55 protein-coding genes and 1 tRNA gene (2 of these 56 cut by a window edge) are annotated in these 54,750 nt (G+C 64.8%); 17 read left to right on the top strand and 39 right to left on the bottom strand.

The window, feature by feature from the left end:
• Positions 1–384, bottom strand: partial view of an isochorismatase family protein gene (locus ACJ7Z0_RS26630; RefSeq protein ID WP_434792239.1) — the 5' portion only. Its footprint begins 219 nt before the window's first position; the window shows 384 of its 603 coding nt (coding positions 1–384); it begins with the start codon at positions 382–384; its stop codon lies off the left edge, out of view.
• Positions 385–466: 82 nt separating this feature from the next.
• On the opposite strand from ACJ7Z0_RS26630, the gene ACJ7Z0_RS26625 reads away from it, so the two are divergent.
• Complete coding sequence (locus ACJ7Z0_RS26625) at positions 467–1,264, top strand: alpha/beta hydrolase (RefSeq protein ID WP_434792238.1); 798 nt, start codon at positions 467–469, stop codon at positions 1,262–1,264.
• Between the two features lie 10 nt (positions 1,265–1,274).
• On the opposite strand, the gene ACJ7Z0_RS26620 is transcribed toward ACJ7Z0_RS26625, so the two are convergent.
• On the bottom strand, positions 1,275–2,405 hold the full coding sequence (locus tag ACJ7Z0_RS26620; RefSeq protein ID WP_434792237.1) for a PQQ-dependent sugar dehydrogenase: 1,131 nt from the start codon (positions 2,403–2,405) through the stop codon (positions 1,275–1,277).
• A gap of 241 nt (positions 2,406–2,646) precedes the next feature.
• Between ACJ7Z0_RS26620 and ACJ7Z0_RS26615 the strand changes: the two genes are divergently transcribed.
• On the top strand, positions 2,647–3,231 hold the full coding sequence (locus ACJ7Z0_RS26615) for a C40 family peptidase (RefSeq protein ID WP_434792236.1): 585 nt from the start codon (positions 2,647–2,649) through the stop codon (positions 3,229–3,231).
• A gap of 87 nt (positions 3,232–3,318) precedes the next feature.
• On the opposite strand, the gene lpdA is transcribed toward ACJ7Z0_RS26615, so the two are convergent.
• Genes lpdA through aceE form a run of 4 tightly spaced genes read right to left on the bottom strand, consistent with a single transcriptional unit; the run spans position 3,319 to position 10,179 of the window.
• The gene (gene lpdA / locus ACJ7Z0_RS26610) at positions 3,319–5,142 is read right to left on the bottom strand and encodes a dihydrolipoyl dehydrogenase (protein ID WP_434792235.1); all 1,824 of its coding nucleotides are present in this window, start codon (positions 5,140–5,142) and stop codon (positions 3,319–3,321) included.
• The gene (locus tag ACJ7Z0_RS26605; protein ID WP_431132030.1) at positions 5,139–5,732 is read right to left on the bottom strand and encodes an Ntn hydrolase family protein; all 594 of its coding nucleotides are present in this window, start codon (positions 5,730–5,732) and stop codon (positions 5,139–5,141) included. Before ACJ7Z0_RS26605 ends, lpdA begins: the two co-directional genes overlap by 4 nt.
• Complete coding sequence (gene aceF / locus ACJ7Z0_RS26600; RefSeq protein ID WP_434792234.1) at positions 5,729–7,414, bottom strand: dihydrolipoyllysine-residue acetyltransferase; 1,686 nt, start codon at positions 7,412–7,414, stop codon at positions 5,729–5,731. Before aceF ends, ACJ7Z0_RS26605 begins: the two co-directional genes overlap by 4 nt.
• A 50-nt stretch (positions 7,415–7,464) precedes the next feature.
• Positions 7,465–10,179 (bottom strand): pyruvate dehydrogenase (acetyl-transferring), homodimeric type, encoded by a 2,715-nt coding sequence (gene aceE / locus ACJ7Z0_RS26595; protein ID WP_434792233.1) that lies wholly within the window; start codon positions 10,177–10,179, stop codon positions 7,465–7,467.
• Between the two features lie 215 nt (positions 10,180–10,394).
• Between aceE and ACJ7Z0_RS26590 the strand changes: the two genes are divergently transcribed.
• From ACJ7Z0_RS26590 to ACJ7Z0_RS26570, 5 genes are all read left to right on the top strand, one after another.
• The gene (locus ACJ7Z0_RS26590) at positions 10,395–12,938 is read left to right on the top strand and encodes a PAS domain-containing sensor histidine kinase (protein WP_431132036.1); all 2,544 of its coding nucleotides are present in this window, start codon (positions 10,395–10,397) and stop codon (positions 12,936–12,938) included.
• Positions 12,935–13,564 (top strand): response regulator transcription factor, encoded by a 630-nt coding sequence (locus ACJ7Z0_RS26585; RefSeq protein ID WP_055796273.1) that lies wholly within the window; start codon positions 12,935–12,937, stop codon positions 13,562–13,564. Before ACJ7Z0_RS26590 ends, ACJ7Z0_RS26585 begins: the two co-directional genes overlap by 4 nt.
• Before the next feature lie 76 nt (positions 13,565–13,640).
• Entirely contained in the window at positions 13,641–14,492 is an 852-nt protein-coding gene (folD, locus tag ACJ7Z0_RS26580; RefSeq protein ID WP_434792232.1) for a bifunctional methylenetetrahydrofolate dehydrogenase/methenyltetrahydrofolate cyclohydrolase FolD, read from the top strand.
• 5 nt (positions 14,493–14,497) lie between these two features.
• Positions 14,498–16,546, top strand: a complete 2,049-nt coding sequence (locus tag ACJ7Z0_RS26575) for a M3 family metallopeptidase (RefSeq protein WP_434792231.1) — start codon at positions 14,498–14,500, stop codon at positions 16,544–16,546.
• A 30-nt stretch (positions 16,547–16,576) separates the two neighbouring features.
• The gene (locus ACJ7Z0_RS26570; RefSeq protein WP_434792230.1) at positions 16,577–17,221 is read left to right on the top strand and encodes a glutaredoxin family protein; all 645 of its coding nucleotides are present in this window, start codon (positions 16,577–16,579) and stop codon (positions 17,219–17,221) included.
• A 33-nt stretch (positions 17,222–17,254) separates the two neighbouring features.
• On the opposite strand, the gene rpiA is transcribed toward ACJ7Z0_RS26570, so the two are convergent.
• On the bottom strand, positions 17,255–17,974 hold the full coding sequence (rpiA, locus tag ACJ7Z0_RS26565; RefSeq protein ID WP_434792229.1) for a ribose-5-phosphate isomerase RpiA: 720 nt from the start codon (positions 17,972–17,974) through the stop codon (positions 17,255–17,257).
• Positions 17,975–18,014: 40 nt separating this feature from the next.
• Here rpiA and ACJ7Z0_RS26560 point away from each other — a divergent pair, with 40 nt between their 5' ends.
• Positions 18,015–19,100, top strand: a complete 1,086-nt coding sequence (locus ACJ7Z0_RS26560) for a quinone-dependent dihydroorotate dehydrogenase (RefSeq protein WP_434792228.1) — start codon at positions 18,015–18,017, stop codon at positions 19,098–19,100.
• Between the two features lie 31 nt (positions 19,101–19,131).
• On the opposite strand, the gene ACJ7Z0_RS26555 is transcribed toward ACJ7Z0_RS26560, so the two are convergent.
• The 14 genes from ACJ7Z0_RS26555 to uvrB all read right to left on the bottom strand — a co-directional run bounded on the left by ACJ7Z0_RS26555 (position 19,132) and on the right by uvrB (position 30,505).
• Complete coding sequence (locus ACJ7Z0_RS26555) at positions 19,132–19,860, bottom strand: phage holin family protein (protein WP_434792227.1); 729 nt, start codon at positions 19,858–19,860, stop codon at positions 19,132–19,134.
• 48 nt (positions 19,861–19,908) lie between these two features.
• Positions 19,909–20,205, bottom strand: coding sequence for a glycine zipper domain-containing protein (locus ACJ7Z0_RS26550; RefSeq protein WP_055796254.1), 297 nt, complete (start codon positions 20,203–20,205; stop codon positions 19,909–19,911).
• Between the two features lie 143 nt (positions 20,206–20,348).
• A complete protein-coding gene (locus ACJ7Z0_RS26545) occupies positions 20,349–21,452 on the bottom strand; it encodes an NAD(P)/FAD-dependent oxidoreductase (protein WP_434792226.1) in 1,104 nt (367 codons plus the stop codon).
• Positions 21,453–21,484: 32 nt separating this feature from the next.
• On the bottom strand, positions 21,485–21,595 hold the full coding sequence (locus ACJ7Z0_RS26540; protein ID WP_082517415.1) for a stereocilin: 111 nt from the start codon (positions 21,593–21,595) through the stop codon (positions 21,485–21,487).
• A gap of 190 nt (positions 21,596–21,785) precedes the next feature.
• Positions 21,786–21,860, bottom strand: a tRNA-Val gene (locus ACJ7Z0_RS26535).
• A 79-nt stretch (positions 21,861–21,939) separates the two neighbouring features.
• Positions 21,940–22,647 (bottom strand): DNA polymerase III subunit epsilon, encoded by a 708-nt coding sequence (gene dnaQ / locus ACJ7Z0_RS26530; protein WP_431132053.1) that lies wholly within the window; start codon positions 22,645–22,647, stop codon positions 21,940–21,942.
• On the bottom strand, positions 22,647–22,985 hold the full coding sequence (gene fdx, locus ACJ7Z0_RS26525) for an ISC system 2Fe-2S type ferredoxin (protein WP_434792225.1): 339 nt from the start codon (positions 22,983–22,985) through the stop codon (positions 22,647–22,649). Before fdx ends, dnaQ begins: the two co-directional genes overlap by 1 nt.
• Before the next feature lie 7 nt (positions 22,986–22,992).
• A complete protein-coding gene (gene hscA, locus ACJ7Z0_RS26520; RefSeq protein ID WP_434792224.1) occupies positions 22,993–24,855 on the bottom strand; it encodes a Fe-S protein assembly chaperone HscA in 1,863 nt (620 codons plus the stop codon).
• Between the two features lie 9 nt (positions 24,856–24,864).
• Positions 24,865–25,383 carry a Fe-S protein assembly co-chaperone HscB gene (gene hscB, locus ACJ7Z0_RS26515; RefSeq protein ID WP_434792223.1) on the bottom strand — a complete coding sequence of 173 codons (519 nt, stop codon included), beginning with the start codon at positions 25,381–25,383 and terminating at the stop codon, positions 24,865–24,867.
• 129 nt (positions 25,384–25,512) lie between these two features.
• Entirely contained in the window at positions 25,513–25,836 is a 324-nt protein-coding gene (gene iscA / locus ACJ7Z0_RS26510; RefSeq protein WP_007828190.1) for an iron-sulfur cluster assembly protein IscA, read from the bottom strand.
• Between the two features lies 1 nt (position 25,837).
• Positions 25,838–26,245, bottom strand: coding sequence for a Fe-S cluster assembly scaffold IscU (gene iscU / locus ACJ7Z0_RS26505; RefSeq protein WP_434792222.1), 408 nt, complete (start codon positions 26,243–26,245; stop codon positions 25,838–25,840).
• Positions 26,246–26,304: 59 nt separating this feature from the next.
• Positions 26,305–27,525: an IscS subfamily cysteine desulfurase gene (locus ACJ7Z0_RS26500; RefSeq protein ID WP_434792221.1), complete on the bottom strand. Its 1,221-nt coding sequence runs from the start codon at positions 27,523–27,525 to the stop codon at positions 26,305–26,307.
• Positions 27,526–27,614: 89 nt separating this feature from the next.
• The gene (iscR, locus tag ACJ7Z0_RS26495; protein ID WP_007828186.1) at positions 27,615–28,151 is read right to left on the bottom strand and encodes a Fe-S cluster assembly transcriptional regulator IscR; all 537 of its coding nucleotides are present in this window, start codon (positions 28,149–28,151) and stop codon (positions 27,615–27,617) included.
• Between the two features lie 236 nt (positions 28,152–28,387).
• Positions 28,388–30,505: an excinuclease ABC subunit UvrB gene (uvrB, locus tag ACJ7Z0_RS26490; RefSeq protein WP_434792220.1), complete on the bottom strand. Its 2,118-nt coding sequence runs from the start codon at positions 30,503–30,505 to the stop codon at positions 28,388–28,390.
• Between the two features lie 105 nt (positions 30,506–30,610).
• Between uvrB and ACJ7Z0_RS26485 the strand changes: the two genes are divergently transcribed.
• From ACJ7Z0_RS26485 to ACJ7Z0_RS26470, 4 genes are all read left to right on the top strand, one after another.
• Entirely contained in the window at positions 30,611–31,807 is a 1,197-nt protein-coding gene (locus tag ACJ7Z0_RS26485) for an amino acid aminotransferase (RefSeq protein ID WP_434792219.1), read from the top strand.
• A 157-nt stretch (positions 31,808–31,964) separates the two neighbouring features.
• Positions 31,965–33,380 carry a polyhydroxyalkanoate depolymerase gene (locus tag ACJ7Z0_RS26480; RefSeq protein WP_434792218.1) on the top strand — a complete coding sequence of 472 codons (1,416 nt, stop codon included), beginning with the start codon at positions 31,965–31,967 and terminating at the stop codon, positions 33,378–33,380.
• Positions 33,377–34,009 (top strand): RnfABCDGE type electron transport complex subunit B, encoded by a 633-nt coding sequence (locus tag ACJ7Z0_RS26475; protein WP_434792217.1) that lies wholly within the window; start codon positions 33,377–33,379, stop codon positions 34,007–34,009. The genes ACJ7Z0_RS26480 and ACJ7Z0_RS26475 overlap by 4 nt, the downstream gene beginning before the upstream one ends.
• Positions 34,006–34,644, top strand: a complete 639-nt coding sequence (locus tag ACJ7Z0_RS26470) for a LysE family translocator (protein ID WP_431132069.1) — start codon at positions 34,006–34,008, stop codon at positions 34,642–34,644. Before ACJ7Z0_RS26475 ends, ACJ7Z0_RS26470 begins: the two co-directional genes overlap by 4 nt.
• A gap of 12 nt (positions 34,645–34,656) precedes the next feature.
• On the opposite strand, the gene yedA is transcribed toward ACJ7Z0_RS26470, so the two are convergent.
• A complete protein-coding gene (gene yedA / locus ACJ7Z0_RS26465; protein ID WP_434792216.1) occupies positions 34,657–35,583 on the bottom strand; it encodes a drug/metabolite exporter YedA in 927 nt (308 codons plus the stop codon).
• Between the two features lie 114 nt (positions 35,584–35,697).
• On the opposite strand from yedA, the gene ACJ7Z0_RS26460 reads away from it, so the two are divergent.
• Positions 35,698–36,195 (top strand): Lrp/AsnC family transcriptional regulator, encoded by a 498-nt coding sequence (locus tag ACJ7Z0_RS26460; RefSeq protein ID WP_434792215.1) that lies wholly within the window; start codon positions 35,698–35,700, stop codon positions 36,193–36,195.
• On the opposite strand, the gene ACJ7Z0_RS26455 is transcribed toward ACJ7Z0_RS26460, so the two are convergent.
• From ACJ7Z0_RS26455 to scpA, 8 genes are all read right to left on the bottom strand, one after another.
• Complete coding sequence (locus tag ACJ7Z0_RS26455) at positions 36,185–36,673, bottom strand: VOC family protein (protein WP_434792214.1); 489 nt, start codon at positions 36,671–36,673, stop codon at positions 36,185–36,187. The two genes, ACJ7Z0_RS26460 and ACJ7Z0_RS26455, sit on opposite strands and share 11 nt — an antisense overlap.
• Positions 36,670–37,695, bottom strand: a complete 1,026-nt coding sequence (gene bioB, locus ACJ7Z0_RS26450; protein ID WP_434792213.1) for a biotin synthase BioB — start codon at positions 37,693–37,695, stop codon at positions 36,670–36,672. The genes ACJ7Z0_RS26455 and bioB overlap by 4 nt, the downstream gene beginning before the upstream one ends.
• Positions 37,695–39,743 carry an acetyl-CoA carboxylase biotin carboxylase subunit gene (locus tag ACJ7Z0_RS26445; RefSeq protein ID WP_434792212.1) on the bottom strand — a complete coding sequence of 683 codons (2,049 nt, stop codon included), beginning with the start codon at positions 39,741–39,743 and terminating at the stop codon, positions 37,695–37,697. Before ACJ7Z0_RS26445 ends, bioB begins: the two co-directional genes overlap by 1 nt.
• Positions 39,744–39,772: 29 nt before the next feature.
• Positions 39,773–40,336 carry a hypothetical protein gene (locus ACJ7Z0_RS26440; RefSeq protein ID WP_434792211.1) on the bottom strand — a complete coding sequence of 188 codons (564 nt, stop codon included), beginning with the start codon at positions 40,334–40,336 and terminating at the stop codon, positions 39,773–39,775.
• Between the two features lie 128 nt (positions 40,337–40,464).
• The gene (locus tag ACJ7Z0_RS26435) at positions 40,465–42,009 is read right to left on the bottom strand and encodes an acyl-CoA carboxylase subunit beta (protein WP_434792210.1); all 1,545 of its coding nucleotides are present in this window, start codon (positions 42,007–42,009) and stop codon (positions 40,465–40,467) included.
• A gap of 41 nt (positions 42,010–42,050) precedes the next feature.
• Positions 42,051–43,049, bottom strand: coding sequence for a methylmalonyl Co-A mutase-associated GTPase MeaB (gene meaB / locus ACJ7Z0_RS26430; protein WP_434792736.1), 999 nt, complete (start codon positions 43,047–43,049; stop codon positions 42,051–42,053).
• Between the two features lie 44 nt (positions 43,050–43,093).
• Positions 43,094–43,567, bottom strand: coding sequence for a GNAT family N-acetyltransferase (locus ACJ7Z0_RS26425; protein ID WP_431132085.1), 474 nt, complete (start codon positions 43,565–43,567; stop codon positions 43,094–43,096).
• Positions 43,568–43,581: 14 nt separating this feature from the next.
• Positions 43,582–45,744 (bottom strand): methylmalonyl-CoA mutase, encoded by a 2,163-nt coding sequence (gene scpA / locus ACJ7Z0_RS26420; protein WP_434792209.1) that lies wholly within the window; start codon positions 45,742–45,744, stop codon positions 43,582–43,584.
• Between the two features lie 128 nt (positions 45,745–45,872).
• On the opposite strand from scpA, the gene ACJ7Z0_RS26415 reads away from it, so the two are divergent.
• The gene (locus ACJ7Z0_RS26415) at positions 45,873–46,520 is read left to right on the top strand and encodes a GntR family transcriptional regulator (RefSeq protein WP_431132089.1); all 648 of its coding nucleotides are present in this window, start codon (positions 45,873–45,875) and stop codon (positions 46,518–46,520) included.
• 315 nt (positions 46,521–46,835) lie between these two features.
• Here ACJ7Z0_RS26415 and ACJ7Z0_RS26410 read toward each other — a convergent pair whose 3' ends face one another.
• On the bottom strand, positions 46,836–47,621 hold the full coding sequence (locus ACJ7Z0_RS26410; protein ID WP_434792208.1) for an IclR family transcriptional regulator: 786 nt from the start codon (positions 47,619–47,621) through the stop codon (positions 46,836–46,838).
• 165 nt (positions 47,622–47,786) lie between these two features.
• Positions 47,787–48,827 carry a tRNA dihydrouridine(20/20a) synthase DusA gene (dusA, locus tag ACJ7Z0_RS26405; protein ID WP_434792207.1) on the bottom strand — a complete coding sequence of 347 codons (1,041 nt, stop codon included), beginning with the start codon at positions 48,825–48,827 and terminating at the stop codon, positions 47,787–47,789.
• 82 nt (positions 48,828–48,909) lie between these two features.
• Between dusA and ACJ7Z0_RS26400 the strand changes: the two genes are divergently transcribed.
• Complete coding sequence (locus tag ACJ7Z0_RS26400) at positions 48,910–49,455, top strand: hypothetical protein (RefSeq protein ID WP_434792206.1); 546 nt, start codon at positions 48,910–48,912, stop codon at positions 49,453–49,455.
• 179 nt (positions 49,456–49,634) lie between these two features.
• On the opposite strand, the gene ACJ7Z0_RS26395 is transcribed toward ACJ7Z0_RS26400, so the two are convergent.
• The gene (locus ACJ7Z0_RS26395; RefSeq protein WP_434792205.1) at positions 49,635–49,784 is read right to left on the bottom strand and encodes a hypothetical protein; all 150 of its coding nucleotides are present in this window, start codon (positions 49,782–49,784) and stop codon (positions 49,635–49,637) included.
• A gap of 281 nt (positions 49,785–50,065) precedes the next feature.
• Between ACJ7Z0_RS26395 and ACJ7Z0_RS26390 the strand changes: the two genes are divergently transcribed.
• Entirely contained in the window at positions 50,066–50,290 is a 225-nt protein-coding gene (locus ACJ7Z0_RS26390) for a hypothetical protein (RefSeq protein ID WP_434792204.1), read from the top strand.
• Between the two features lie 252 nt (positions 50,291–50,542).
• Positions 50,543–50,809: a hypothetical protein gene (locus ACJ7Z0_RS26385; protein ID WP_434792203.1), complete on the top strand. Its 267-nt coding sequence runs from the start codon at positions 50,543–50,545 to the stop codon at positions 50,807–50,809.
• A 13-nt stretch (positions 50,810–50,822) separates the two neighbouring features.
• On the opposite strand, the gene ACJ7Z0_RS26380 is transcribed toward ACJ7Z0_RS26385, so the two are convergent.
• The 6 genes from ACJ7Z0_RS26380 to katG form a co-directional block, all read right to left on the bottom strand.
• Positions 50,823–51,044 carry a hypothetical protein gene (locus ACJ7Z0_RS26380; RefSeq protein ID WP_434792202.1) on the bottom strand — a complete coding sequence of 74 codons (222 nt, stop codon included), beginning with the start codon at positions 51,042–51,044 and terminating at the stop codon, positions 50,823–50,825.
• Positions 51,045–51,306: 262 nt separating this feature from the next.
• A complete protein-coding gene (locus ACJ7Z0_RS26375) occupies positions 51,307–51,462 on the bottom strand; it encodes a hypothetical protein (RefSeq protein ID WP_434792201.1) in 156 nt (51 codons plus the stop codon).
• A gap of 13 nt (positions 51,463–51,475) precedes the next feature.
• The gene (locus tag ACJ7Z0_RS26370; protein WP_434792200.1) at positions 51,476–51,835 is read right to left on the bottom strand and encodes a hypothetical protein; all 360 of its coding nucleotides are present in this window, start codon (positions 51,833–51,835) and stop codon (positions 51,476–51,478) included.
• A 59-nt stretch (positions 51,836–51,894) separates the two neighbouring features.
• Positions 51,895–52,380, bottom strand: a complete 486-nt coding sequence (locus ACJ7Z0_RS26365) for a hypothetical protein (RefSeq protein ID WP_434792199.1) — start codon at positions 52,378–52,380, stop codon at positions 51,895–51,897.
• Between the two features lie 471 nt (positions 52,381–52,851).
• Positions 52,852–53,082: a hypothetical protein gene (locus ACJ7Z0_RS26360; protein ID WP_431132098.1), complete on the bottom strand. Its 231-nt coding sequence runs from the start codon at positions 53,080–53,082 to the stop codon at positions 52,852–52,854.
• Between the two features lie 124 nt (positions 53,083–53,206).
• A protein-coding gene (gene katG, locus ACJ7Z0_RS26355) for a catalase/peroxidase HPI (protein ID WP_434792735.1) crosses the window boundary here: on the bottom strand, positions 53,207–54,750 show its 3' portion. The gene runs 631 nt beyond the window's last position; 1,544 of the gene's 2,175 nt are visible here — the last part of the coding sequence; its start codon lies beyond the right edge, outside the window; it ends in the stop codon at positions 53,207–53,209.

The raw sequence follows: 54,750 nt of genomic DNA, 5'->3' as shown, positions 1-54,750 counted from the left end.
GACGTGCGCTTCGCAGCCGGCAATCACGATCGTGTTGCGCTCCTCGGCCGCGGCGGCGGGTTTCTGCAGGTGCTTGGGCAGGCTGCGGGCATTGCCCTGCGGCGCCTTGGCCGGTACGCGCAGCCATTCGCCGAGGCCCTCCTCCATGCCGCTGAAATGCATCTTGGACAAGGTGCGCTGGCACAGCGCGCGAATGTCGGGCACGTTTTCGCCGAGCTTCGAGGGGTTCTGCTCGGTCCCCCAGACCGGCACCTCGAACAGGCGCGCCATCTTGCCCAGGCGCACTGCGTTCTGCGCCACGGCATCGGCCTCGAAGATCGCAGGCATCAGTTGCGCCTGATAGTCGACCAGCACGAGTTGGGATTGCGAGGCGTCGAGCAGCATGAACCGGTTCTTTCATTCAAATGGAGTTGATGGGGCCGACCGTACCACCGAAAAGGCGCGCATCTCTCTAGACTCCGGGCCGATGCAGATCTTCTTTTCGACCCGGCGCCACTTGTCGATTCTGGCCCTTGGTGCGGCGTTCGTGGTGACCGGATGTGGCGGCCTGCGCACCGCCAAGGCGCCGCTGGAGAGCACGCTCGAAAAGAGCAGCTGCGCGCCGAACGCCGACACGCTGCTGGTGATGCTCCCCGGCGCGTATTCGCACCCGGACGAATTCACGCGCGAGGGCTTCGTCAAGGCACTGAACGACAACAGGCTCGCGGTCGACGTGATGCGGGTCGATGCGCATCTTGGCTACTACAACGGCAAGACCATCCTCGATCGCCTGGAGCAGGACGTGATGGTGCCGGCCCGCGGCAAAGGCTACAAGTCGATCTGGATCGTCGGCATCTCGGTCGGGGGGTTCGGCGGACTGCTTTATGCGCAAACGCATCCGGGCGAGCTTGCCGGCCTCGTGGCCCTTGCGCCCTACCTCGGGGAGCGCACGCTCAGCACCGACATCGCCAACGCCGGCGGCGTGACGCGCTGGACCGGCCCGCTGGGCGATCCGCCGGGCAGCGACCCGCGAGCCCCGAACGAGACACAGCTCTGGCAATGGCTGCGCGGCTACGTGGGCACCACCGCAACGTTCGGTGCTCGGCCGCCGCTCTACCTGGGCTACGGCACCGAGGACCGCTTTGCTTTCAGCCACCAATTGCTGGCGGCCGCGCTGCCCAAGGAGCGCGTGTTCACGACCGAAGGCGGCCACGACTGGCCCGAATGGACGCGGCTCTGGCGCCGCATGCTGCCAACGCTTCCGCTGCCGGGCTGCCCCGGGTGAAGAAAAAAGCTCAGTTCGGACGCAGCCGCAGCAGCTTGCCATCCGACTCGTCGGTCAGCACATAGAGCCATCCGTCCGGCCCCTGCTTCACATCGCGTATGCGGGCCCTGCCATCAGCCATCAGTTTGTGTTCGGCAACCACCTTGCCGTCTTTCAGCTCGATGCGATCGAGATAGCCGAACTTCAGCGAACCGACGAACAGATTGCCTTTCCATCCCGCGCCATAGCGGTCGCTGGTGAGAAAGGCCATGCCCGATGGCGCGATCGACGGCACCCAGTAGTGCAGCGGCTGCTCCATGCCGTCCTTGGCCGTGATGCCATCGCCGATCTTGCCGCCGCCGTAGTTTTCGCCATAGGTGATCACCGGCCAGCCGTAGTTGCGGCCGGCTTGCGGAACATTGATCTCGTCGCCGCCTTGCGGGCCGTGCTCGGTCATCCACAAGCGGCCGTCGGGTGCGAGCGCCGCGCCCTGCCCGTTGCGGTGGCCGTAGCTCCAGATTTCCGGCAGCGCGCCGGCCTTGTCGACGAACGGGTTGTCCTTGGGCGCGGTGCCGTCCTTGGCAATGCGCACGATCTTCCCCAGATGGTTGTCGAGCTTTTGCGCATCTTCCTTGCGGCTGAACCGATCGCCCAGCGTGAGAAAAAGCGTGCCGTCGCGCGCCTCAATGATGCGGCATCCGAAATGGTGGCGGCTGGCCACCTTGGGTTGCTGGCTGAAGACGATCTTGAGGTTCTCGATCTTCGCGCCGTCTTCGGACAGTTGGGCGCGCACCAGCGCCGTGCTGTTGGTCGACCCGTTGGCCGCTGGCTCGGAAAAGCAGAAATACAAGGTGCGATTCTTTTCGAAGCCTGAATCGACCAGTACGTCGAGCAAGCCGCCCTGGCCTCCCGCGGCGATCGCGGGCAGGCCGGTGATGGGTGCGCCGATCTTTCCGTCGGCACTGATCAGCCGCAACCGGCCCGGACGCTCTGTAACCAGAAAACGGCCGCTCGGCAAAAAGGCCACGCCCCACGGATTCTCAAGTCCGGAAGAAACAGTCTCCGGCCGCATCTGCGCAAGGGCGGTGCCCCAGAAACCCAAACCGGCGACGAGAACACTGTTTCCCAACAGGCGGAGGATCGTGCGAATGCGCAGGTTCATGTCTTTTCCCGGTAATTGGACCGATCTTGACGCGTATTGCGATGCAAATCCACGCCGTTAGCTCATTCAAGATGAATACAAAAGTTAACTTGCAGGCAATCGCTTATGGTTCATAAAGGTTGACCGTTACATTTTTTCTTCAGCCGAATCGAAAAATAGTTTGTAAATCAACAGGTTGCGGCTACATTCGTTAATTCGGATGAGGTTGACATAACCGGGCGTCATCAATATCCTACGCGCCATGCGTTTTTTCGTCCTACCCGCGTCCCTCCTGTTTGCCGTCGCCGTCCAGGCCGCCCCTCAACAGGACCGAACCGATGACGAACTTGCCCGCTTGCTCGCCGACAAAGGCCTGATCGGACAACTCCAGCAGGTCCGCCAAACCGTCGCCGAGCGAACTTCCGATCTGGTGGTGACCGCCATCGGCTTCCTCGGCGTGCCATACCGCCGCGGCGGCAACACAGCGGAATCCGGTTTCGATTGCAGCGGCTTCGTGCGCGCCATGTACAACCAGACGGTCGGCCATTTGCTGCCCCGCCGTGCCGAGGAACAAGCGGCCGCCACCGAAAAGATCGACCGCAGCCAACTCAAGCCCGGCGACCTCGTTTTCTTCAATACCATGCGCCGTGCCTTCAGCCATGTCGGCATTTACGTCGGTGAAGGCAAGTTCATCCATTCGCCGCGTACTGGCGCCCAGGTGCGCGTGGAAGACATGAACGGCAGCTACTGGAGCCGCCGCTTCGATGGCGCCCGCCGCGTGCTCGGTGGCGCACCAAACGAAGAAGTCAAGGCTGCAGCAACCGCCGCGGCACACACCGGCAACTGAGCCGCCAGTTTCCGCAGAACGAAAAAAATCCCGCCGCGGCGGGATTTTTTGTGGCCGCTCCGGCTAAGGGAGCGGCCGCCCGATCGATCAGGCCTTCTTTGCAGGCGGCAGATCGGTACAGGTACCGTGTGCCACCTCGGCTGCCATGCCGATGCTTTCGCCCAGCGTCGGATGCGGATGGATGGTCTTGCCAATGTCGATCTCGTCGGCACCCATTTCGATGGCCAGCGCGATCTCGCCGATCATGTCGCCGGCGTGCGTGCCGACAATGCCGCCGCCCAGGATGCGATGCGTCTCGGCATCGAACAGCAGCTTGGTGAAGCCCTCATCCCGGCCGTTGGCAATGGCGCGGCCCGAAGCGGTCCACGGGAAGTGGCCCTTCTTGATCTTGATGCCTTCGGCCTTGGCCTGGTCTTCCGTGAGGCCCACCCACGCCACCTCGGGGTCGGTGTAGGCCACGCTCGGAATCACGCGGGCATTGAAGGCGGCGCTCGAGAGCTCCTTGTCGCCCTTCTGCTCGCCGGCGATCACCTCGGCCGCCACGTGCGCCTCGTGCACCGCCTTGTGCGCCAGCATGGGCTGGCCCACGATGTCACCAATGGCAAAGATGTGGGGCACGTTGGTGCGCATCTGGATGTCGACCGGAATGAAGCCGCGGTCGCTCACCGCCACGCCGGCCTTCTCGGCGCCGATCTTCTTGCCGTTCGGGCTGCGGCCCACGGCCTGCAGCACCAGGTCGTACACCTGCGGTTCCTTCGGCGCCTGCTCGCCCTCGAAGGTGATCTTGATGCCCTCCTTCGTGGCTTCGGCGCCGACCGTCTTGGTCTTGAGCATGATGTTGTCGAAGCGCGGCGTGTTCATCTTCTGCCAGACCTTCACCAGGTCGCGGTCGGCGCCCTGCATCAGGCCGTCGAGCATCTCGACCACGTCCAGGCGCGCGCCGAGCGTGGAATACACCGTGCCCATTTCGAGGCCGATGATGCCGCCGCCCAGGATCAGCATGCGCTTGGGGTCGGTGCCCATCTCGAGCGCGCCGGTGGAATCGACCACGCGCGGGTCCTTGGGCATGAAGGGCAGGCTCACCGACTGCGAGCCGGCCGCGATGATCGCGTTGCGGAACTTGACGGTCTGCTTCTTGCCGGTCGTGTCCCAGCTGGTGCCCGAGGTTTCCTCCACCTCGAGGTGGTACGGATCGATGAAGTTGCCGACGCCTCGCAGCACCGTCACCTTGCGCATCTTGGCCATGGCCGTGAGACCGCCGGTGAGCTTGCCCACCACCTTGTTCTTGTGGCCGAGCAGCTTGGCGCGGTCCACCGTGGGCGCGGCAAAGCTCACGCCGAGGTCGGCGAAATGCTTCACTTCGTCCATCACCGAGGCAACGTGCAGCAGCGCCTTCGACGGGATGCAGCCGACGTTCAGGCACACGCCGCCGAGCGTGGCGTAGCGTTCGATCAGCACCACCTTGAGGCCGAGGTCGGCCGCGCGGAAGGCGGCCGAGTAGCCGCCGGGGCCGGCGCCGAGCACGATGACGTCGCACTCGACGTCGACCTTGCCACCATAGGTGGACGCCGCGGGCGCGGCGGCCGGAGCCGGGGCTGCCGCCTTGGGTGCGGGGGCCGCTGCGGCGGGTGCGGGCGCGGGTGCAGCCGCGGCCGGCGCGGGCGCTGCGGCACCGTCGACCTCCAGCGTCAGCACCACCGAGCCCTCCTTCACCTTGTCGCCGACCTTGACCGCAAGCGACTTCACCACGCCGGCCGCCGACGACGGAATCTCCATCGAGGCCTTGTCCGATTCGACCGTGATCAGCGACTGCTCGGCCTTGACCGTGTCTCCGACATTGACCAGCACCTCGATCACCGCGACTTCGTCGAAGTCACCGATGTCGGGCACCTTGATTTGTTGTTCGCTCATTTGGACACTTTCAGTTTGAGTGTGAGAACGTCGACCGGCGGGGCCGAATTGCGATCGAATTCGCAGGCGGCGGCGATTCCCGCCTCCGCCACGTCGCGCGAGGTGCGCGACTTGATGTCATAGGCCGTGTGCATGGCGCCCAGCGCAAAGCTGCGTCCCGAGCCGATGGCCCAGAACTGCTTGAACTCGAACACCTCGCGGTAGCTGTAGATGCCGTAGATGCCGCTGGCATTCGCCATCAGCATCGTGAACTGGCTCGACTCGTAGGGCTCGTGCTCGTCTTCCTTGGTCTGCATGAAGAACGAATCTTTCAGCACCGGGTGCAGCAGCGTGAAGGTGCGGAAGATCTCGTGCTTGCTGCCGAACAGCAGCGCCTCGCGCGGCTGCGCGGCCAGCGCGTGTTGCAGCACCAGGAAGTGCGCGGCGGCGCCGGCCACGGCAAACAGGCTTTGCCCCGCCGCATCCTCGACGGTGAAGATCTTCTGGTTGGCCTCGGCGCTGTGCGAAAGCCGCGTGTCGCCGAAGGTCACCAACGAATCCGCCGCCATCGTGACCTGGCCGCCTTTGCGGACGGCCACTACGGTGGTCATAGCAGGATTCGGCGATAGTCCGCAAGCACCTGGCCTAGGTACGCGTTGAAACGCGCAGCCAGGGCCCCGTCGATCACCCGGTGGTCGTACGACAGCGACAGCGGCAGCGTCAGGCGCGGCACGAACTGCTTGCCGTCCCACACCGGCTTCATCTGGCCCTTGGAGAGGCCGAGGATGGCCACTTCGGGGGCGTTGATGATGGGCGTGAAATGCGTGCCGCCGATGCCGCCGAGCGAGCTGATCGAGAAGCAGCCGCCCTGCATGTCGGCGGAGCCGAGCTTGCCGTCGCGCGCCTTCTTGGCGAGCTCGCCCATTTCCTGGCTGATCTGCAGGATGCCCTTCTTGTCGGCATCCTTCAGCACCGGCACCACCAGCCCGTTGGGCGTGTCGGCCGCAAAGCCGACGTGGAAGTACTGCTTGTAGACCAGTTGGTCGCCGTCGAGGCTGGCATTGAAATCAGGGAACTTCTTCAGCGCCGCAACCACCGCCTTGATCACGAAGGCCAGCATCGTGACCTTGACGCCCGACTTCTCGTTCTCCTTGTTGGTGGAGACGCGGAAGGCTTCGAGCTCGGTGATGTCGGCTTCGTCGTTGTTGGTGACGTGCGGAATCATCACCCAGTTGCGGTGCAGGTTGGCGCCGCTGAGCTTCTTGATGCGCGACAGGTCCTTGCGCTCGACCGTGCCGAACTTCGTGAAGTCGACCTTGGGCCACGGAATGAGGCCCAGTGCCGCGCCGTCGCCTGCCGGCGCCTTGGCCGCCGAGGCCTTGGTGCTGGCCTGGCCGCTCATCACGGCCTTGGTGAAGCTCTGGACGTCTTCCTGCGTGATGCGGCCCTTGGGACCGGAACCCTTGACTTCTTCGAGCGGCACACCGAGTTCGCGTGCGAACTTGCGCACCGAGGGCGACGCATGCGGCAGCTTGCCCGTGGGCGCCACGGTGGGTTCGTGCGCTGCCGGTGCGGGTGCACCCTCACCCCGGCCCTCTCCCGCAGAGGCGGGAGAGGGAGAGGAAACGGGAGCAGCGGCTGCGGCCGGGGAATTGGCTCCCTCGCCCCTCTGGGGAGAGGGTTGGGGTGAGGGGCTGGCGGCCGCCGAACCTTCGAGTATTGCGATCAGGTCCCCGATGTTGACCGTATCCCCCACCTTGACCTTGAGTTCCTTGAGCACGCCGGCAGCCGACGACGGAATTTCCATCGAGGCCTTGTCCGACTCCACCGTGATCAGCGACTGGTCGGCCGCGATCTGGTCGCCGGGCTTGACCAGCAGCTCGATGACCGCGACATCCTTGAAGTCGCCGATGTCGGGCACCTTGACTTCGACCGGACCCGAGGCGGCCGGTGCGGCAGCCGGGGCAGGCGCCGCTGCGGCCTGTGCGGGCGCTGCGGCAGCCGGGGCCGCTGCAGGCGCGGGGGCCGGTGCTGCAGCAGCACCCGCACCCGCACCCTCGGCCTCGAGCACGAGCACCACGGAACCCTCCTTGACCTTGCCGCCGACTGCGACCTTGATTTCTTTCACCACACCGGCGGTCGACGACGGAATCTCCATCGACGCCTTGTCCGATTCCACGGTGATGAGCGACTGCTCGGCCTTGACCGTGTCGCCCACCTTCACCAGCACCTCGATCACCGCGACTTCATCGAAATCGCCGATGTCCGGCACCTTGACTTCCACTGCTGCCATATCGTTTGTCTCCCGCCGTGAGGCGCCGTTCGTTCGTTGATTGTTGATGTTCAGGCGTAAAGCGGGTTGACCTTGTCGACATTGATGCCGTACTTCTTGATCGCCTCGACCACCTTGGCCACCGGCACCGCACCGTCTTCGGAGAGCGCCTTGAGCGCGGCCACCACGATGTAGTGGCGGTTGACTTCGAAGTGCTCACGCAGCTTGCTGCGGAAATCGCTGCGACCGAAGCCATCGGTGCCCAACACCTTGTAGGTGCGGCCCTTCGGAATGAAGGGGCGGATCTGTTCCGCGTAGGCCTTCATGTAGTCGGTCGATGCCACCACCGGGCCGGTCGTGGGCGCGAGTTGCTCGGCCACGAAGGGCACGCGCGGCTCCTGGTCCGGGTGCAGCAGGTTCCAGCGGTCGGCGTCCTGGCCGTCGCGCGTCAGCTCGTTGAAGCTCGGGCAGCTCCACACGGAAGCCGACACGCCCCAGTCCTTCTCGAGCAGCTCTTGCGCGGCAAAGCTCTCGCGCAGGATGGTGCCGCTGCCCAGCAGTTGCACCGTGGGCGCCTTGGCCTTGAGCGCGGGGCCCTGCTTCGACAGGTACATGCCCTTGATGATCTGCTCTTCGGTGCCGGGCTGGAGGCCGGGCATCGGGTAGTTCTCGTTGAGCAGCGTCAGGTAGTAGTAGACGTTGTCCTGCTTCTCGACCATGCGCTTCAAGCCGTGGTGCAGGATCACGCCCACTTCATGCGCGAAGGTCGGGTCGTAGCTCACGCAGTTCGGGATCGTGTTGGCCAGGATGTGGCTGTGGCCGTCTTCATGCTGCAGGCCTTCGCCGTTCAGCGTGGTGCGCCCGGAGGTGCCGCCCAGCAGGAAGCCGCGCGCCTGCATGTCGCCGGCCGCCCAGGCCAGGTCGCCGATGCGCTGGAAGCCGAACATCGAGTAGTACACGTAGAACGGCACCATGATGCGGTTGTTGGTGCTGTACGACGTGGCCGCCGCGATCCAGCTCGACATGCCGCCGGCTTCGTTGATGCCTTCCTGCAGGATCTGGCCGGCCTTGTCTTCCTTGTAGTACATGACCTGGTCCTTGTCGACCGGGGTGTACTGCTGGCCTGCGGGGTTGTAGATGCCGATCTGGCGGAACAACCCTTCCATGCCGAAGGTGCGCGCTTCGTCCACCAGGATGGGGACGACGCGCGGGCCCAGCGCCTTGTCGCGCAAAAGCTGCGTGAGGAAGCGCACGTAGGCCTGCGTGGTCGAGATTTCGCGGCCATCGGCCGTGGGCTCCATCACCGACTTGAAGACATCGAGCGACGGCACCGTGAAGCTCTCGTCGGCCTTGGTGCGGCGGTGCGGCAGGTAGCCGCCGAGGGCCTTGCGGCGCTCGTGCAGGTACTTCATTTCTGGCGTGTCGTCGGCCGGCCTGTAGAACGGCAGGTCGGCAATCTGGCTGTCGGGGATCGGGATGTTGAAGCGGTCGCGGAAGGCCTTGATGTCCTCGTCGCCGAGCTTCTTGGTCTGGTGGACCGTGTTCTTGCCCTCGCCGATCTTGCCCATGCCGAAGCCCTTGACCGTCTTGATCAGGAGCACGGTCGGCTGGCCCTTGTGCTTCACGGCCGCGTCGAAGGCCGCGTAGACCTTCTGCGAATCGTGGCCGCCGCGTCGCAGCTGCCAGATGTCGTCGTCGCTCATCTTGGACACCATTTCGAGCGTGCGCGGATCGCGGCCGAAGAAGTGCTTGCGCACGTAGGCGCCATCGTTGGCCTTGAACGACTGGTAGTCGCCGTCATTGGTCTCCATCATGATCTTGCGCAGCGCACCTTCCTTGTCGCGTGCGATCAGCGGGTCCCAGCCGCTGCCCCAGATCAGCTTGAGGACGTTCCAGCCCGAACCGCGGAACTCGCCTTCGAGCTCCTGGATGATCTTGCCGTTGCCGCGCACCGGGCCGTCGAGGCGCTGCAGGTTGCAGTTGATGACGAAGATCAGGTTGTCCAGGCCTTCGCGCGCGGCCAGGCCGATGGCGCCCAGCGATTCGACCTCGTCCATCTCGCCGTCGCCGCAGAACACCCAGACCTTGCGGTTCTCGGTGTTGGCGATGCCGCGGGCATGCAGGTACTTGAGGAAGCGGGCCTGGTAGATGGCCATCAGCGGGCCCAGGCCCATCGACACCGTGGGGAACTGCCAGAACTCGGGCATCAGCTTCGGATGCGGGTAGCTGGACAGGCCCTTGCCGTCCACTTCCTGGCGGAAGTTGAGCAATTGCTCTTCGCTCAGGCGCCCTTCGAGGTAGGCGCGGGCATAGATGCCGGGCGAAACGTGGCCCTGGATGTACAGGCAGTCGCCACCGTGGTTTTCGCTCTCGGCATGCCAGAAGTGGTTGAAGCCGGCGCCGAACATGTTGGCCAGCGAAGCAAAGGAGCCGATGTGACCGCCCAGGTCGCCGCCTTCGGGCGGATGATGGCGGTTGGCCTTGACCACCATGGCCATGGCGTTCCAGCGCATGTAGGCGCGCAGGCGCTCCTCGATCTCGAGGTTGCCGGGGCAACGCTCTTCCTGATCGGGCTCCAGGGTGTTGACGTAGGCGGTATTGGCGGAGAACGGCTTGTCGATGCTGTGCTGCCGCGCATGCTCGAGCAATTGCTCCAGAAGAAAGTGAGCCCGCTCAGGCCCCTCGCTTTGAATCACGGAGGACAGTGCATCCATCCATTCACGGGTTTCCTGGGCGTCCGCGTCGTTCGCGGCCGAGCCGAACAGGTTCTCTGGATTTGCCGACATGCTTGTCTCTCCTTTTAGGGCTGTGGCTGTAATTTAGTGCGCTCTGCAATAAACGCGGGCGAGTTTCGCACAGAAATTCCGATATTTCAAATGGCGCATGATGATTTCTTAATGTGATATTTTAAAACAGACCTATCTGGCGGCCAACCGTGCCGCAACCAGTGTCACTGCAGCATTTCACTTATCGCGCAAGGGGCATCCCCTAAACTCGCAAGATGCCTTTTCCCTCTCCGCTGGCGGCGGCCCGCAGCGCCGTGAATGTGTCGCTCCTCTCGTGGTGGCGCCGCTGGTGGCGCCGGCAGACACCGGTGCTGCAGGACGCCGTCGCCATGCTCGCGCCGATCGCGGCGGTGCTGCTGTTTCTCGCCGCCATCGTCTCGTCGTTCTGGTATCTGCGCACCGAAGAGGTCGAGCGCGAGCAGGAGTCGGTGCGGCGCGACGTCGAGTACGCCCAGCAGCGCATGCGCCTGCGCCTCCTTGAACGCCAGGAGCAGCTGATGCGCATCGCGCGCGACGCCTCGAACCGGGAGATCGATCCGGTCGAGTTCGCGAGCCGGGCCGAATCGCTGGTGAGCCAGTTTCCCGAGTTGCAGACCGTCGCCTGGATCGACGACCGGCGCCGCTTCAAGGCCGGCTACTCCGCGCCGAGCGTGCATCCCGCCCAGCAGCACCTGATCGGCGACGTGCTTCGCCCGGGCGACATCGAGAGCAACTACGCGCTGGCGCGCGAGCTGCGCCAGCCGGTTTTCTCGCAGCCGATCGCCGGCGGCGATCCCACGGCCATGTTGCAGCTGCACATTCCGCTTTTCGACCAGGGCCTGTTCGCGGGCGTGGTGCTGGGCGAGTTCTCGGTCGACGGCCTGCTGCGCTACGGCATGCCCTCGGAAGTGCAAGCGCGCTATGCCGTTTCGCTGCTCGATGCCAAGGGCAACGTGATCGCGGGCAACACCACCGCCAGCACCAGGGAGAGCGGCACGCGGCTCTTGCCCTGGTCCGAGAGAACCAACGAATACGAAGTGCCGGTGTCGCCCGTCGGCAACGCGCTGGTGCTGCGGGCCCAGGCCTACCGTACCTCGCAGGGGGTGGTCGGCAATGGCCTCTTCTGGCTGGTCTGCGCGCTCAGCGTGCTGACGAGCTGGATGCTGATCGGCACCTGGCGCCACACCCGGCGGCGCCAGCAGGCCCAGCAGCGGCTGGTGGCCGAGACCAATTTCCGGCGCGCCATGGAAAACTCCATGCTCACCGGCATGCGCGTGCTCGACTTGCAGGGCCGCATCACCTACGTGAACGCCGCTTTCTGCGCCATGACGGGCTGGAGCGAGGCCGAGCTGGTGGGGCAATCGCCGCCCTTCCCCTACTGGCTGGAATCGGACCGCGAGGTCATGAACGAGCGCCTCGAAGAAGAACTGCACGGGCGCGCCCTGCCCGGCGGCTTCCAGGTGCGCGTGAAACGCAAGAACGGGAGCGTGTTCAACGCCCGGCTCTATGTGTCGCCGCTGATCGACGCGCGCGGCCACCAGACCGGATGGATGACGTCGATGACCGACATCACCGAGCCCACGCGCATCCGCGAGCAGTTGTCGGCGTCTTACGAGCGCTTCACCACAGTGCTAGAGGCGCTCGATGCCGCGGTGTCGGTGGCGCCCATCGGCAGCGAGGAACTGCTGTTCGCGAACAAGCTGTACCGGCTTTGGTTCGGCTCCGACACCGTGGGCCACCTGGGCATGGTGGCGCAAGCCGGCGTGCCCGCCTCCAATGCACACGACGAGGGCTTGGACGACGTCGACCCCTACGCCGGCCTGCCGATCGATACCCTGACCGCCGCCCAGACCGCCAACAACGAGATCTTCGTGCCGCACCTGGGCAAATGGCTCGAGGTGCGTTCGCGCTACCTCACATGGGTCGACGGCCGGCTCGCCCAGCTGGTGATTGCCACCGACATCACGCCGCGGCGCGACGCCGAAGAGCAGGCGGCCGCGCAGGCCGACCGCGCCCAGGCCGCGAGCCGCCTGATCACGATGGGCGAGATGGCCTCCAGCGTGGCGCACGAACTCAACCAGCCGCTGACGGCCATCACCAACTACTGCAACGGGATGATGTCGCGCATCAAGGGCCAGGCGATCGACTCCGACGCGCTGCTCGCGGCGCTGGAAAAAACCTCGAAGCAGGCGCAGCGCGCGGGCCAGATCATCCAGCGCATCCGCTCCTTCGTGAAGCGCAGCGAGCCCAACCGCACCGCCGCCGACGTCGCCACCATGGTGAGCGAGGCGGTCGAGCTCGCGGGCATCGAGCTGCGCCGGCGCAACGTGCGGCTCAACCACTACGTGGCGGCCCGTCTGCCGGTGGTGCAGGTGGACCCGATCCTGATCGAGCAGGTGATGGTCAACCTGCTGAAGAACGCAGCCGAGGCGATCGACATTGCCGAGCGCCCCCTGGCGCGCCGGAGCGTCGAGCTGCGCGTGCTGCCGAAGGTGATCGAGGGCCACAACGCCATCGAATTCTCGGTGCAGGACACCGGCAAGGGCCTGGCGCCCGAAGTGATGGACCGGCTGTATGAAGCATTTTTCTCTACCAAGCCGGAAGGCATGGGCATCGGGTTGAACCTTTGCCGCACCATCGTCGAGTCGCATCGCGGGCGCATGCAGGCGGAGAACATCTACAATGGCCCGGATGTGATCGGATGCCGTTTTTCCTTCTGGATTCCGGTGTTGGATGCTCCCAGTTCCGTAGCAAGCGACGAGGCAAAGGTACCTGCATGAGTTTGATTCCGAAGAAGGGCACTGTCTATGTCGTCGACGACGACGAGGCGGTACGAGATTCGCTGCAATGGCTGCTCGAAGGCAAGGACTACAGGGTCCGCTGTTTCGATTCCGCCGAGTCCTTTCTTTCCCGATACGACCCGCGCGAAGTCGCTTGTCTGATCGTCGACATCCGCATGGCCGGGATGACGGGCCTCGAACTGCAGGATCGGCTGATCGAGCGGCGCTCCCCGCTGCCCATCGTGGTGATCACCGGCCACGGCGACGTGCCGATGGCTGTCGACAGCATGAAGAAGGGCGCCATGGATTTCATCCAGAAGCCGTTCAACGACGAAGAACTTGTCACGCTGGTCGAGCGCATGCTCGAGCATGCGCGCGGTGCCTTCACCCAGCACCAGCAATCGGCCAGCCGCGACGCGCTGCTGTCCAAGCTCACCGGCCGCGAAGCCCAGGTGCTCGAGCGCATCGTGGCCGGCCGCCTGAACAAGCAGATTGCCGACGACCTGGGCATCAGCATCAAGACGGTCGAGGCGCACCGCGCCAACATCATGGAAAAGCTCAACGCCAACACCGTGGCCGATCTGCTCAAGATCGCCCTCGGGCAGGCGGCGCCCTCCAAGGCCTAGAAGCTATCGTCCCGATAGCAATACATGTCCACCACGCCTGCGCAAGCGGGCGTTTTTACTTGGAAAATCGAAACCGATGACCGCCCAACTGATCGACGGCAACGCCCTCGCAAAAACCATCCGCGCCGAGGTCGCCGGCCGTACCGCGGCACTGAAGGCCAGCGGCGTGAACCCGGCCCTCTCCATCATCCTCGTCGGTGAGGATCCGGCCAGCCAGGTCTATACGAAGCACAAGGTCAACGACAGCACCGAAACCGGGCTGCAAGCCACGCTGGAACGCTATCCCGCCGACATGAGCGAGGCCGAACTGCTGGCCCGCATTCGCGCCCTCAACGACGACCCGCTGGTGCACGGAATCCTGGTGCAACTGCCGCTGCCCAAGCACATGGACAGCCAGAAAGTCATCGAGACGATCTCGCCGGCCAAGGACGTGGACGGTTTTCACGTGGCCAGCGCCGGCGCGCTGATGACCGGTGCGCCCGGCTTCTGGCCCTGCACGCCGTATGGCTGCATGAAGATGCTCGAATCCATCGGCTACGACCTGCGCGGCAAGCATGCGGTGGTCATCGGCCGCAGCAACATCGTCGGCAAGCCCATGGCCATGATGCTGCTGGCCAAGAACGCCACCGTGACCATCTGCCACAGCGCCACCCAGGACTTGGCCGCCATCACGCGCCAGGCCGACGTGGTGGTTGCCGCGGTCGGCAAGCGCAACATTCTCACGGCCGACATGGTGAAGCCCGGTGCGGTCGTGATCGACGTGGGCATGAACCGCAAGGAAGACGGCAAGCTCGCGGGCGACGTCGACTTCGACGGCGTGAAGGAAGTGGCCAGCTGGATCACCCCCGTGCCCGGCGGCGTCGGCCCCATGACCCGCGCGATGCTGCTCGCCAACACCCTTGAAGCTGCGGAACGCGCCGCAAAGTGATCTCCATGACCAACCCCCTCCTCGATTTCGCCGATCTCCCGCTGTTCGACCGCATCAAGCCCGAGCACGTTGCGCCTGCGGTCGACATCTTGCTGGCCGATGCGGAGGCGGCGCTGCAGACCGTCACCGCGGCTGACTTTCCAGCCGACTGGAATGCGATTTCCAAGGTGCTCGACGTGGCGTCCGAACGCTTCAGCCGCGCCTGGGGTGCGGTTGGCCACCTCAACGCCGTAGCCGATACGCCGGAGCTGCGCGCCGCCTACAACGAGGCCATGCCGCGCGTTACGGCGTTCTGGACCCGTCTGGGCTCGGACGAGCGCCTGTATGCAAAGTACAAGGCCATCGACGTAGCCACCCTCAACACCGAGCAGCGCCAGGCGCATCGCAATGCGGTGCGCAACTTCGTGCTCGGCGGCGCGGAACTGCAGGGCGACGCGAAGAAGCGCTTTGCCGACATCCAGGAACGGCAGGCCGAGCTGAGCCAGAAATTCAGCGAGAACGCACTCGACGCCACCGACGCCTTCTCCTATTACGCAGCGCTGGGCGAGCTCGACGGCGTGCCGGAAGACGTGATTGGCGCGGCGCGCGCGGCCGCCGAAGCCGAAGGCAAGCAAGGCTACAAGCTCACGCTCAAGATGCCCTGCTATTTGCCCGTGATGCAGTTTGCCAAGAGCAGCGCGCTGCGCGAAACGCTCTACCGCGCGTACGTCACGCGCGCCAGCGAACTCGGCGATCCGGCCTTCGACAACACGGCGCTGATCAGCGAGATTCTTGCGCTGCGGGAAGAAGAAGCAAAGCTGCTCGGCTACAAGAATTTCGGCGAACTCTCGGTCGTGCCCAAGATGGCGGAATCGCCCGAGCAGGTGGTCAAGTTCCTGCGCGACCTCGCGGCCAAGGCCAAGCCCTATGGCGAACGCGACCTGGCCGATCTGCGCGTGTTCGCGTCGGAACAACTGAGCATCACCGATCCGCAAGCCTGGGACTGGAGCTACATCGGCGAGAAGCTGAAGGAGGCGCGCTATGCCTTCAGCGAGCAGGAGGTGAAGCAGTATTTCCCGGCACCCAAGGTGATGGCCGGCCTGTTCAAGATCGTCGAGACGCTCTTCGAGGTGTCCATTCGCCGCGACAGCGCGCCCACGTGGCATCCGAGCGTCGAGTTCTATCGCATCGAGCGGGCCGGCCAGAAGGTGGGTCAGTTCTACCTGGACCCATCGGCCCGTGCCGCCAAGCGCGGCGGCGCCTGGATGGACGACGTGCGCGCGCGCTGGCTGCGGCCGGACGATGGCGCGCTGCAAACGCCGGTGGCGCAGCTCGTGTGCAACTTCGCGAGCGGTGTGGACGGCAAGCCGCCGCTGCTCACGCACGACGACGTGACCACCCTCTTCCACGAATTCGGCCACGGCCTGCACCACATGCTCACGCAGGTGAACGAGCGCGACGTCTCGGGCATCAGCGGCGTCGAGTGGGACGCCGTCGAGCTGCCGAGCCAGTTCATGGAAAACTTCTGCTGGGAGTGGGACGTGCTTACGCACATGACGGCCCACGTCGATACCGGCGAGCCGCTGCCGCGCGCGCTGTTCGACAAGATGACCGCCGCCAAGAACTTCCAGAGCGGCCTGCAGACGCTGCGCCAGATCGAGTTCTCGCTGTTCGACATGCTGCTGCACACCGAATACCAGGCAGCCACCGCGCAGCCGGGCGGTGTGCTCGCGCTGCTCGGCAAGGTGCGCGCCGAGGTGGCCGTGATGCCCTCGCCGCCCTTCAGTCGCACGCCCAACACCTTCAGCCACATCTTCTCGGGCGGCTACGCGGCCGGCTACTACAGCTACAAGTGGGCCGAGGTGCTGAGCGCCGACGCCTATGCGGCCTTCGAGGAAACCGTGGGCGCCGACGGCCAGCCGAACATCGAAACCGGCCGCCGTTACCGCCAGGCCATTCTCGAAGCGGGCGGCAGCCGCAGCGCCATGGATTCGTTCAAGGCCTTCCGCGGCCGCGAGCCGCAGCTTGATGCATTGCTGCGACACCAGGGCATGGCCGAGGCCCAGCCCGCTTGATGCGGGCCTGAAGCTTGCGATACTCGGGCGATGCCTTCGATCCACAAGAAATTTCCCTTGCATCGCCTGTCCGCCACCGCCCTGCTGCTGATTGCCGCGGGTGCCATAGCCCAGCCGATCTATCGCAACGTCGACAAGAACGGCAAAGTCACTTTCTCCGACCGCGCGCCCACCGCCAGCACCGAACCGGCCGCCGGGCCGCAGGCCGCCAGCGCGCCGCCCGCCAACGCCGGCCTGCCCTATGAGTTGCGGCAGGTGGCGCAGCGCTATCCCGTCACCCTGTACAGCGGCGAGGAATGCGCGCCTTGCAGCACCGCCCGCTCGATGCTCACCACGCGCGGCGTCCCCTTCGAGGAGCGCACCGTCAAGAGCAACCAGGACGTCGAGGCCCTGCAGCGGCTGACCGCCCAGGCTTCGCTGCCGCTGCTGACGATCGGTGCGCAGCAGCTCAAGGGTTTCTCCGACGCCGAATGGTCGCAATACCTCGATGCCGCGGGCTACCCGAAGAGCAACAGCCTGCCTGCCGGCTACCGCAATCCGCCGGCCCGTCCGTTGGTTGCGCAGCAGGCGGCACCCGCTGCGCCCGAGGCAGCACCTCCGGCGCCTGCGCCGCAGCAGGCCGCGCCCGCTCCCAGTGGCCCGAGCCCGAGCAATCCAGCGGGCATCAAGTTCTGAGCGGCCGCCGGGCCTTTGCTGCCAAAGGCTTTTTCAGTCGAACTGCATGGTTTGCACGCCGGAAGGCGTGCCGAGCAGGCACACGTCGGCCTTCTGGCGCGCGAACACGCCGACCGTGACCACGCCGGGCCACTGGCTCACCTCGGATTCGAAAGCCAGCGGATCGCTGATCCGCAGCCCCGTCACGTCGACGATGTGCTGACCGTTGTCCGTCACGAGCGGCAGGCCGTCTTTTTCCCGCACTTGCGCAATGCCGCCCATGGCCTCGAACTGGCGCATCACGCGGCGCGCCGCCATCGGAATCACCTCCACGGGGAGCGGAAAGGCGCCGAGCGTATCGACCAGCTTGGACGCATCGGCAATGCAGACGAAGCGCCGCGACTGCGCCGCGACGATCTTTTCGCGCGTGAGCGCCGCGCCGCCGCCCTTCACCATGAAGCCGCGGTGGTCGATTTCGTCGGCGCCGTCGATGTAGACGCCGAGCTCCTCGACCTCGTTGCTGTCGAACACCGGAATGCCGAGCGCGCGCAGGCGTTCGGTCGAAGCCACTGAGCTGGACACCGCGCCCTTGATCTGGTCCTTGATCGTGGCCAGCGCGTCGATGAACTTGTTCACGGTCGAGCCGGTGCCCACGCCGACGATTTCACCCTTCACCACGTAGGCCAGCGCGGCGCGGCCAACCTGGGCCTTGAGCTCGTCCTGAGAGATGGCGGCGGCGCCGGGAGCGGAAGAAGGAGAAACGGGTGCGGTCATCGCGGAGAATCCTTGGCTCATTGAAGTCGAGAATTATCCGATGCTCCTGCTCCCCTCTTCGCTCTACGGCCTGGCCCGGCCCTTTCTGTTCGGCTTCGACCCGGAGCACGCCCACGAACTCACGCTCGACGGCCTGGCCCGCACGCAGAACACGCCGCTGGCCTGCGCCTACGCCGCGCCGCGCATCGATGACCCGGTTACGCTCGCCGGGCTGGAGTTTCCGAATCGCGTCGGGCTGGCGGCCGGGCTCGACAAGAACGCCCGCTGCATCGACGCTTTTGCCGCCATGGGCTTCGGCTTCGTCGAAGTCGGCACCGTGACGCCCAAGGCGCAGCCGGGCAACCCCAAGCCGCGCATGTTCCGTCTGCCGCAGCGCGATGCGCTCATCAACCGGCTCGGCTTCAACAACGAAGGGCTCGATGCCTTTCTCGCCAACGTGCAGAAGGCCCGCTTTCGCAAGAACGGCGGCGGCAGCGCCGGCAAGAAGCCGATGCTGCTCGGGCTCAACATCGGGAAGAACGCCACCACGCCCATCGAGCGCGCGGTCGACGACTACCTGGCTTGCCTGGACGGCGTGTATGCGCATGCCGACTACGTGACCATCAATATCTCGAGCCCCAACACGGCCAACCTGCGGACGCTGCAAAGCGACGAGGCGCTCGATGCCCTGCTGGGTGCCATCGCCGAGCGCCGCCATGCGCTGGCCGAACGCAGCCGCCGGCGCGTGCCGCTGTTCGTGAAGATCGCTCCCGATCTCGACGAAAACCAGGTCGCCGTGATTGCCGCCACGCTGCAGCGCCACGGCATGGACGGCGTGATTGCCACCAACACCACGCTGGCGCGTGACGCGGTGGCGGGCCTGCCGCATGCCGGCGAAGCGGGCGGACTCTCGGGCGCGCCGGTGCGCGAAGCCAGCAACCGCGTGATTGCGCAGCTGCGGGCCGCCCTGGGGCCGGGTTTTCCGATCATCGGGGTTGGCGGCATCCTGAGCGCGGCCGATGCCAAGGCCAAGATTGCCGCGGGCGCCGACGTGGTGCAGATCTACACCGGCCTCATCTACCGCGGCCCGGCCCTTGTGCGCGAAGCGGCCCAGGCGCTGCTGCAGCAAAGCCGCAGCGCCGCCTGAGCCTTCGTTCGCTTCTTTTTTCTCTTCTCTCTCAGCGCATGCGCCAGAGCACTGGCGCAATGAACGCCGCCCAGCGCAGCAGCCGCCTGGGACGGATCACCACCACGGCCACCGCGGCCACCACGCCTGTGGCAACCGGGTGCTCCCGCGCGATGCGCAATGCCGCGGCGGCAGCCGACTCGTCGGTCGGAGGCGCTTCGGAAGAAGAGCCCCCTGCTGCGCCTGCAGACTGCTGCGCCGCGCCTGCGCCCTGCATCGTGGCGATGCGTTCGCGCTGGCGATCCATGCGCGCGAGCAGCTCTTCGCGCGTGGCTGGCCGCGGCGGGCGCGGCGCTTCCTCGTCCTGGTCTGGATCCTTGCCGAGTCCGAAGCTGTCCTGAACCCAGGCCCAGTCGCGTTCAAACTCGTGCCGCGCCGGCATGAAGCTGTTCGAGGCATTGCGAAGGCTCAGGTACAGGCCCGATGCGGCGCCCAGCCAAAGCACGATCCACACGCCAGCAACGGCCCACGCCGCCGCGATGCGGTGAGGCGTTTCCCAGAAATGCACCACCACCGCCATCGACAGCAAGGCCACAGCCACCGTGGTCAGGCCGAGCACGGCAACCACCAAGACGAGCATCAGCTTGAGGCGCTGCTTCTCGTCCTCCCAGGCCATGCGCAGCAACTGCACACGGTCTTCGGCGGCCAGCGCGCCTTCGGCCGCAGCAATCCGCAGCCGTCGCAGACGGGCGTCGAGCCCGAACAGGGACAGCAACCTCATGCGCCGGCTCCCGCTCGGCGGTGGACGACGCGGCAGTGTGCGTTCAGGTCAGCGGCGGCCAAGCAGCAAACCCACCAGCACGCCGACGGCCAGCGCTGCGCCGGCAATCTGCCACGGTTCGTCGTGGGCGTAGGCGTTGGCACTGTTGGCCGCTTCACGGGCCTTCTGGGCTGCAAGCTTGCTCTTCTCTGCCGCAAGCTCGCGCGCAATGGCGAGCTTGGTGTCGATGCGCTGACGCAGCGCCTTGATGTGGGGAACCGAATCCAGGTCCTTGCTGGCCAGCACGCCGCGCACGTCGCTCGCGATGTCTTCGGCTGCCGCTTCGATGTTGTTGGATGCACTCATTGGAATCTTTCCTCCGTGATGACACCGGCACCGCGCCGGCGGCTTCACGCCAGCTAATGGCGTGGTGTCATGTTACAGGCACAAAAGCCCCTCGTGCGCGACAGTTCTGCAGACTTCTGCACGCGGGGCCCGCATTGCTTCCGTCAGCTGCCGTCGAGCAAGCTTGCGACGTAGCGCCCGATGGCAAGGCTGCTCGTGAGCCCGGGCGACTCGATGCCGAAGAGATTGACCAGGCCGCGCACGCCATGCGCCTTTGGCCCCTCGATCATGAAGTCGCGCGCGGGTTCGCCCGGACCCGAGATCTTGGGCCGCATGCCCGCGTAGCCGGGAATCAGCCCGCCATCGGGCAAGGCCGGCCAATACTTGCGCACCTCGGCGTAGAAGCCGTCGCCGCGTGCCGGGTCCACCACTAGGTCGTCGGCCGACTGCACCCATTGCACGTCGGGCCCGAACTTGGCCTGCCCGCCCAGGTCGATGGTCAGGTGCACGCCCAGTCCGCCCGGTTCGGGGACCGGATAGACGAGCCGGCTGAAAGGCGCACGGCCCGACAGGGTGAAATAGCTGCCCTTGGCGAAGTAGGCGGTCGGTATGGCGGTGGTGGGCAAGCCTTCGAACCGCCTGGCGAGGTCAGGGGCGCCAAGGCCCGCCGCATTGACCACGGTGTTGCAGCGCAATGCCGTCCCGTCTTCCGCGACCAGGACGATGGCGTCCGTGCCGCATTCCGCCCGCGCGATGGGTGACTTGAGCGCCAGCATGCCGCCCGCGTTCTCCACGTCGCCCAAGAGGCTCAGCATCAGTGCGTGGCTGTCGACGATGCCGGTACTCGGCGAATGCAGCGCCGCTTCGCAATGCAGCTGCGGCTCCATCGCCATGGCCTGCTGCGCCGTCAGCAGCACGAGGTCGTCGACGCCGTTGGCGGCCGCCTTGGCGCGGATGGTTTCAAGCTCGCCCACCTGCTCAGGCGAAGTCGCCACGATGAGCTTGCCGCAGCGCCGGTGCGGCACGCCTCGCTCCGCCGCGTAGGCATAGAGCGCCTGCTTGCCCTCGACGCAAAGGCGGGCCTTGAGCGAACCTTGCGGATAGTAGATGCCCGCGTGAATCACCTCGCTGTTGCGCGAACTGGTGCCCGTGCCGATGGCACCTTCCGCCTCCAGCACCACCACTTCACGGCCTGCGAGCGCCAACGCGCGCGCCACGGCCAAGCCCACCACTCCGCCGCCGATGACGGCGCAATCAAGTTCATCCATGGCGCGAGCTTATCGCGGCTCGCGCGCCGGATTCACGACGTGGTGGGAGGAGGCTCGGGATCGGTCGGGTCGTCCGGCGGCGTGCTCGGCCCTTCGTCGGGTTCCACGGGCAGGTCGGGCGGGATGTCGGGATGAGTGGCCATGATCGGTCTCCTTCCCGGTGGGTATACGCGCTCCGCCAGCAAATTGAGCCGGTGCGAGACGGCAGCTGGCGTCAGCACGAGCCGACAGTTGAAGGGAGCCGCGCATGTGCCGCCTTGCCGGAGCGAAAAGGCAGCGCACAAAACAAAAAGCGACCTGGGCAATCCAAGTCGCTGTTCATTTCGAGGAAATTGGTGGGCGGTGGAGGTTTCGAACCTCCGACCCCAGCAGTGTGAATGCTGTGCTCTACCCCTGAGCTAACCGCCCTGCAAACCCCTTGGCGCCGCAGTTGCAGTGCCTTGGAATTAATCGCGTTGCGCGAAGCCTTCGATTATGCCACAGCATTTCAGCCGTTTTGGCGAAACAGCGTGCGTCCGTTGCTGGATTTGTCGAGCTGCGACAACAGCGCTTCGTGTGCCGCAAGCTCCTGTTCGCCCGCCAGGATCACCGGCAGGTCGAACTGGCTCAGGTCGATGGTGACGACGGTGGTGCCCTGCGCCGGCTCGCTGGACGACACGTCGATCAAGAGCGCATCCTGGCCGCGCGTGAGGTTGATGTAGACGTCGGCCAGCAGCTGCGCGTCGAGCTTGGCGCCGTGGAAGGTGCGGTTCGAGCGATCGACGCCGAAGCGGTCGCACAGCGCGTCCAGCGAATTGCGCTTGCCCGGGTAGACCTGCTTGGCCATGGCCAGCGTGTCGGTCACTTCGCCGACGAAGCTGCGCAGCGGGGGCAGGCCTGCGAGCTCGAGCTCCTTGTTGAGAAAGCCGACGTCGAAGGCCGCGTTGTGAATGATCAGTTCGGCGCCGCGCAGGTATTCGACGATGTCGTTGGCCAGCGTGGCGAACTTCGGCTTGTCGCGCAGGAAGTCGGTCGTCAGGCCGTGCACCTTGAGCGCGTCTTCATGGCTCTCGCGCTCGGGGTTGAAGTAGATGTGCAGGTCGTTGCCGGTGAGCTTGCGCGCGAACAGCTCCACGCAGCCAAGCTCGATGACGCGGTCGCCGTTCTCGGCGGAAAGGCCGGTGGTTTCAGTATCGAGGACGATCTGGCGCGACATCAGTGATTTTCCTTGGCGTGGTTGATCGAGTACTTGGGAATCTCAATCGTCACGTCTTGCTGCGCCAGGATGGCCTGGCAGCTGAGGCGCGATTGTGGCTCCAGGCCCCAGGCGCGGTCGAGCAGGTCTTCTTCGCCCTCCTCGGCTTCGTTCAGCGAACTGAACCCCTGGCGCACGATGACGTGGCAGGTGGTGCAGGCGCAGCTCATCTCGCACGCATGCTCGATGTTGATGTGGTTCTCCAGCAGCGCCTCGCAGATCGAGGTGCCGGCCGGCGCCGTGATTTCTGCACCCGTCGGGCAGTATTCCGGATGCGGAAATATCTTGATGGTGGGCATGTAGTTCTTAGAGGGATTCGACCTTGCGGCCCGACAACGCGCGCGCAATGCCCGCGTTCATGCGCTGGGCGGCAAAAGCTTCGGTGTCGTTGGCCAGGGCCTTGGTGGCCGCCTCGATGGCCGCCGCGTCGTTGCTGCCCTTCGCGGCCTCGCGCAGCCTCGCCATCGATGCATCGATGACCGCACGCTCCTGTTCGCCCAGCAGATCGCCGTCGGCGTTGAGCGCGCTCTGCGTGGCGAGCAGCATGCGCTCGGCATCGACGCGCGCCTCGACGAGCGCACGCGCCTGCATGTCCTGCTGCGCGGTGGAAAAGCTCTCCTGCAGCATGGTCGCGATCTGGTCGTCCGAGAGCCCGTACGAAGGCTTGACGGTAACGCTGGCCTCGACGCCGCTGCCCTGCTCCTTGGCGCTGACGCTCAGCAAGCCATCGGCATCGACAGTGAAGGTCACGCGGATGCGCGCCGCACCCGCCGCCATCGGCGGAATGCCGCGCAGCGTGAAGCGCGCGAGGCTGCGGCAGTCGGCCACCAGGTCGCGCTCGCCCTGCACCACGTGCAGCGCCAGGGCCGTCTGGCCGTCCTGGTAGGTGGTGAAGTCCTGCGCCATCGCGGTCGGGATGGTCTGGTTGCGCGGCACGATGCGCTCGACCAGGCCGCCCATGGTCTCGATGCCCAGCGACAGCGGAATCACGTCGAGCAGCAGCAGATCGCCCGCGCCGTTGTTGCCGGCCAGCTGGTTGGCCTGGATGGCGGCGCCGAGCGCCACGACTTCGTCGGGGTTCAGGTTGACCAAGGGCTCGCGCCCGAAGAACTCGGCCACGGCGCGGCGGATCTGGGGCATGCGCGTGGAACCGCCCACCAGCACTATGCCCTTCAGATCGTCGGGCTTGAGCCTGGCGTCGCGCAGCGCCTTGCGAACCGATGCAATCGTGCGGTCGGTGAGCGCCTTGGTGGCGGCGTCGAACTGATGGCGTGTGAGTTCGAATTGAATCGCCCCGCCTGCAAGCTCCGCACGGAAGGTGGTCGACTCGGTCTCGGTCAGCGCCTCTTTCGCGGCACGTGCGGCCACGAGCATGGCGGCCTTGTCGTTGTCGCTGCCGACTTCGAGGCCGGTCTGCGCGAGCACGAAGCCGGCCAGCGCGTGGTCGTAGTCGTCGCCGCCCAGGGCCGAGTCGCCACCGGTGGCGATCACTTCGAACACACCCTGCGTCAGCCGCAGGATCGAGATGTCGAAAGTGCCGCCGCCCAGGTCGTAGACCGCATAGACGCCCTCACTTGCGTTGTCCAGGCCGTAGGCGATGGCAGCGGCCGTGGGTTCGCTGATGAGCCGCAGCACGTTGAGGCCCGCGAGCTGCGCGGCATCCTTGGTGGCTTGGCGCTGGCCTTCGTCGAAGTAGGCCGGCACGGTGATGACGGCGCCGTAGAGCTCGTCGTCGAAGGTGTCTTCGGCGCGGAAGCGCAGCGTCGCCAGGATTTCGGCGCTGATCTCGACCGGCGACTTCTCGCCCGCGAGGGTCTGCACCTTCACCATGCCGCCCTCGCTGCCATCGATGTGATACGACATCGATTCACGGTTCGAAATGTCGGCGAGCCCGCGGCCCATGAGCCGCTTGACCGAGGTGATAGTGTTGGCGGGGTCTTGCCCGCGCGCCGCCACGGCGTCGAAGCCGATCTGCCGGCGGTCGCCCTCCAGGTAGCGCACGGCCGAAGGCAGCAGCACGCGGCCCTGGTCGTCGGGCAGGCATTCGGCCACGCCGTTGCGCACCGCGGCCACCAGCGAATGCGTGGTGCCGAGGTCGATGCCCACGGCAATGCGGCGCTGATGCGGATCGGGCGCCTGGCCGGGTTCGGAAATCTGTAGAAGAGCCATATATAAGGCCTATTGTCCCAACTGATCGAACCTGGCTTCGACGTCCTGCCCGAAACGCTCAATGAACATGAGGGCTCTCACCTGCTGCGCGGCAGCGGGATAGTCGCCCTTCTCGTCGATCAGCCAGTCGAGCGAGGACAGCGCGCGGGCGCGGCCGGCTTCGACCTCGGCCTGCAGCTTCTCGATCGCCGCGATGTCGCCGGCGTCGTCGAGCTCCTCGCGCCATTCCATCTGCTGCATCAGGAAGTCGGGTGGCATGGCCGTGTTGTTCTCGCTATTCAGCGGCGCGCCGTTGAGTTCGCAGATGTAGCTGGCACGCCGGATCGGGTCCTTGAGCCGCTGATAGGCCTCGTTGATGCGCACCGACCACTGCATGGCCACGCGCTGCGCCGCGGCGCCTTGCGCGGCAAAGCGGTCCGGATGGGCCTCCCGCTGCAGCTCTTTCCAGCGCGCGTCGAGAGCGGCGCGGTCCTGCGCGAAAGTGGCCGGGACGGCGAACAGTTGAAAGTCGGTGTCGTTCAGGTTCATCAGACTGCCTGCGCCCCCTCGCGGAGCAGTGAGGACACAAAGTGCCGAACGTGGGGGCTCATATGGATCAAGAAAAAACCGCCAGCACATGACATGGTGGCGGCTGTTGTCGCGGTCAGCGACAGTGCATCAGATGCGAAAACTTTCCCCGCAGCCGCAACGGTCGCGTTCGTTCGGGTTGATGAACTTGAAGCCTTCGTTCAAGCCTTCGCGCACGAAGTCGAGCTGCGTGCCGTCGATGTAAGCCAGGCTCTTCGGATCGACCAGGACTTTCACGCCATGGTCTTCGAACACCACGTCTTCGGGCGTGAACTCGTCCACGTACTCGAGCTTGTAGGCAAGGCCGGAGCAGCCGGTGGTCTTCACGCCCAGCCGCACACCCACGCCCTTGCCTCGTTTGCCAAGGTAGCGGGTGACGTGGCGCGCAGCGGCTTCGGTCAGCGTGACGGCCATCTCAGTGAACAGCTTCGGCGGTCTTGGCGCCGTGCTTGGCCTTGTAGTCGCTCACGGCCGCCTTGATGGCGTCTTCCGCGAGGATCGAGCAGTGGATCTTGACCGGCGGCAGCGCCAGTTCTTCGGCGATTTGCGCGTTCTTGAGCGCAGCCGCTTCGTCGAGCGTCTTGCCCTTGACCCATTCGGTCACGAGCGAGGACGAGGCGATGGCGGAACCGCAGCCGTAGGTCTTGAAGCGCGCGTCTTCGATCACGCCGGTTTCGGGGTTGACCTTGATCTGCAGCTTCATGACGTCGCCGCAGGCCGGCGCGCCGACCATGCCGGTGCCGACGGAATCGTCGCCCTTTTCGAAGGAGCCGACGTTGCGTGGATTTTCGTAGTGGTCGATGACCTTGGAAGAATATGCCATGGTGTACCTCTCAAACTTTGTTCAATCGTGGAGCGCTGGTGGGCCAGTACGTCAATGCGTCAGTGGGCCGACCACTGGATCGTGCTGATGTCGACGCCGTCCTGGAACATCTCCCACAAGGGGCTCAGCTCGCGCAGCTTGGCAACGTTGTGCTTGATGGTCGAGATGGCGTAGTCGATTTCTTCCTCGGTCGTGAAACGGCCGATGGTCATGCGAAGGCTGCTGTGGGCCAGTTCGTCGCTGCGGCCCAGGGCGCGCAGCACGTAGCTGGGCTCCAGGCTGGCCGACGTGCAGGCCGAACCCGACGACACCGCCAGGCCCTTGATGCCCATGATCAGCGACTCGCCTTCGACGTAGTTGAAGCTCATGTTCAGGTTGTGCGGCACACGCTGCGCGAGGTCGCCGTTGATGAACACCTGCTCGACATCCTTCAGGCCGTCGAGCAGACGCTTCTGCAGTCGGGCAGCATGGGCGATGTCGTCCTTCATTTCGAGCTTGGCGATGCGATAGGCCTCGCCCATGCCGACAATCTGGTGCGTGGGCAAGGTGCCCGAACGCATGCCGCGCTCGTGGCCACCGCCGTGCATCTGCGCTTCGAGGCGGATCCGCGGCTTGCGGCGCACATACAGCGCGCCGATGCCCTTCGGGCCGTAGGTCTTGTGCGAAGCGAGGCTCATCAGGTCGATGGGCAGCTTCGTGATATCGATGTCGATCTTGCCGGTGGCCTGGGCCGAGTCGACGTGAAAAATCACACCCTTCTCACGGCAGACGTTGCCCAGCGCGACCACGTCCTGAATCACGCCGATTTCGTTGTTCACGAACAGCACGCTGGCCAGGATGGTGTCGGGACGGAGCGCGGCCTTGAACTTCTCCAGGTCGACGAGGCCGTTTTCCTCGACGTCGAGGTAGGTCACTTCGAAGCCCTGGCGCTCGAGTTCGCGCATGGTGTCGAGCACGGCCTTGTGCTCGGTCTTCAGGGTGATCAGGTGCTTGCCCTTGCCCTTGTAGAAATGGGCCGCGCCTTTGAGCGCCAGATTGATCGACTCGGTGGCACCCGACGTCCAGACGATTTCGCGCGGATCTGCGCTGATCAGGTCGGCCACCTGGCCGCGCGCCTTCTCGACCGCCTCTTCAGCCTCCCAGCCCCAGGCATGGCTGCGCGATGCCGGGTTGCCGAAATGCTCGCGCAACCAGGGAATCATGGCGTCGACCACACGCGGGTCAACCGGCGTGGTGGCGCCGTAATCGAGGTAGATCGGGAAATGAGGAGTGACGTCCATGGCTGGCTCGGGCTGGCGTGGGGGTTGTTTCTTTGGTCTGGGCGGCTTTTCGCAGCAGCGCCCGAAGGCGCCGCCTGCGACAGAGGGCATCAGGACTTCGCGAACGCGTTGCCCAGGGCAAACACCGAATTCGGCGCATTCACGCGAATCGGCTTGACCACGGGCTGCGCGGAAATGGCGCGCTTGACGACCGGCTTGTTCTCGATCTGAACGCCCTTGGCGATCTGGTCGTCGACCAGCTTCTGCAGCGTGACGGAATCGAGAAACTCGACCATGCGCTGGTTCAGCGACGCCCAGAGCTCGTGCGTCATGCAGCGGCCGGCTTCGCCGAGGCAGTTTTCCTTGCCACCGCACTGCGTGGCATCGATGGGCTCATCGACGGAAACAATGATGTCTGCGACGGTGATATCGGCTGCCTTGCGACCCAGGCTGTAGCCGCCGCCGGGGCCGCGGGTCGATTCGACCAACTCGTGACGGCGCAATTTGCCGAACAGCTGCTCGAGATACGACAATGAAATTTGCTGCCGCTGGCTGATCGCAGCCAGCGTGACCGGACCGGTGTTCTGACGCAACGCCAGATCGATCATTGCCGTGACCGCAAAACGGCCTTTGGTAGTGAGACGCATCGCAAGCTCCTTCAAGTGCTTACCGTTGAAATGACACCGTGGCACGGGGGGCCGCGGTGACTTCGTCTCCGCCCTGCCCGACCCCTGATGCTGGTGAACCAGTCAGTGGGATCGGTCCTTCATCGCGAAGTTCTTTTTTCTTGTTGTTGAGTGTTTCGGTCAAGTATAGCAGAAGGCCCTGGAGTTTGCTCGGGTAAACCCCAGCGAAAACCCCTTGAAGAAACCGAAACCCCGTCCTACGACGGCAACACAGCGATATTGTCCCCGCCGGAGGCGCCAAACGCCTGCTCACGCAGCAGCGCCAACTGGTCGCGCACCCGCGCCGCCTTCTCGAACTCGAGATTGCGGGCGTGCTCGAGCATGAGCTTTTCGAGCCGCTTGATTTCCCGGGCAATGTCCTTTTCGCTCATGTCCTCGACCTTGGCGCGTTCCAGGTCGAGCTTGGCCATTTCCTTGCCGGTTTTTTCGCTGTAGACGCCGTCGATCAGGTCGCGGACCTGCTTGACGATGCTGCGCGGGGTGATGCCGTTGGCCTCGTTGTGGGCAATTTGCCGGGCGCGGCGGCGCTCGGTTTCGTCGATGGCCTTCTTCATCGAGTCGGTCATCCGGTCGGCGTACAGAATGGCCTTGCCGCTCAGGTTCCGCGCCGCCCGGCCGATGGTCTGGATCAGCGAGCGCTCGGCGCGCAGAAAGCCTTCCTTGTCGGCATCGAGGATGGCCACCAGCGACACCTCGGGAATGTCCAGGCCTTCGCGCAGCAGGTTGATGCCTACCAGCACGTCGAAGGTGCCCAGCCGCAGGTCGCGCAAAATCTCCACCCGCTCGACCGTGTCGACGTCACTGTGCAGGTAGCGCACCTTCACGCCGTTGTCGCCCAGGTAGTCTGTCAGCTGCTCGGCCATGCGCTTGGTCAGCGTGGTGATGAGCACGCGCTCGTTTTTCTCGACGCGGATGCGGATCTCGCCCAGCACGTCGTCCACCTGGTGCGTGGCGGGACGCACCTCGACCTCGGGGTCGATCAGGCCGGTTGGCCGCACCAGCTGCTCGACCACGTTGCCGGCGTGGTCCTTTTCGTACTGCGCCGGGGTGGCCGAAACGAAGATCGCCTGCCGCATGCGCGTCTCGAACTCCTCGAACTTGAGCGGCCGGTTGTCCATCGCGCTCGGCAGGCGAAAGCCGTACTCGACCAGCGTGGTCTTGCGCGCCCGGTCACCGCTGTACATGGCGTTGAGCTGGCCGATCATCTGGTGGCTCTCGTCGAGGAACATCAGCGCGTCCTTCGGCAGGTAGTCGGTCAGCGTGGCCGGTGGGTCGCCCGGCGCGGCGCCCGAGAGGTGGCGCGAGTAGTTCTCGATGCCCTTGCAGTGGCCGATCTCGGCCAGCATTTCCAGGTCGAAGCGGGTGCGCTGCTCCAGCCGCTGCGCCTCCACCAGCTTGCCCTGGCTGACGAATTCCTTGAGCCGCTCGGCCAGCTCGATCTTGATGGTTTCCACGGCGCCCAGCACCTTGTCGCGCGGCGTCACGTAGTGGCTCGACGGGTACACCGTGAAGCGCGGAATCTTCTGGCGGATGCGGCCCGTGAGCGGGTCGAACAGCTGCAGCGTCTCGATCTCGTCGTCGAACAGCTCGATCCGGATCGCCAGTTCGCTGTGCTCGGCCGGAAACACGTCGATGGTGTCGCCGCGCACGCGGAAGGTGCCGCGGGAAAAATCCTGCTCGTTGCGGGTGTACTGCATGCGAATCAGCCGCCCGATCACGTCGCGCTGGCCGATCTTGTCGCCCACCCGCATGATGAAACGCATCTGCGTGTAGTCCTCGGGCGTGCCGATGCCGTAGATGGCGCTCACCGTGGCCACGATGACCGTGTCGCGCCGCTCCAGCACGCTCTTGGTGGCCGACAGCCGCATCTGCTCGATGTGCTCGTTGATGGACGAGTCTTTCTCGATGAACAGGTCCCGCTGGGGCACGTAGGCCTCGGGCTGGTAGTAGTCGTAGTAGCTGACGAAATACTCGACCGCGTTCTTCGGGAAAAACTCGCGAAACTCGCTGTAGAGCTGCGCCGCCAGCGTCTTGTTGGGGGCAAACACGATGGCCGGGCGTCCCAGCCGGGCAATCACGTTGGCCATGGTGAAGGTCTTGCCGGATCCGGTGACCCCCAGCAGCGTCTGGAACACCTCGCCGTCCAGCACGCCCTCGACCAGCCCGTCAATCGCCTTCGGCTGGTCGCCGGCGGGCGGATAGGGCTGGAAAAGTTCGAAAGGCGAACCCGGATATTTGATGAATTCGCCCTGTTTTGCCGGACCGATCGGGTCCAGTTTCTTCAGGTCTGCTATGGCTTCGTTGTTCTCTGGCATGGCTGTTCCCGACAGGTGGCGGTAGCGCCGGTAAAATTCAAGGCAACCGGAAAGGATAAAGCCTCCTCCGGTTGCCAGCGAAGCTTTCATCCAAAGGACCTTTCCATGTCTATGTTCACCGCGGTCGAAATGGCACCGCGCGACCCGATCCTCGGCCTCAACGAGCAGTTTGCAGCCGACACCAACCCCAACAAGGTCAACCTCGGCGTCGGCGTCTATTACGACGACAACGGCAAGCTGCCCCTGCTCCAGTGCGTGCAGGCCGCCGAACAGAACATGATGAAAGCGCCCTCGGCGCGTGGCTACCTGCCGATCGACGGCATCGTGGCGTACGACAACGCGGTCAAGGGCCTGGTCTTCGGCGTCGACAGCGAACCTGTGCAATCGGGCCGCGTGGCCACGATCCAGGCCATCGGCGGCACCGGCGGCCTCAAGGTCGGCGCCGACTTTCTCAAGAAGCTCAACCCCAACGCCAAGGTGCTGATCAGCGACCCGAGCTGGGAAAACCACCGCGCCCTGTTCACCAACGCGGGCTTCGAGGTCGAAAGCTACCCCTACTACGACGCCGCCAGCCGCGGCATCAACTTCGACGGCATGCTGGCCGCCCTGAACGCGGCGCCGGCCGGCACCATCGTCGTGCTGCATGCCTGCTGCCACAACCCGACCGGCTACGACATCACGTCCGAGCAGTGGGACCAGGTCGTCGCCACCGTCAAGGCCAAAAATCTCGTCCCCTTCCTCGACATGGCCTACCAGGGCTTCGGTTACGGCCTCAAGGAAGACGGCGCCGCGGTTGCCAAGTTCGTCGACGCCGGCCTGACCTTCTTCGTCTCGACCTCGTTCTCGAAGAGCTTCAGCCTCTACGGCGAGCGCGTGGGCGCCCTGTCGGTGCTGTGCGAAAGCAAGGAAGAAGCCGGCCGCGTGCTCTCGCAGCTCAAGATCGCGATCCGCACCAACTACAGCAACCCGCCGATCCACGGCGGCGCCGTGGTTGCCGCGGTGCTCGGCAACCCCGAACTGCGCGCCCTCTGGGAAAAGGAACTCGGCGAAATGCGCGTGCGCATCAAGGCCATGCGCCAGAAGCTGGTCGACGGCCTCAAGGCCGCCGGCGTGAAGGAAGACATGAGCTTCATCACCACGCAAATCGGCATGTTCAGCTACTCGGGCCTCAGCAAGGACCAGATGGTGCGCCTGCGCAACGAATTTGGCGTGTACGGCACCGACACCGGCCGCATGTGCGTGGCCGCGCTCAACAGCAAGAACATCGACTACGTCTGCGCCTCGATTGCCAAGGTCATCTGACTGTCAGGAAAATGTGAGGGAATGCGTTTCGCGACAATTCCTTCACATTTGGTGAAAACGTAAGCCCTGCGGTGGAATCTACGTAGGGGAAGGCCCCCTGCGCCAAGGCAATTGGCGCTGATATATTGCACCGCAACATTCCACTCCAAGATCAGCGATGCTCTATCAACTCTACGAAGCCCAGCGTTCCCTGATGGAACCGTTTTCGGACTTCGCGCAAGCGGCGTCCAAGCTGTTCGGCCAAGGTGCCGTCTGGGGACAAGCACCCATGGCCCAGCGCATGGCGGCGGGTTACGACCTGCTCTATCGGCTGGGCAAGGACTACGAGAAGCCCGAGTTCAACATCAAGTCCGTGAAGGTCGAGGGCGAAGATGTGGTCATCCAGGAGGCCGTCGAGCTCGACAAGCCTTTCTGCGAGCTGCGCCGCTTCAAGCGCTTCACCGACGAGCCGCACATCCTCAAGACGCTCAAGAGCCAGCCCGTGGTGCTGGTCGTGGCGCCGCTGTCGGGCCATTACGCCACGCTGCTGCGCGACACGGTGCGCACCATGCTGCAGGACCACAAGGTCTACATCACCGACTGGAAGAACGCGCGCCTCGTGCCGATGTCCGAAGGCGAGTTCCACCTCGACGACTACATCAACTACGTGCAGGAGTTCATCCGCCGCCTGCAGGCCGAGTACGGCAACTGCCACGTGGTGAGCGTGTGCCAGCCCACGGTCCCGGTGCTGGCGGCCGTGTCACTCATGGCAAGCCGCGGTGAGCAGCTGCCGCTCACCATGACGATGATGGGTGGCCCCATCGACGCGCGGCTGTCGCCCACCGCGGTGAACAACCTCGCGATGAACAAGAGTTTCGAGTGGTTCGAGAACAACGTGATCTACCGCGTGCCGCAAGGCTTTGCGGGTGAAGGCCGCCGCGTGTATCCGGGCTTCCTGCAGCACACGGGCTTCGTGGCCATGAACCCCGACCGCCACGCCAGCAGCCACTACGACTACTTCAAGGACCTGATCAAGGGCGACGACGCCAGCGCCGAGGCCCATCGCAAGTTCTACGACGAGTACAACGCCGTGCTCGACATGGACGCCGACTACTACCTGGACACGATTCGCGTGGTGTTCCAGGACTTCGAACTCGTGAACGGCACCTGGGACGTCAAGAACCCCAAAGGCCAGATCGAGCGCGTGCGCCCGCAAGACATCCACTCCACGGCCCTGCTCACCGTCGAGGGCGAGCTCGACGACATTTCGGGTTCGGGTCAGACCGAGGCCGCGCACAGCCTGTGCACCGGCATCGAAGACTCGCAGCGCGAACACTTCGAAGTCAAGGGCGCGGGCCACTACGGCATCTTCAGCGGCCGCCGCTGGCGCGACCTGGTCTACCCCAAGATGCAGAAGTTCATCGCCGCTCACGACCAGCCCCAGCGGCGCAGCGGTACGCCCGATAGCCTGCCGGCCGAAGATCGGATCAAGCCGGGCCGGAGCACGCCAGCCGTTGCAGCCAGGAAGAATGTCGCAGCCAAGAAAGCGGTGGCGGTCGCCGCCGTGAAGAAGCCCGCGGCACGAAGGAAGTGATCGGGCTGGCCGCACGCATCCACGATGCACTGCCGCAAACGCAGTGCACGCGCTGCGGCTACCCCGACTGCGCCGGCTACGCCCAGGCGGTGGCTGACGGCGAGGCCAAGCTCAACCAATGCCCTCCCGGCGGTGCGGAAGGCATCGCCAAACTGGCACGGCTCACGGGCCGCGAGCCACTGCCGCTCGATCCGCAGTTCGGCACCGAAGGCCCACGCGCCATGGCGGTCATCGACGAAGCCTGGTGCATCGGCTGCACGCTCTGCCTCGACGCCTGCCCGACCGATGCCATCGTCGGCATCAACAAGCGCATGCACACCGTGATCGAAGCGCACTGCACGGGCTGCGAGCTTTGCATTCCGGTCTGCCCCGTCGACTGCATCTCGCTCGAGGTCGAGACACCGGGCCGCACCGGTTGGCAAGCGTGGTCGCAAGCCCAGGCCGACGCCGCGTTGCAGCGCTACAAGTTGCATGGCGAGCATCGCCGTGCCGACAAGCCGCAAGGCAATGAATCGGCTCCGGCCGCTGAACCGCAAGCCGCCGACACGCGCAAGCGATCCATCGTCGAAGCTGCATTGGCGCGTGCCCGCGCCGCCTCCCAACAACGTCCACCCGCCGCCAAGCCATGACACTCGACACGCTGCTGATCTACGCCGTCGCCTCGCTCGCGTTGGCGGTGATCCCTGGGCCTACGATGCTGCTGGCGCTATCCAACGGCATCGACGGCGGCATGCGCCGTGCGAGTTGGGGCATTGCCGGCGCATCGCTCGGCAGCGTCACGCTGATCGCGGTGGTCGCGCTCGGCCTTGGCTCGCTGCTCGCCGCATCGGAGCTTCTCTTCAATGCGATCCGCGTGGCGGGTGTCGCCTACTTGGTCTGGCTCGGCATCAAGCTGTGGCGCAGCGAGGCGACCGATCTCGGCACGGCGCTGGCCAAGTCGGCCATCGAGGTTCGCCCGCACGGCCGCGTTGCGCTCATGCGCAGCCTGCTCGTGGCGCTGTCCAACCCCAAGACGGTGCTGTTCTTTGCGGCTTTCCTGCCGCAGTTCATCGACATTGCCAAGCCGCAGGGTGCGCAATACTTGTTGCTGGGCGCGATCTTCGTGGTGCTCGACACCTTCGTGATGCTCGCCTATGCGGCCGCCGGAACGCAGGCCGTGCGCTTGCTGTCGCGCCGCGGCCTCAAGGTGCTGAACCGCAGCTGCGCGGCGGGCATGTGGCTGCTGGCGGCCACGCTTGCCTTCTGGCGCCGACCGGGCACCTGAACGGCGCGGCACTCAGCCCTTCTGCATCTTCTGCGGGCGCTTGAAGAGCAACAGCAGCACACCGGCCAGCACGACGGCCACCGCGTACCACTCGAAGCGCGTCACGGTCTCGTTGGCAATCCACACGCCCAGCAGCATCGCGATCACCGGATTGACGAAGGTGTAGCTTGCGGCCAGCGCGGCCGGCGCCTTGGCGAGCAGCACCATGTAGGCATTGAACGCGATCAGCGAGCCGAACACCACGAGGTACAGCCAGGCCGCGACCGCCTCGGGCTGCGGCGGCCACGCCAGCTCTTCACCGGAGATGGCGGAGAGCACCAGCAGCACCACGCCGCCGCAGATCATCTCGCTCGCAAAACCCATGGCGCCGGGCGCGAGCGGGAGGCTGCGCTGGCTCAGCACGCTGCCCATCGACCAGCAGACGCAGGCGATCGAAATGGCGACAAGGCCCGCGGGCGAGGACTGGAAGCCGCTGCCCTGCGTCAGCATCAGCACGCCGACGAGCCCGAGCGCAATGCCAGCTGCCTCCAGCCGCGTCGGCTTCACGCCCCAGACCAGGTTCAGCAACGCGATCAGCAGCGGCACCACCGCGATGAACGCCACCACCAGCCCCGAACCGATCGACACTTCGGCATGGGCCGTGCCGCCCATGCCGCCGCCCAGCATCAACGCGCCGACCACGAGCGCATTGCGCCATTGCAAGCGCGAGGGCCAGGCCGCGCCGCGCCAGCGCATCCAGGCGGCCAACAGCACGCCCGCGAACAGGAAGCGCGAACCCATTTGAAGAAAGGGCGCGAAACTGATCAGCGCGTACTTGATCGCAAGATAGGTCGAGCCCCAGACCACCCAGGTGGCGGCCAGGCAGAGCCAGAGAATCGGCGGGAGCGCGCTGCGCGAGGATCCGGGCGCGGCTTGGGCGGGGGATGCAAGAGTAGGCATGCGAAGTCGTCTTGTTGGTATTGGAACGCCTTCGATGGTATGAAAGCGACCCCTCCGCGGCCATGCACAATTCATGGTTCCAACTGTCTTGCACCGTCGATTTAAAGGAGTTGCATGGACTTCCCCTTGAACCCCGCGCTGGATGCCCACGACACCCGCATCCTGGCCGAACTGCAGGGCGATGCACGGCTCTCCATGGCCGAGCTCGGCCGCCGCGTGCACCTGAGCCAGCCGGCCGTGACCGAGCGCGTAAAAAAACTGGAGGCTGCAGGCGTGATCAGCGGCTACCGCGCCACGGTCAATCTCGGCAAGCTGGGCTATGGCATCCGCGCCATCATCCGTGTCGGCCGCGCCGACTATGCACGCGTGGTCGAGCTGGTTCAGCAGACGCCCGAATGCGTCAATGCCTACAACGTGACCGGCGACGACAGCTGGATCCTGGAGATCGCCGTCATCGACGTGAGCCATCTCGATGCGGTGGTCACCAAGTTCTGCATCCTCACCGAGACCGCGACCTCGATCATCCTGAACCCGGCGCGCGAGCACCAGCCGATGCTGCCGCCTCAGCGTTCCGACGTGAAGCCGCCCATCAAGAAGGTGCTCAACGCGTAGCGGCGAGCGCGTTGAAGGCGGTCACCACCTCGGGCGGCGCCTGGACCATCTCGATCAGCACGCCCTCGCCCGCGATCGGAAATTCGTCATTCGCCTTCGGATGCAGAAAGCAGATGTCGAAGCCGGCCGCGCCCTTGCGGATGCCTCCGGGCGCAAAGCGCACGCCTTGCGCCGTGAGCCACTCGACGGCCTTGGGCAAGTCGTCGATCCACAGGCCCACGTGGTTGAGCGGCGTGGTGTGGACTGCGGGTTTCTTTTCCGGGTCGAGCGGCTGCATCAGGTCGACCTCGACCTTGAATGGCCCGCTGCCTATCGCACAGATGTCTTCGTCGACGTTCTCGCGTTCGCTCTTGAAGGTGCCCGTGACCTCGAGCCCCAGCATGTCGACCCAGAGCTTCTGCAGCCGCAGCTTGTCGGGTCCGCCGATGGCGATCTGCTGGATGCCCAGCACCTTGAAAGGACGTGCCGTTCCGGTCACGCGCCATGCTCCTCGGCTTCGGTCGTGCGGCGCGCCTGCAGGCCGAGCTTGCGCAGCAACTGCACGTCGGCTTCCACATCGGGGTTGCCGGTGACCAGCAGCTTGTCGCCGTAGAAGATCGAGTTGGCGCCGGCCATGAAGCACAGCGCCTGCACCGCATCGCCCATCTGCTGGCGCCCGGCCGACAACCGCACGCGCGCCGTCGGCATCGTGATGCGAGCAACGGCGATCATGCGCACGAAGTCGAAAGGATCGACCGGTTCCGAATCGGCCAGCGGCGTGCCGGGCACGCGCACCAGGCTGTTGATCGGCACCGACTCCGGATAGGGATCGAGGTTGGCCAGTTGCGCGATCAACCCGGCGCGATGCACCGGCTGCTCGCCCATGCCGACGATGCCGCCGCAGCACACGCTGATGCCGGCGCTGCGCACATGGGCCAGCGTGTCGAGCCGGTCCTGGTAGGTGCGCGTGTCGACGATGTCGGTGTAGTACTCGGGGGCGGTGTCGAGGTTGTGGTTGTAATAGTCGAGGCCCGCGGCCTTGAGCTGGTGCGCATGGTGCGGCTCCAGCATGCCGAGCGTGGCACAGGTCTGCAGGCCGAGGCCCTTCACCGCCTCGACCAGCACCGCGACCTTCTCCACGTCGCGGTCCTTCGGCGCACGCCATGCGGCGCCCATGCAGAAGCGCGTGGCGCCCGCGTCCTTGGCGGCTTGCGCGGCGCGCACCACCTCGTCGACTTCCATGAGCTTCTGCGCCTTCACGCCGGTGTCGAACTCGGCCGACTGCGGGCAATAGCCGCAATTCTCGGGACAGCCGCCGGTCTTGACCGACAGCAAGGTCGCCAGTTCGATGTCGCCTTCGGGAAAGTGCCGGCGATGCACCGTCTGCGCCTCGAACAGCAGTTCCATCAGCGGCTTGTCGAGCAGCGCCTGGATCGCCTCGATCGACCAGGGGCCTTGCGGCGCAGGGACTTTCGAAGGCTTGTGCAGCGTGATCGGCTGTTGCAGGTCGTTGGCACCCATCAATTGAACTCCAGAATGATTTGATCGACCGCGAGCGACTCGCCCTTGTTGGCCGAAACCTTGCCCACCACGCCGTCTTGCGTGGCGAACAGCACGTTTTCCATTTTCATGGCCTCGATCACGGCCAGCTTCTCGCCGGCGCGCACCTGCTGGCCCGGCTGCACCGACACCTCGACAAGCAAGCCCGGCATCGGCGACATCAGGAACTTGCTGAGGTCGGGCGGCGCCTTGTAGGGCATCAGCTCGAGCAGCCGCGCGCCGAGCGGCGACAGTACCATGGCCTCGATCTGGGTGCCGTCGTGCGACACGCGCAGCGCCAGCGGATTCTTGCCCGCGCCGCGCTCCACCTGCGCGGTAAAGGGCCGGTCGTTGACCATGCCTTGCACGCGAACGGCGCCGAGCGCAAAGCCGCTGTCGATCTTGTAGCTCTTGCCGCCCACGGCCACGGCGCTGGCGCCGGTCTTGCCGTGGAAGTCACTCACCGACACCGGGTGGTGCACGTGTTTGCCTTCCGCGCCCAGCTCCACCACCACGAACCGCTCGCCCACCTTCACGCCATGGCCTTCGAGCTGCCCGCTGATGCCCGAGGCACGCGCGCGGTAGCGGCGGTGCACATAGGCCGCGAGCGCGACGAGGAACGACGGATCGGCGTGCGGCACGTCTTCTGCGTGAAAGCCCTTGCCGTAGTGCTCGGCGATGAAGCCGGTGTTGAAGTCGCCCGCCACGAACTTCGGGTGCGCGAGCAGCGCCGCCTGGAACGGAATGTTGCTGCTGATGCCGCGGATCACGAAGCCATTGAGCGCCTCGCGCATCCGCGCGATCGCATGCTGCCGATCCTTGCCGTGCACGATGAGCTTGGCGATCATCGAGTCGTAGTACATCGGGATCTCGCCGCCGTCGTAAACGCCGGTGTCCACGCGCACGCCGTTCAAGTGCCCGGTGTCGCTGGCAAACATGGTTTCGGCCGGCGGCTGGAACTTCACCAGCCGGCCCGTCGAAGGCAGGAAATTGCGGAATGGATCTTCGGCATTGATGCGGCACTCGATGGCCCAACCGTTGCGCTTGACCTCGGCCTGCGTGAGCGGCAGCTCTTCGCCGGCCGCCACGCGGATCATCAGCTCGACCAGGTCGAGCCCCGTGATGCATTCGGTGACCGGATGCTCCACCTGCAGCCGCGTGTTCATCTCCAGGAAATAAAAGCTCTGGTCCTTGCCGACCACGAACTCCACCGTGCCGGCGCTCTGGTACTTCACGGCCTTGGCCAGCTGCACCGCCTGCTCGCCCATTGCCTTGCGCGTCGCGTCAGAGATGAAGGGCGACGGCGCCTCCTCGATCACCTTCTGGTGGCGGCGCTGGATCGAGCATTCGCGCTCGTTCAGGTAGATGACGTTGCCATGCGAATCGCCCAGCACCTGGATCTCGATGTGGCGCGGCTCCTCGACGAACTTCTCGATGAACACGCGGTCGTCGCCGAAGCTGCTCAGCGCCTCGTTGCGGCACGAGGTGAAGCCCTCGAAGGCCTCCTTGTCGTTGAACGCCACGCGCAGGCCCTTGCCGCCACCGCCGGCCGAGGCTTTGATCATCACGGGGTAGCCGATGTCCTTGGCGATCTCGACCGCGCGCTCGGCCGTTTCGATGGCGTCGTTCCAGCCAGGAATGGTGTTGACCTTGGCTTCGTTCGCGAGCTTTTTCGAGGCGATCTTGTCGCCCATCGCCGCGATCGAGTAGTGCTTGGGCCCGATGAAGGCAATGCCTTCTTCCTCGACCTTGCGCGCAAAGGCTTCGTTCTCCGACAGGAAACCGTAGCCCGGATGCACGGCCTCGGCGCGGGTCTGCTTGCAGGCCGCAATGATGCGGTCGGCTTGCAGGTAGCTCTCGCGGCTGGGCGCAGCGCCGATGTGCACGGCCTCGTCGGCCAGCTCGACGTGGCGGGCTTCCTTGTCCGCGTCGGAATAGACGGCGACGGTGAGGATGCCCATCTTCTTGGCCGTCTGTATCACGCGGCAGGCGATTTCACCGCGGTTGGCGATCAGTATTTTCTTGAACATGCTGAATCCGTTTTATTTTGCTGACCGCCTCAGCGGTTGATGAACATCGAGTACGCCGGCTTTGCTTGCGACCGATCGACGAACACATATGCGATGCCGTCGGAACAGAAGTTCGCCACCTCGACACACTCGCCACCTGGGAGCTCGAGCCAGTTGTCGATCTGCAGGAACAAGCGTCCCGCCGGCATCAGCTGTGCGCCGTTGGCCGTCCAGTACGGCACGCCGCCGCTCTTGGTACACCACGGGCTCGCCCAATCGTGGGGATGTTTGACTTCGTCCGGCAGATCGAAGTGGGCCTGATAGTCATAGAACGCGTCCTCCAATTCGGCGGGGGCGCCATCGTCATCTGCGTGCCATCCGGTGATGGCGATCTCGCGCAGAAGTGCAGGCGATCCGTCGGCGGGGTCCGAAGGCCGCGGCGTCGGCCCGGCGCCCAGAGCGGTGCGCTGCACGACGAATGCAGCGTTCGCACCGGCGCCATGCTCCCAGAAGCTGCAGATGCTGTCCCACTCGCACTTGAACAGGAACAGCACCTCGTCGCTCGCAAGCGGCAATGCGTCGCCGTCGGCCGGCAATTGCGCAAGATGGCTCATGGCCCGGTTGCATTCAGCGCAAACCGGCCAGAGACGCGGAGGGAGGCCCCAGGGCAGGCCGCCGAGCTTGGGAACAAGTCCGGGTTCCGCTCCCTCACGGAACTGGGGGTAGTGGCTGCGCATACGAATCAGAGCGGAATGTTGCCGTGCTTGCGCCACGGGTTCTCGAGCTTCTTCTCGCGCAGCATCACCAGTGAGCGGCAGATGCGCTTGCGCGTCTCGTGCGGCAGGATCACGTCGTCGATGTAGCCGCGCGCGCCCGCCACGTAGGGGTTGGCAAAGCGCGCCTTGTACTCGGCCTCGCGGGCTGCGAGCTTCTCGGGGTCGTTCTTGTCCTCGCGGAAGATGATTTCCACCGCGCCCTTCGCGCCCATCACCGCGATCTCGGCGCGCGGCCAGGCCAGGTTGACGTCGCCGCGCAGATGCTTGGAGGCCATCACGTCGTACGCACCGCCATAGGCCTTGCGCGTGATGACGGTGATCTTCGGCACCGTGCATTCCGCATACGCATAGAGCAGCTTGGCGCCGTGCTTGATGATGCCGCCGTACTCCTGGCCGGTGCCGGGCATGAAGCCGGGCACGTCGACGAAGGTGACTACGGGAATATTGAAGGCATCGCAGAAACGCACGAAGCGCGCGGCCTTGATGCTGCTCTTGATGTCCAGGCAGCCTGCGAGCACCAGCGGCTGGTTGGCCACGATGCCGATGGTCTGGCCTTCCATGCGCGCAAAGCCGATCACGATGTTCTTCGCGTAGTCGGGCTGCAGCTCGAAGAAGTCGCCGTCGTCCGCCACCTTGAGGATCAGCTCCTTGATGTCGTAGGGCTTGTTCGGGTTGTCGGGCACCAGGGTGTCGAGCGAATAGTCGGGCCGGTCGGCCGGGTCGCCCTGGCCGTTGTTGCCCAGGCGCACCGGCGGCTTCTCGCGGTTGCTGAGCGGCAGGTAGTTGTACAGGCGGCGCAGCATCATCAGCGCCTCGACGTCGTTCTCGAACGCCATGTCGGCCACGCCGCTGCGCGTGGTGTGGGTGATGGCACCTCCGAGTTCTTCGGCCGTCACGCTCTCGTGCGTCACGGTCTTCACAACCTCGGGGCCGGTGACGAACATGTAGCTCGAATCCTTCACCATGAAGATGAAGTCGGTCATGGCGGGCGAATACACCGCGCCGCCCGCGCAGGGGCCCATGATCATGCTGATCTGCGGCACCACGCCCGAAGCCATCACGTTGCGCTGGAACACGTCGGCATAGCCGCCGAGCGAGGCCACGCCTTCCTGGATGCGCGCGCCGCCCGAATCGTTGAGGCCGATGACCGGTGCGCCGACCTTCATGGCCTGGTCCATGACCTTGCAGATTTTCTCGGCATGCGCTTCGCTGAGCGCACCGCCGAAGACGGTGAAGTCCTGGCTGAACACGAACACCAGGCGGCCATTGATCATGCCGTAGCCGGTGACCACGCCGTCGCCCGGGATCTTCTGCTCGGCCATGCCGAAATCGACCGAGCGGTGCTCGACGAACATGTCCCACTCTTCAAAGGTGTTGTCGTCCAGCAGCAGCTCGATGCGCTCGCGCGCCGTGAGCTTGCCTTTGGCGTGCTGCGCATCGATGCGCTTCTGTCCGCCGCCGAGGCGCGCCTGGGCGCGGCGCTTTTCGAGTTGTTCGATCAGTTCTTGCATGGTGTGCTTCCGAAGCTGGTGGTCCTGAATTTTGTTGGCCGTCATGGCCTGGCGGTGATGGCGGCGGCCGCGAGCAGCTGGCGTGCCGCCGTCGATGCGGGCAGCGCGCCCTCCGCCACTTGCTGGGTGAGTTGCGGGAGCAGTTCGCGCACCTGCGCATGCTGCCTGAAGGCCTGCTTGAGCCCGGCGTCGATGCGTTCCCACATCCACGCGGTGGCCTGCTTTTCGCGCCGCTTGGCGAGCTTGCCATTGGCGGTCTGCAAGGCCTTGAACTGCAGCACCGCTTCCCAGAAGGCATCGACGCCCGTACCGGCCAGCGCACTCAGCTGGAGCACCCTGGGCAGCCAGAAACGGATCTCCGCGCCGCTGTGTGCGTCATGCACCGCATGCGCATGGTCCGGGTTGCCCTGGTGGCCGAAGAGGCGCAGGGCAGAGGTGATCTGCGCCTGCGCGCGCGTGGCGGCATCCTTGTCGATGTCGGCCTTGTTGATGACGACGAGGTCGGCCAGCTCCATCACGCCCTTCTTGATGGCCTGCAGGTCGTCGCCCGCATTGGGCAGCTGCATCAGCACGAACATGTCGGTCATGCCGGCCACGGCGGTTTCGCTCTGGCCCACGCCCACGGTCTCGACGATCACGATGTCGTAGCCGGCGGCCTCGCACACCAGCATGGCTTCACGCGTTTTTTCAGCCACGCCGCCGAGCGTGCCGCTCGACGGGCTGGGCCGGATGTAGGCGCGCTCGTGCACCGAGAGCCGCTCCATGCGCGTCTTGTCGCCCAGGATGGAGCCGCCCGAGACGGTGGACGAGGGATCGATGGTGAGCACCGCCACGCGGTGGCCCTTGCCGATCAGCAGCAGGCCCAACGTTTCGATGAAGGTCGATTTGCCGACGCCCGGCACCCCCGAGATACCCAGGCGAAACGAGTTGCCGGTGCGCGGCAGCAGCGCGGTGAGCAGTTCGTCGGCCTGAACGCGATGGTCGGCGCGGGTGGATTCGAGCAGCGTGATGGCCTTGGCGATGGCGCGGCGCTGCACCATACCGTCCGGCTGGGTGATGGCGCGCTCGAGTGCTTCGGCCGACTTCAGCACGCGCCCTCCGAGGCCACGCGCCAGCGGTAGTGCAGGTCGACGCCCTCCTCGCCTTCGAGCACGAAACCATGCCGCAGATAGAAGCGGTTGGCATCGCTCTGCACGAGCGCGGTGAGCTTGATGTCCAGCCGCTCTTCGCGCGCCTGTGACTTGGCCCACTCCAGCACCCATTCGCCGATGCCCAGGCCCTGGAAGCCGGTGCGCAGGTAGAGATGGTCGAGCCGCAGCGCCTCGGTGCCCTCGGGCTTGAGGGTGACGAACCCGATGCGCCCGGCGCCGTCGAGCACGATGTGATGCATGAAGGGCACGACAAAACCGGCCTGGAGCCGCTCGCGCGAACGCGCGGGGTCGAAGCGCCCGACACGCTCCAGGCTCGGGCGCATCGCATCGACGCGCAAGGCGAGCATGGCCTCGAAATCGCTGGAATCCACCGGCTGCAGAGACAGCCGCGACAAGAGATCGCCCACGTCTAGCGTCCCGATCAGGCCGAGACCGCCGCGCGAATCTGTTCCAGCACGTCCTTGGCGCTGGCGGGGATCGGCGTGCCCGGGCCATAGATGCCCTTGACGCCGGCCTCGTAGAGAAAGTCGTAGTCCTGCCGCGGAATCACGCCGCCAACGAACACGATGATGTCGTCCGCGCCCTGCTTCTTGAGCTCGTTGATGATGGCCGGCACAAGCGTCTTGTGGCCGGCCGCGAGGGTGCTCACGCCCACGGCATGCACGTCGTTCTCGATGGCCTGCCGCGCACATTCTTCGGGTGTCTGAAACAACGGCCCCATGTCCACGTCGAAGCCCAGATCGGCGAACGCGGTAGCCACCACCTTGGCACCACGGTCGTGCCCGTCCTGCCCCAGCTTGGAGATCATCACGCGCGGACGGCGGCCCTGCGCTTCGGCGAAGGCGTTGATTTCGGTCTTGAGGGCTTCCCAGCCTTCGGCCGAGTCATAGGCAGCAGCGTACACACCGGTCACCTTTTGCGTGTCGGCCCGATGGCGGCCGAATGATTTTTCGAGCGCGTCCGAAATCTCGCCCACCGTGGCGCGCAGGCGCACCGCGTCGACGCTGAGCGCGAGCAGGTTGCCGGTTCCGTTCTCGGCGGCTTCGGTCAGCGCGTCGAGCGCGGCCTGCACCTTGGCCGTGTCGCGCGAGGCGCGGATCTTCTGCAGCCGCGCCACCTGCTGGTCGCGCACCATCACGTTGTCGATGGAGAGGCTGTCGATCGCGTCCTCGTTCTTGAGCTTGTACTTGTTGACGCCCACGATCACGTCCTTGCCCGAGTCGATGCGCGCCTGCTTCTCGGCGGCGGCCGCTTCGATCTTGAGCTTGGCCCAGCCGCTGTCGACCGCCTTGGTCATGCCGCCCATCGCCTCGACCTCTTCGATGATGGCCCAGGCCGCATCGGCCATGTCCTGCGTGAGCTTCTCCATCATGTAGCTGCCGGCCCATGGGTCGACCACATTGGTGATGTGCGTCTCTTCCTGGATGATGAGTTGCGTGTTGCGCGCGATGCGCGAGCTGAACTCGGTGGGCAGCGCAATGGCTTCGTCGAGCGCGTTGGTGTGCAGGCTCTGCGTGCCGCCGAACACCGCGGCCATGGCCTCGATGGTGGTGCGCACGATGTTGTTGTACGGGTCTTGTTCGGTGAGCGACCAGCCCGAGGTCTGGCAGTGTGTGCGCAGCATCAGGCTCTTGGGGTTCTTGGGGTTGAACTCCTTCATGATGCGGCACCACAGGAGGCGCGCGGCACGCATCTTGGCCACCTCGAGATAGAAGTTCATGCCGATGGCCCAGAAGAAGGAGAGGCGCCCGGCAAAGCCGTCCACGTCCAGGCCCTTGGCCAGCGCGGTCTTCACATATTCCTTGCCGTCGGCCAGCGTGAAGGCCAGCTCCAGCGCTTGGTTGGCGCCGGCTTCCTGCATGTGGTAGCCGCTGATCGAGATCGAGTTGAACTTGGGCATGTGCTGCGCCGTGTACTCGATGATGTCGCCGATGATCCGCATGCTCGGCGCGGGCGGAAAGATGTAAGTGTTGCGGACCATGAACTCCTTGAGGATGTCGTTCTGGATGGTTCCGCTCAGCTGGTCTTGCGCCACGCCCTGCTCTTCGGCCGCGACCACGTAGCCCGCCAGCACCGGCAGCACGGCGCCGTTCATCGTCATGGACACGCTCACCTTGTCGAGCGGGATCTGGTCGAACAGGATCTTCATGTCCTCGACCGAATCGATGGCCACGCCGGCCTTGCCGACGTCGCCGGTCACGCGCGGATGGTCGCTGTCGTAGCCGCGGTGGGTGGCCAGGTCGAAGGCCACGCTCACACCCTGCCCGCCCGCGGCCAGTGCCTTGCGGTAGAACGCGTTCGATTCCTCGGCGGTCGAAAAGCCGGCGTACTGCCGGATGGTCCACGGCCGCACCGCGTACATGGTGGCCTGCGGCCCGCGCAGGTAGGGCTCGAAACCGGGGAGCGTGTCGGTGTACTTCAGGCCCTGCAGATCGGCCGCGGTATAAAGCGGCTTCACGCTGATGCCGTCCGGTGTGAGCCAGTTGAGCGCACTCAGGTCACCGCCCGGCGCCGACTTGGCGGCGGCCTTGGCCCAGTCGTCGAGGTTGGCAGGCTTGAAGGTGGGTTCGGGTGTGCTGCTCATGAGGGGCCGTTTTGCAGTGTCTTGCAGGGTAGTCGCAAATTCGCCTGCAAGGGATTTGCAAGCCGCAGCGAGTCTAACCGATCCATAATTATTAATTCAAACGCAATTTTTGCGGTACAGTCCGCCCCATGTCCGCCCTCACCCTCACCCCGCGCGCCCTCTATGAAGAGGTGGCCGAGCTGCTGCGCCAGCGGATCTTCCGCCGCGAGCTCGAGCCGGGCAGCTGGATCGACGAACTCAAGCTGGCCGAGGAATACGGCATCAGCCGCACGCCGCTGCGCGAAGCCCTGAAGGTGCTCGCGGCCGAAGGCCTGGTGACGATGAAGGTGCGGCGCGGCGCCTATGTGACCGAAGTATCGGAACAGGACCTGGCGGACGTCTACCACCTGCTCTCGCTGCTGGAGAGCGACGCGGCCGGCGTGGTGGCCGAGCGCGCCACCGACGCCCAGCGCGCCGAGCTGAAGGCGCTGCATGCCGAACTGGAGGCCGCCGGCGCACCGGGCAAGGAAAACCGGGAGCACTTCTTTGCGCTGAACGAGCGCTTCCACATGCGCCTTCTGGCCATTGCCAACAACAAGTGGCGCGACCAGATGGTGGCGGACCTGCGCAAGGTGATGAAGCTCAACCGCCACAACTCGCTGCTCAAGGAGGGGCGCATTGCTGAATCGCTGGCGGAGCACCGGTCGATGATGGCGGCGATCGAGGCACGCGACGCCACCGCGGCCATGGCTCGCATGCGCGAGCATTTCAGGAATGGCCTGGAAGCCGCGGTATAGGCTCGCCCCCAGTCTTCGCGCACTTCGTGTCGCTACGCCAACCCCCTACCGGGGGCAACACCAGAGGCCCGGCAAAGCCGGTTCCTCGGTGGCACTAGGCTCGCCCCCAGTCTTCGCGCACTTCGTGTCGCTACGCCAACCCCCTACCGGGGGCAACACCAGAGGCCCGGCAAAGCCGGTTCCTCGGTGGCACTAGGCTCGCCCCCAGTCTTCGCGCACTTCGTGTCGCTACGCCAACCCCCTACCGGGGGCAACACCAGAGGCCCGGCAAAGCCGGTTCCTCGGTGTTCCACGAAGGGCCACGCTGCCGGGTCGCTAATCGGGATTTGCGGTTCCGGCTTCGGCCGAGATGCGCCGGGCCACTTCGAGCAGGCGCGGCGCGACCTGCGTGAGCATCATTTCCTTGGGCAGCAGGTACGCGGGGCCGCCGCAGCTCACGCCGTAGTGCTCGCCATGAGGGCCTTTCAGCGCGAAGCCGAGCGCGTGGATGTGCGGATGCCATTCGCCGAACGAGCTGCAATAGCCCAGGCGGGTGTATTCGTCGATTCCGGCCATCAGGCGCGGCTCGATGGAAGGCCAGTTTTCGCCGCTTTCTTCCCGGATCCGCTCCAGCAGCGCGGTCTGCTCGGCGGCCGGCAGGGCCGCAAGACAAGCCCGGCCGGCGGCCGAGGTGACGACGGTCAAGCGCGTGCCGATCTCCAGGCGCGAGCTGATCAGCGCCGAGCGCGGACGCAGCGAATCGATGACCAGCATGTCGAGCTCGTCGCGCACCGCGACATGGACGCTGGCGCCCGCGAATTCCGACAACTCCGCCAGGTGGGGCCTCGCCACCGCCCGAAGGTCGAACTGGCGAAGATAACGGCTGCTCATGTCGAGCAGCGCCGGGCCCAGGCTGAAGCGCTCGCTGTCCGGCGCCTGCCGCAGATACCCCGCGCTCACCAGCGTGGCGGTCAGGCGCGATACCGTCGCCTTGGGGATGCCGGTGGTGTCCGCCAGTTCGCGGTTGCTCACCGGAGCCGCCGCCATGCCGATGACCTTGAGCAGGGCCAGCCCGCGGCCGAGCGCAGTGACTTCTTCCTTGCCCCCAACCGTTTCAGTCATGAATCGAAACCTCTACTTATTAGTGTTTCTTGATTCTTCAGCAGAAAAATTGAAAAGTTGCAGCCCCCGGTAAATCATTATCATTTTGGAACACTTCGTGTTGCTGAAGTGCAAAGCCTTACCGCAGTTGCGCGCCCCCGGTCAAACGGCGGGCGGTACTACCGGCTAGGCAGCCTGCGCCACGGGCTCGTGCGCCAGCGCCATCACCTCGTGCGGGGGGCGCGTCTTGAGCCGATGGTCGCTCCAGACCTGGCGCCAGCGGCGCGCGCCCGGCAGCCCGTTGCGCAAGCCCAGCATATGCCGCGCAATCGACGACCACTGGGTGCCGTGCTCGGCCGCCTCGCGCACCATGTAGTCGCACATCAGCGACTCCACCTCTTCCCGGGTCAGCGGCTGCGGTGCGGCACCGAAGAACTCCGCGTCCCACTCGGCCAGCCACCAGGGGTTGTGATAGGCCTCCCGCCCGACCATAACGCCATCCAGCAGCCGCAGGTGCTCATGCACCTGCGCAGTGGCCGAAATGCCGCCGTTGATCGAAAAGCCCAGGGCCGGAAAGTCGTGCTTCAGCCGGTGCACGAGTTCGTAGCGCAGGGGCGGAATCTCGCGGTTCTGCTTCGGGCTCAGGCCCTGCAGCCAGGCGTTGCGCGCGTGGACGATGAAAGTGCCGCAACCGGCCTCGCTCACCGCGCCGACAAAATCGCGCACGAAGTCGTAGCTTTCGATCTTGTCGATGCCGATGCGGTGCTTGACCGTGACCGGCAGGCTCGCCGCGTCGACCATCGCCTTCACGCAGTCAGCCACCAACGCCGGTTCGGCCATCAGGCAGGCGCCAAAAGCGCCGCGCTGCACGCGCTCGCTGGGGCAGCCGCAATTCAGGTTGATCTCGTCGTAGCCCCACTCTTCACCGAGCTTCGCGCAGTGCGCCAGGTCGGCGGGCTCGCTACCACCCAGCTGCAGGGCCACGGGGTGCTCTTCGGCGTTGAAACGCAGGTGCCGCGGCACGTCGCCATGGATCAGCGCGCCGGTGGTCACCATCTCGGTATAGAGCAGCGCGTGGCGCGACAGCAGGCGGTGGAAGTACCGGCAATGGCGATCGGTCCAGTCCATCATGGGCGCCACGGAGACGCGCATAGCCTCGGAAGCACGGTCCTCCCGAGGAAAATCAAGGTCTGACGCGGGGTTTCCGCTGTTCTCTTTCGGTGTCATTCGATATCGTTTGTCGCTATTTTCTGGGCTTCGCCGGTACATTTTTGCCACAAATTTGGCTTGTACCAACGAGAGGGACCCCTTGGGCAGCATTACCAAACGCAAGCGCGCGGACGGAAGCGTAGCGCACATGGCTCGAATCCGAATTCGGGAGGACGGTGTCGTCATCCACACGGAGACGGAGACCTTCGACCGTGAGCCGGCCGCCAAGCTCTGGATGAAGAACCGTGAGATCGACCTCGCCAAGCCTGGGGCATTGGAAAAACTCAGGGCACCTGACCCCACTTTTGCCGAAGCCATAGAACCAGCGCGAGAGGCGCCCCACCCTGCCGGCAGTGGCTACGTGAGCGAGCGTTCAACTCGGCGAAGAACTCCGCATCCGGTTCCTGACCATTTGCAACGTCCTGCCCATTCGCCGGGGTTCGTTGAGCATCCTGTTGATTTCTGCGTGGCCATCTTCGGTGATGCGCGTCACGACGGCTGTTCGGGCGACGTTGTACTTGCCGGCCGGGTCCAGTGCTGGCGCAATCTCCGCTTCGATGAGACCGGTCGCTTTCAGGACGCTCACATGCTGGACGTCTTCGGATCTCGTCACCACCTTGGGCAGTGCGACGTGCTGCAGGCTTAGCAAATAGAACAGGGGCATAGCCGTTACCTCTTCGATGCGTTTGTTGTCGAGATTGGGCGCTTGCTCGCGTCGCTCCTTCGTTGGAGAACTCGAAGCTATGCCACTGCCCCGGCCGGCATGTCGGACGCTAACCAGCAACTCTGTAGCCCACCGCTTCATGCTCTCCGGCAGCTCAGCGCTCAGTTGCTGAGCCGCACTGCAAGCAGCACGAGCAAGTACAAAAACACCACGAGCGCACTGACGACAGCGAACTGCGTAGACGACATCCCCACGTCTTCACGCAGCAGATTCATGAAGAAATTTGCCAGCGGCAGGTTGTACGATTCCATACACGTTCTCCAGTGAGGTGGCCAACTGGCGCCGCTTGTTGCCCGTCTTGGAACAAGGCGCTTCGCCGTGAAGTCACTGTAGAAATTGCGCCGCATGTGCACATGAGCGAGACGCACTTTCTCCACAGAGACAATCGTCCGATCAGGTTTACGACTTCCCATGACAAAGTGCCTCCGAGCGGCAGGAACGGTTCGCAGAGACATTGCGATGTGGACTTACGATCTAGCGCGGGCAGATCACCCGGCGTATAAAGGCGCAAGCCCATTGTCCCAAGGTGATCATGATGGCAACAAAGCGGTCAGCGCCTGTGATTGAGAAAGAGCTTGCCGAAATGCGCGAGCAATTGATGAGCCTCGAAAAGATGAGCAAGACCCCATCTTCGGAGCCCGAAAAGAGCGGCCATCCGCCCTTAAAGACGGTCGGAGACAAGAAACTCATCGAGGCGAAGATTGCGGAACTCGAAAGCGAGCTGAAAACCCTGGGCGACGACCCGCCTCTTGAGTAGAAACTCTTCACGCAACGGGCGACGGCGATAGGCCGATCGGCACAGCCACGTTGCGCCAGTGACCGGCCGGCGGCCAAGACACGGTAGGCAGCGCGAAGGCGAGTGCAGCCGATGCTCTGGCTTTCCTTCATCAGTAGGTGCCCGGCCGTGGTCGCCTTCTGGCGAGTAAGCCGCCAAGCATGACATTGCTCCCCTTGTGTGCGCGTCCGAGTGGCGCATACTGCCCTGCGGAAGCACTCACCTTGACCAGCCATGAACATTTCTCCGGCGCGCGACCCCGCCGACCCGCCTGCTGCTCCACCCGATTGGACCATCGAGGTGGGGGCTGAGCCTGTGGGCGAAGGCATCTACTTCTTTGCCGATGTGAAGCGGGCCGGGAAGGTGATGTTCCGGGTCGGCGTCTGCGGTGTGCCCGAAGAGGAAAAGGCGAAGAAACTGCTCGCGGCCAAGGCGCGCGAATGGATCGCCGAATTCCTGATCCGAGAACAGCAATCCGGTGCGGCATCTCAAAATTGCTGAGCTGGTCCGACTGCTAGTCCTCTTCGTCGAGTAGATCCAGTTTTGGATCTTCCATGCGTGATTGAAGTGCCAGGCACCCGGCCTCCCAGGCGTCCTTGGATGTGATGAAGCTGAGATCCGAGCGCGTGAAGAGCTCGAAGTCAGGTGCGTCATTGAAGGACTCGCGCAGCACCCATTCGAACGCTCCAGACCGGAGCATCTCAACCTCCAGTACAAGAAAGCGGGAGCGGCTCATGCAAGCAATGCTGGGCCGGCACATCGCTTTTACCGTCGGCCGGCGCCTTCGTTCGGTGCAAGGAAAGCTCGCCGCTCCTTCCGACTCCATTCATTCCGGCCTCCGGAAGGCTCTTTGTCGTGGGCAGCAGCAGTGAGGGCATTTGTCTCCCCGGAAAAAGGTGCGTACCGCTCATGCGCGCGTGCGGCGCAATTCCTACAGTGACTTCACGACGAAACGCTTTGTTCCAAGACAGCCAAACAAGCGGCGCCGGTTGTCCACCTCACTGGAGAACGCACATGGAACGCAACCTGCTACCGGGAAATTTCTTCATGGTGTTCTTGTATTTGCTCGCGCTGCTTGCTGTGCGGTTCATCAGCTGAACCTGAAGCTGAAGCTGCCGATCCGGGCTGAAGAACGAGCTGCCGTTGGCGGTCAAGGCCCAGGCGTCCCTAACTCGCAATCAGGACGCGAACAAGAATGACGAGGAACCCAGCAGCAACGAGCGCGGTAACTGCCGTCGCCATGAGGTCGGGCAATCTTTCGTCCGCGTCTTGTCGTGTCGGCGCGGCGTTGGCGTGAGGTTTTGACGCGGCCGAGTCAACAGCGGTGCTGAACGGGTTGTAGAGCGCGCCACCATGGCTGACCAAGCCAGACGCGTCGGCGCCGGCTGATTGTTCGATCCGATCGGCTTCGACGGAGGACGGCTTCTGAGCTTCGGCTGCGAACACCGGTGCACCCGCGGTTGCAGACAGGGCTGCCAGGCAAAGACCTGCAAGCGCTAGGCGCGTTTTACGTTGTCGATGCGCCACGACTGTGTCCTTGGTGTGGCCCCGGGCTTGCCCAGGGCCGTTTCGACGCGGTCTCTTGCTTAATTGGGACAAGAGCCAGGGATGCTCAAGAAGTTTCTGGAGAAGGTGCCAGTTGGCACAATCGAGACACCGTTGGTCAGATCAGAGAGCAGCACGTCCGTGTATCTGACGCATGCCACTACGAGATCTTGACCATTTGGGCACGAAAAATTGCCCTCGTCCGGAGGGCCGGCTTCCAAGGTTCCCCTCACTCGGCCGTTCTTGGTGGCTGAGAAAGTATTGTCAGCACGCACGGCTCCCGAGACGGAGGTCTTGTTGCTGGCGCTCGGATTCTTTCCCCCGCGGTTGATGCACGCGTACACCGCCGAACCTTGAGCAGTAAGGCTTTCAACCACTGTTGCGTTCGCCACTCCGGCTTCATCAAAACTGACCACCAGCGCCCCATTCGAATTGACGGATGCATCGGCACTGAAAAAGTGTGCCGCGGCGAGCGCCTGTCCTGCTCCAAACGTCAACGCTGCCGCTATTAGTAATGACTTTTTCATATTGGCTCTCCAAGTTAGTTTGAATAATCATCTGTTCTTGGGTGCGTCTCGGTGCTGGCGATGAGGTCAACGTCGCGGCGTCCGGAGAACGCGCGGATACTGAACTTAATAATTAAGTCTGACAATTACCCAACGGAGTAGGCGCGAGCGGAACTTATCCCTGCAGCAGCACGCAACAGGTTTTCGACGTCATTTCCTCGCGTGCGCAATCTCGTTGCTTTGCGAGACGGGGGCCGCGTGGCTGTACCGTCCTCTAAGGCTTCAACAGAAGCATTGCAACTCAATACTTGTTGGCGCCAGGAGTCGGAACGCGGTGCATGTTGGACCCGCCTGGCGTCAATTGCACGCGTTGTAGCTGGTTACGACAGTTTCTTCCCGTCCGTCAAGAACGGAGGCCTTCCATTGGAAGCCGAATGTGCGGGCGCTGTCTGCGCCGGTTGAAGGGCGCTGCGAACTCCGCCCAGACGTCCCCTAGATCAATGCCCGCAATCGGCGCTGGGCACGGTCGAGCCCGACGACCAGCCGGTTCTCGATACTTTCCGCCTCCGTGATCCGCTCATCGAGCCATGCTGCATCCGTGCATCCCACTTGGGACATCTTCTGCATCATGACGCCGATGAGGGCGTTTTGATCTGAGATCAATCCATCCCAGAGGTCAACATCCGCCTGGGCGCCTTGTATTTCTACGTAGCTGGCCGTCATCGTTGTCTCCTGCGCTTGTCTCCTGCGCTTTTCTGCATAGGCGTAGCGGCGCCAAATTGCGCCGCCCTCGCAACGGCGACTGCTTCCAGCTACTGCATCGAATCGGTAACCGCGAGGATTGTCTTTAGCCCATGTTGAAGCGGCCAAGGTTCATTACCTTGGTCCACGCCGCGATGAAGTCCCGCGCGAACTTCTCTTCTGCGTCCGCGCTGCCGTACACCTCGGCCAGAGCGCGCAGCACTGAATTGGAGCCGATGGCCAGATCCACGCGCGTCGCGCTGCCCTTGCGCTCGCTCGTCTTGCGGTCAACTCCCTCGTACAGGTTGTTCTCGCCGGGCACAGCCTTCCAGGTCGTGTTCAGGTCGAGCAGGCGCACGAAGAACTCGTTGGTCAGCGCGTGCTCCTTCTGGCTGAAGATGCCGTGCTTGGTAGCGCCGACGTTGGCGCCCAGTGCGCGCATGCCGCCCACCAGCACCGTCATCTCGGGCGCCGTCAGCGTCAGCAGCTGCGCCTTGTCGATCAGCAGCGCGTCGGCAGGAACCGCATAGTCCTTCTTCAGGTAGTTGCGAAAGCCGTCGGCCACGGGCTCGAGCACCTTCATGGATTCCACGTCGGTCTGCTCCTGCGACGCATCCATGCGGCCCGGGGTGAAGGGCACCGTCAGGTTGTGACCCGCGTTCTTGGCGCCCTGCTCGACGGCGGCGCAGCCGGCCAGCACGATCAGGTCGGCCATCGAGACCTTCTTGCCACCCGTTTGCGCCTTGTTGAACTCGCCCTGGATTCCTTCCAGCGTCTTGAGCACCTTGGCCAGCCTGGTCGGCTCGTTGACTTCCCAGTCCTTCTGAGGCGCCAGGCGGATGCGGCCGCCATCGGTGCCGCCCCGCATGTCGGAGCCGCGGAAGGTCGCGGCCGAAGCCCAGGCCGTCAGCACCAGGTCGGACACCGACAGGCCCGGGGCCAGGATCTTGGCCTTGAGCGCCGCAACGTCCTTGTCGTCGATCAGGGGATGGTCGACCTTCGGGATCGGGTCTTGCCAGATCAGCTCTTCGGCGGGCACTTCCGGACCCAGGTAGCGCGAGCGCGGGCCCATGTCGCGATGCGTCAGCTTGAACCAGGCACGCGAGAAGGCGTCGGCGAACTGCTCGGGGTGCTCGAGGAAGCGCCGCGAGATCTTTTCGTAGGCGGGGTCCAAGCGCAGCGAGAGGTCGGTGGTCAGCATGGTGGGCACGCGCGTCTTCGACTTGTCGTGGGCATCCGGAATGTCCGCCGCAGCGCCCTTGGCCTGCCACTGTCCGGCGCCGGCCGGGCTCTTGACCGGCTCCCACTCGAACTTGAACAGGTTCTCGAAGAAGTGGTTGCTCCACTGCGTCGGCGTCTGCGTCCAGGTGACTTCGAGGCCGCTGCTGATCGCATCGCCGGCGATGCCGCTGGCGTGGGTGCTCTTCCAGCCCATGCCCATTTCTTCCAGGTCGGTCGCTTCCGGGACCGAGCCGACGAGGTCCGCCGGACCAGCGCCGTGGGTCTTGCCAAAGGTGTGGCCGCCGGCAATCAAAGCAACGGTTTCCTCGTCGTTCATCGCCATGCGGGCGAAAGTCTCGCGGATGTCCCGCGCCGCCGAGACCGGGTCGCCGTTGCCGTTCGGACCTTCGGGGTTGACGTAGATCAGAC

The organism is Variovorax palleresanus, assembly GCF_051144945.1.
GTDB classification, from domain to species: domain Bacteria; phylum Pseudomonadota; class Gammaproteobacteria; order Burkholderiales; family Burkholderiaceae_C; genus Variovorax; species Variovorax paradoxus_S.
The sequence above is the reverse complement of the archived record's forward strand: the minus strand, read 5'-3'. Positions and strand labels throughout refer to the sequence as shown.

Bases quoted from the DNA above. Each gene is read 5' to 3' on its own strand.
- ACJ7Z0_RS26625 (WP_434792238.1), top strand. From the start codon at position 467: ATGCAGATCTTCTTTTCGACCCGGCGCCACTTGTCGATTCTGGCCCTT.
- ACJ7Z0_RS26620 (WP_434792237.1), bottom strand. From the start codon at position 2,405: ATGAACCTGCGCATTCGCACGATCCTCCGCCTGTTGGGAAACAGTGTT.
- ACJ7Z0_RS26615 (WP_434792236.1), top strand. From the start codon at position 2,647: ATGCGTTTTTTCGTCCTACCCGCGTCCCTCCTGTTTGCCGTCGCCGTC.
- lpdA (WP_434792235.1), bottom strand. From the start codon at position 5,142: ATGAGCGAACAACAAATCAAGGTGCCCGACATCGGTGACTTCGACGAA.
- ACJ7Z0_RS26605 (WP_431132030.1), bottom strand. From the start codon at position 5,732: ATGACCACCGTAGTGGCCGTCCGCAAAGGCGGCCAGGTCACGATGGCG.
- aceF (WP_434792234.1), bottom strand. From the start codon at position 7,414: ATGGCAGCAGTGGAAGTCAAGGTGCCGGACATCGGCGATTTCGATGAA.
- aceE (WP_434792233.1), bottom strand. From the start codon at position 10,179: ATGTCGGCAAATCCAGAGAACCTGTTCGGCTCGGCCGCGAACGACGCG.
- ACJ7Z0_RS26590 (WP_431132036.1), top strand. From the start codon at position 10,395: ATGCCTTTTCCCTCTCCGCTGGCGGCGGCCCGCAGCGCCGTGAATGTG.
- ACJ7Z0_RS26585 (WP_055796273.1), top strand. From the start codon at position 12,935: ATGAGTTTGATTCCGAAGAAGGGCACTGTCTATGTCGTCGACGACGAC.
- folD (WP_434792232.1), top strand. From the start codon at position 13,641: ATGACCGCCCAACTGATCGACGGCAACGCCCTCGCAAAAACCATCCGC.
- ACJ7Z0_RS26575 (WP_434792231.1), top strand. From the start codon at position 14,498: ATGACCAACCCCCTCCTCGATTTCGCCGATCTCCCGCTGTTCGACCGC.
- ACJ7Z0_RS26570 (WP_434792230.1), top strand. From the start codon at position 16,577: ATGCCTTCGATCCACAAGAAATTTCCCTTGCATCGCCTGTCCGCCACC.
- rpiA (WP_434792229.1), bottom strand. From the start codon at position 17,974: ATGACCGCACCCGTTTCTCCTTCTTCCGCTCCCGGCGCCGCCGCCATC.
- ACJ7Z0_RS26560 (WP_434792228.1), top strand. From the start codon at position 18,015: ATGCTCCTGCTCCCCTCTTCGCTCTACGGCCTGGCCCGGCCCTTTCTG.
- ACJ7Z0_RS26555 (WP_434792227.1), bottom strand. From the start codon at position 19,860: ATGAGGTTGCTGTCCCTGTTCGGGCTCGACGCCCGTCTGCGACGGCTG.
- ACJ7Z0_RS26550 (WP_055796254.1), bottom strand. From the start codon at position 20,205: ATGAGTGCATCCAACAACATCGAAGCGGCAGCCGAAGACATCGCGAGC.
- ACJ7Z0_RS26545 (WP_434792226.1), bottom strand. From the start codon at position 21,452: ATGGATGAACTTGATTGCGCCGTCATCGGCGGCGGAGTGGTGGGCTTG.
- ACJ7Z0_RS26540 (WP_082517415.1), bottom strand. From the start codon at position 21,595: ATGGCCACTCATCCCGACATCCCGCCCGACCTGCCCGTGGAACCCGAC.
- dnaQ (WP_431132053.1), bottom strand. From the start codon at position 22,647: ATGTCGCGCCAGATCGTCCTCGATACTGAAACCACCGGCCTTTCCGCC.
- fdx (WP_434792225.1), bottom strand. From the start codon at position 22,985: ATGCCCACCATCAAGATATTTCCGCATCCGGAATACTGCCCGACGGGT.
- hscA (WP_434792224.1), bottom strand. From the start codon at position 24,855: ATGGCTCTTCTACAGATTTCCGAACCCGGCCAGGCGCCCGATCCGCAT.
- hscB (WP_434792223.1), bottom strand. From the start codon at position 25,383: ATGAACCTGAACGACACCGACTTTCAACTGTTCGCCGTCCCGGCCACT.
- iscA (WP_007828190.1), bottom strand. From the start codon at position 25,836: ATGGCCGTCACGCTGACCGAAGCCGCTGCGCGCCACGTCACCCGCTAC.
- iscU (WP_434792222.1), bottom strand. From the start codon at position 26,245: ATGGCATATTCTTCCAAGGTCATCGACCACTACGAAAATCCACGCAAC.
- ACJ7Z0_RS26500 (WP_434792221.1), bottom strand. From the start codon at position 27,525: ATGGACGTCACTCCTCATTTCCCGATCTACCTCGATTACGGCGCCACC.
- iscR (WP_007828186.1), bottom strand. From the start codon at position 28,151: ATGCGTCTCACTACCAAAGGCCGTTTTGCGGTCACGGCAATGATCGAT.
- uvrB (WP_434792220.1), bottom strand. From the start codon at position 30,505: ATGCCAGAGAACAACGAAGCCATAGCAGACCTGAAGAAACTGGACCCG.
- ACJ7Z0_RS26485 (WP_434792219.1), top strand. From the start codon at position 30,611: ATGTCTATGTTCACCGCGGTCGAAATGGCACCGCGCGACCCGATCCTC.
- ACJ7Z0_RS26480 (WP_434792218.1), top strand. From the start codon at position 31,965: ATGCTCTATCAACTCTACGAAGCCCAGCGTTCCCTGATGGAACCGTTT.
- ACJ7Z0_RS26470 (WP_431132069.1), top strand. From the start codon at position 34,006: ATGACACTCGACACGCTGCTGATCTACGCCGTCGCCTCGCTCGCGTTG.
- yedA (WP_434792216.1), bottom strand. From the start codon at position 35,583: ATGCCTACTCTTGCATCCCCCGCCCAAGCCGCGCCCGGATCCTCGCGC.
- ACJ7Z0_RS26460 (WP_434792215.1), top strand. From the start codon at position 35,698: ATGGACTTCCCCTTGAACCCCGCGCTGGATGCCCACGACACCCGCATC.
- bioB (WP_434792213.1), bottom strand. From the start codon at position 37,695: ATGGGTGCCAACGACCTGCAACAGCCGATCACGCTGCACAAGCCTTCG.
- ACJ7Z0_RS26445 (WP_434792212.1), bottom strand. From the start codon at position 39,743: ATGTTCAAGAAAATACTGATCGCCAACCGCGGTGAAATCGCCTGCCGC.
- ACJ7Z0_RS26440 (WP_434792211.1), bottom strand. From the start codon at position 40,336: ATGAGCCATCTTGCGCAATTGCCGGCCGACGGCGACGCATTGCCGCTT.
- ACJ7Z0_RS26435 (WP_434792210.1), bottom strand. From the start codon at position 42,009: ATGCAAGAACTGATCGAACAACTCGAAAAGCGCCGCGCCCAGGCGCGC.
- meaB (WP_434792736.1), bottom strand. From the start codon at position 43,049: ATGGTGCAGCGCCGCGCCATCGCCAAGGCCATCACGCTGCTCGAATCC.
- scpA (WP_434792209.1), bottom strand. From the start codon at position 45,744: ATGAGCAGCACACCCGAACCCACCTTCAAGCCTGCCAACCTCGACGAC.
- ACJ7Z0_RS26415 (WP_431132089.1), top strand. From the start codon at position 45,873: ATGTCCGCCCTCACCCTCACCCCGCGCGCCCTCTATGAAGAGGTGGCC.
- ACJ7Z0_RS26410 (WP_434792208.1), bottom strand. From the start codon at position 47,621: ATGACTGAAACGGTTGGGGGCAAGGAAGAAGTCACTGCGCTCGGCCGC.
- dusA (WP_434792207.1), bottom strand. From the start codon at position 48,827: ATGACACCGAAAGAGAACAGCGGAAACCCCGCGTCAGACCTTGATTTT.
- ACJ7Z0_RS26395 (WP_434792205.1), bottom strand. From the start codon at position 49,784: ATGGAATCGTACAACCTGCCGCTGGCAAATTTCTTCATGAATCTGCTG.
- ACJ7Z0_RS26390 (WP_434792204.1), top strand. From the start codon at position 50,066: ATGATGGCAACAAAGCGGTCAGCGCCTGTGATTGAGAAAGAGCTTGCC.
- ACJ7Z0_RS26385 (WP_434792203.1), top strand. From the start codon at position 50,543: ATGAACATTTCTCCGGCGCGCGACCCCGCCGACCCGCCTGCTGCTCCA.
- ACJ7Z0_RS26380 (WP_434792202.1), bottom strand. From the start codon at position 51,044: ATGAGCCGCTCCCGCTTTCTTGTACTGGAGGTTGAGATGCTCCGGTCT.
- ACJ7Z0_RS26365 (WP_434792199.1), bottom strand. From the start codon at position 52,380: ATGAAAAAGTCATTACTAATAGCGGCAGCGTTGACGTTTGGAGCAGGA.
- ACJ7Z0_RS26360 (WP_431132098.1), bottom strand. From the start codon at position 53,082: ATGACGGCCAGCTACGTAGAAATACAAGGCGCCCAGGCGGATGTTGAC.